General features: G+C 65.3%; 46 protein-coding genes, 1 tRNA gene and 1 pseudogene. 26 read left to right on the top strand and 22 right to left on the bottom strand.

The features are described from left to right. Positions 1–114: pseudogene (locus tag VNQ78_RS18280) on the top strand (IS5/IS1182 family transposase); the annotation flags it as partial. A gap of 25 nt (positions 115–139) precedes the next feature. After that, positions 140–358 (top strand): hypothetical protein, encoded by a 219-nt coding sequence (locus tag VNQ78_RS18275; protein WP_325692474.1) that lies wholly within the window; start codon positions 140–142, stop codon positions 356–358. A 486-nt stretch (positions 359–844) separates the two neighbouring features. Here the strand turns inward: VNQ78_RS18275 and VNQ78_RS18270 are convergent, their stop codons facing one another. The 5 genes from VNQ78_RS18270 to VNQ78_RS18250 form a co-directional block, all read right to left on the bottom strand. Continuing rightward, the gene (locus VNQ78_RS18270) at positions 845–2,005 is read right to left on the bottom strand and encodes a LysR family transcriptional regulator (RefSeq protein WP_325692470.1); all 1,161 of its coding nucleotides are present in this window, start codon (positions 2,003–2,005) and stop codon (positions 845–847) included. A gap of 205 nt (positions 2,006–2,210) precedes the next feature. Then, on the bottom strand, positions 2,211–2,681 hold the full coding sequence (locus VNQ78_RS18265; protein ID WP_325692468.1) for a tripartite tricarboxylate transporter TctB family protein: 471 nt from the start codon (positions 2,679–2,681) through the stop codon (positions 2,211–2,213). Further along, the gene (locus tag VNQ78_RS18260) at positions 2,678–3,685 is read right to left on the bottom strand and encodes a tripartite tricarboxylate transporter substrate binding protein (protein WP_325692466.1); all 1,008 of its coding nucleotides are present in this window, start codon (positions 3,683–3,685) and stop codon (positions 2,678–2,680) included. Before VNQ78_RS18260 ends, VNQ78_RS18265 begins: the two co-directional genes overlap by 4 nt. Before the next feature lie 23 nt (positions 3,686–3,708). After that, positions 3,709–5,205: a tripartite tricarboxylate transporter permease gene (locus VNQ78_RS18255; RefSeq protein WP_325692464.1), complete on the bottom strand. Its 1,497-nt coding sequence runs from the start codon at positions 5,203–5,205 to the stop codon at positions 3,709–3,711. Positions 5,206–5,331: 126 nt separating this feature from the next. Further along, positions 5,332–6,750, bottom strand: coding sequence for an FAD-binding oxidoreductase (locus VNQ78_RS18250; protein WP_325692462.1), 1,419 nt, complete (start codon positions 6,748–6,750; stop codon positions 5,332–5,334). Between the two features lie 151 nt (positions 6,751–6,901). Between VNQ78_RS18250 and VNQ78_RS18245 the strand changes: the two genes are divergently transcribed. From VNQ78_RS18245 to ppk2, 3 genes are all read left to right on the top strand, one after another. Next, positions 6,902–7,795, top strand: coding sequence for a DUF1932 domain-containing protein (locus VNQ78_RS18245; protein ID WP_325692460.1), 894 nt, complete (start codon positions 6,902–6,904; stop codon positions 7,793–7,795). 200 nt (positions 7,796–7,995) lie between these two features. Continuing rightward, on the top strand, positions 7,996–9,702 hold the full coding sequence (locus tag VNQ78_RS18240; protein WP_325692458.1) for a SulP family inorganic anion transporter: 1,707 nt from the start codon (positions 7,996–7,998) through the stop codon (positions 9,700–9,702). Positions 9,703–9,714: 12 nt separating this feature from the next. Beyond that, entirely contained in the window at positions 9,715–10,545 is an 831-nt protein-coding gene (ppk2, locus tag VNQ78_RS18235; RefSeq protein WP_325692456.1) for a polyphosphate kinase 2, read from the top strand. 133 nt (positions 10,546–10,678) lie between these two features. Here the strand turns inward: ppk2 and VNQ78_RS18230 are convergent. Then, positions 10,679–10,753 (bottom strand) — tRNA-Gln (locus VNQ78_RS18230). Positions 10,754–10,849: 96 nt separating this feature from the next. On the opposite strand from VNQ78_RS18230, the gene VNQ78_RS18225 reads away from it, so the two are divergent. Then, complete coding sequence (locus VNQ78_RS18225) at positions 10,850–12,061, top strand: NAD(P)/FAD-dependent oxidoreductase (RefSeq protein ID WP_325692454.1); 1,212 nt, start codon at positions 10,850–10,852, stop codon at positions 12,059–12,061. Between the two features lie 3 nt (positions 12,062–12,064). On the opposite strand, the gene kdsA is transcribed toward VNQ78_RS18225, so the two are convergent. From kdsA to VNQ78_RS18205, 4 genes are all read right to left on the bottom strand, one after another. Beyond that, positions 12,065–12,898: a 3-deoxy-8-phosphooctulonate synthase gene (gene kdsA, locus VNQ78_RS18220; protein WP_325692452.1), complete on the bottom strand. Its 834-nt coding sequence runs from the start codon at positions 12,896–12,898 to the stop codon at positions 12,065–12,067. Then, positions 12,895–14,622, bottom strand: a complete 1,728-nt coding sequence (locus tag VNQ78_RS18215; protein WP_325692450.1) for a capsule biosynthesis protein — start codon at positions 14,620–14,622, stop codon at positions 12,895–12,897. The genes kdsA and VNQ78_RS18215 overlap by 4 nt, the downstream gene beginning before the upstream one ends. Next, entirely contained in the window at positions 14,606–15,259 is a 654-nt protein-coding gene (locus VNQ78_RS18210; RefSeq protein WP_325692448.1) for an ABC transporter ATP-binding protein, read from the bottom strand. The genes VNQ78_RS18215 and VNQ78_RS18210 overlap by 17 nt, the downstream gene beginning before the upstream one ends. Before the next feature lie 304 nt (positions 15,260–15,563). After that, a complete protein-coding gene (locus VNQ78_RS18205; RefSeq protein WP_325692446.1) occupies positions 15,564–16,157 on the bottom strand; it encodes a uracil-DNA glycosylase family protein in 594 nt (197 codons plus the stop codon). 183 nt (positions 16,158–16,340) lie between these two features. Between VNQ78_RS18205 and VNQ78_RS18200 the strand changes: the two genes are divergently transcribed. Beyond that, positions 16,341–17,093 carry an SseB family protein gene (locus VNQ78_RS18200; protein ID WP_325692444.1) on the top strand — a complete coding sequence of 251 codons (753 nt, stop codon included), beginning with the start codon at positions 16,341–16,343 and terminating at the stop codon, positions 17,091–17,093. A 100-nt stretch (positions 17,094–17,193) separates the two neighbouring features. Here VNQ78_RS18200 and VNQ78_RS18195 read toward each other — a convergent pair whose 3' ends face one another. Then, positions 17,194–17,754, bottom strand: a complete 561-nt coding sequence (locus tag VNQ78_RS18195) for a YcbK family protein (protein ID WP_325692442.1) — start codon at positions 17,752–17,754, stop codon at positions 17,194–17,196. Positions 17,755–18,138: 384 nt separating this feature from the next. Here VNQ78_RS18195 and VNQ78_RS18190 point away from each other — a divergent pair, with 384 nt between their 5' ends. The 6 genes from VNQ78_RS18190 (at position 18,139) to VNQ78_RS18165 (ending at position 23,849) form a co-directional block, all read left to right on the top strand. Further along, positions 18,139–19,716 (top strand): L,D-transpeptidase family protein, encoded by a 1,578-nt coding sequence (locus VNQ78_RS18190; protein WP_325692440.1) that lies wholly within the window; start codon positions 18,139–18,141, stop codon positions 19,714–19,716. Positions 19,717–19,743: 27 nt separating this feature from the next. Further along, complete coding sequence (lpxD, locus tag VNQ78_RS18185) at positions 19,744–20,874, top strand: UDP-3-O-(3-hydroxymyristoyl)glucosamine N-acyltransferase (RefSeq protein ID WP_325692438.1); 1,131 nt, start codon at positions 19,744–19,746, stop codon at positions 20,872–20,874. 12 nt (positions 20,875–20,886) lie between these two features. Next, positions 20,887–21,147, top strand: a complete 261-nt coding sequence (locus tag VNQ78_RS18180; protein WP_325692436.1) for an acyl carrier protein — start codon at positions 20,887–20,889, stop codon at positions 21,145–21,147. A gap of 137 nt (positions 21,148–21,284) precedes the next feature. Then, complete coding sequence (locus VNQ78_RS18175) at positions 21,285–22,493, top strand: beta-ketoacyl-[acyl-carrier-protein] synthase family protein (protein ID WP_325692472.1); 1,209 nt, start codon at positions 21,285–21,287, stop codon at positions 22,491–22,493. Positions 22,494–22,562: 69 nt separating this feature from the next. Then, positions 22,563–23,459, top strand: a complete 897-nt coding sequence (locus VNQ78_RS18170) for a DMT family transporter (protein ID WP_325692434.1) — start codon at positions 22,563–22,565, stop codon at positions 23,457–23,459. Between the two features lie 66 nt (positions 23,460–23,525). Continuing rightward, positions 23,526–23,849 (top strand): 2Fe-2S iron-sulfur cluster-binding protein, encoded by a 324-nt coding sequence (locus VNQ78_RS18165; RefSeq protein WP_325692432.1) that lies wholly within the window; start codon positions 23,526–23,528, stop codon positions 23,847–23,849. 15 nt (positions 23,850–23,864) lie between these two features. Here VNQ78_RS18165 and VNQ78_RS18160 read toward each other — a convergent pair whose 3' ends face one another. From VNQ78_RS18160 to VNQ78_RS18135, 6 genes are all read right to left on the bottom strand, one after another. Next, complete coding sequence (locus tag VNQ78_RS18160; RefSeq protein ID WP_325692430.1) at positions 23,865–24,494, bottom strand: hypothetical protein; 630 nt, start codon at positions 24,492–24,494, stop codon at positions 23,865–23,867. Positions 24,495–24,599: 105 nt separating this feature from the next. Then, positions 24,600–26,420, bottom strand: coding sequence for a translational GTPase TypA (gene typA, locus VNQ78_RS18155; protein WP_325692428.1), 1,821 nt, complete (start codon positions 26,418–26,420; stop codon positions 24,600–24,602). Between the two features lie 84 nt (positions 26,421–26,504). Continuing rightward, on the bottom strand, positions 26,505–26,933 hold the full coding sequence (locus VNQ78_RS18150; protein ID WP_325692426.1) for a TIGR01244 family sulfur transferase: 429 nt from the start codon (positions 26,931–26,933) through the stop codon (positions 26,505–26,507). Between the two features lie 85 nt (positions 26,934–27,018). Continuing rightward, positions 27,019–27,702 carry a phosphoglycolate phosphatase gene (gph, locus tag VNQ78_RS18145; protein WP_325692424.1) on the bottom strand — a complete coding sequence of 228 codons (684 nt, stop codon included), beginning with the start codon at positions 27,700–27,702 and terminating at the stop codon, positions 27,019–27,021. Next, positions 27,702–28,253 carry a thioredoxin family protein gene (locus VNQ78_RS18140; RefSeq protein ID WP_325692422.1) on the bottom strand — a complete coding sequence of 184 codons (552 nt, stop codon included), beginning with the start codon at positions 28,251–28,253 and terminating at the stop codon, positions 27,702–27,704. Before VNQ78_RS18140 ends, gph begins: the two co-directional genes overlap by 1 nt. Before the next feature lie 107 nt (positions 28,254–28,360). Beyond that, positions 28,361–29,314: a LysR family transcriptional regulator gene (locus VNQ78_RS18135; RefSeq protein ID WP_325692420.1), complete on the bottom strand. Its 954-nt coding sequence runs from the start codon at positions 29,312–29,314 to the stop codon at positions 28,361–28,363. A gap of 168 nt (positions 29,315–29,482) precedes the next feature. On the opposite strand from VNQ78_RS18135, the gene VNQ78_RS18130 reads away from it, so the two are divergent. The 12 genes from VNQ78_RS18130 to VNQ78_RS18075 all read left to right on the top strand — a co-directional run bounded on the left by VNQ78_RS18130 (position 29,483) and on the right by VNQ78_RS18075 (position 41,903). Then, the gene (locus tag VNQ78_RS18130; RefSeq protein ID WP_325692419.1) at positions 29,483–30,664 is read left to right on the top strand and encodes a muconate/chloromuconate family cycloisomerase; all 1,182 of its coding nucleotides are present in this window, start codon (positions 29,483–29,485) and stop codon (positions 30,662–30,664) included. 11 nt (positions 30,665–30,675) lie between these two features. Continuing rightward, entirely contained in the window at positions 30,676–30,966 is a 291-nt protein-coding gene (gene catC / locus VNQ78_RS18125; RefSeq protein WP_325692417.1) for a muconolactone Delta-isomerase, read from the top strand. Positions 30,967–31,035: 69 nt separating this feature from the next. After that, entirely contained in the window at positions 31,036–31,974 is a 939-nt protein-coding gene (gene catA / locus VNQ78_RS18120) for a catechol 1,2-dioxygenase (protein WP_325692414.1), read from the top strand. A 117-nt stretch (positions 31,975–32,091) separates the two neighbouring features. Beyond that, positions 32,092–33,450, top strand: coding sequence for a Rieske 2Fe-2S domain-containing protein (locus VNQ78_RS18115; protein WP_325692412.1), 1,359 nt, complete (start codon positions 32,092–32,094; stop codon positions 33,448–33,450). After that, a complete protein-coding gene (gene benB, locus VNQ78_RS18110) occupies positions 33,447–33,962 on the top strand; it encodes a benzoate 1,2-dioxygenase small subunit (protein ID WP_325692410.1) in 516 nt (171 codons plus the stop codon). The genes VNQ78_RS18115 and benB overlap by 4 nt, the downstream gene beginning before the upstream one ends. Positions 33,963–34,006: 44 nt before the next feature. Continuing rightward, entirely contained in the window at positions 34,007–35,029 is a 1,023-nt protein-coding gene (gene benC / locus VNQ78_RS18105; RefSeq protein ID WP_325692408.1) for a benzoate 1,2-dioxygenase electron transfer component BenC, read from the top strand. Next, positions 35,026–35,811 carry a benzoate diol dehydrogenase BenD gene (benD, locus tag VNQ78_RS18100; protein ID WP_325692406.1) on the top strand — a complete coding sequence of 262 codons (786 nt, stop codon included), beginning with the start codon at positions 35,026–35,028 and terminating at the stop codon, positions 35,809–35,811. The genes benC and benD overlap by 4 nt, the downstream gene beginning before the upstream one ends. Positions 35,812–35,850: 39 nt before the next feature. Next, the gene (locus tag VNQ78_RS18095) at positions 35,851–37,182 is read left to right on the top strand and encodes an aromatic acid/H+ symport family MFS transporter (protein WP_325692404.1); all 1,332 of its coding nucleotides are present in this window, start codon (positions 35,851–35,853) and stop codon (positions 37,180–37,182) included. Positions 37,183–37,440: 258 nt separating this feature from the next. Next, positions 37,441–39,270, top strand: coding sequence for a hypothetical protein (locus tag VNQ78_RS18090; RefSeq protein WP_325692402.1), 1,830 nt, complete (start codon positions 37,441–37,443; stop codon positions 39,268–39,270). Further along, a complete protein-coding gene (locus VNQ78_RS18085; RefSeq protein WP_325692400.1) occupies positions 39,267–40,442 on the top strand; it encodes a sugar transporter in 1,176 nt (391 codons plus the stop codon). Before VNQ78_RS18090 ends, VNQ78_RS18085 begins: the two co-directional genes overlap by 4 nt. Then, complete coding sequence (locus VNQ78_RS18080) at positions 40,439–41,119, top strand: ABC transporter ATP-binding protein (RefSeq protein ID WP_325692398.1); 681 nt, start codon at positions 40,439–40,441, stop codon at positions 41,117–41,119. Before VNQ78_RS18085 ends, VNQ78_RS18080 begins: the two co-directional genes overlap by 4 nt. Next, positions 41,112–41,903: an ABC transporter permease gene (locus VNQ78_RS18075; RefSeq protein WP_325692396.1), complete on the top strand. Its 792-nt coding sequence runs from the start codon at positions 41,112–41,114 to the stop codon at positions 41,901–41,903. The genes VNQ78_RS18080 and VNQ78_RS18075 overlap by 8 nt, the downstream gene beginning before the upstream one ends. A gap of 9 nt (positions 41,904–41,912) precedes the next feature. Here VNQ78_RS18075 and VNQ78_RS18070 read toward each other — a convergent pair whose 3' ends face one another. Beyond that, on the bottom strand, positions 41,913–43,115 hold the full coding sequence (locus tag VNQ78_RS18070; RefSeq protein WP_325692394.1) for a hypothetical protein: 1,203 nt from the start codon (positions 43,113–43,115) through the stop codon (positions 41,913–41,915). Positions 43,116–43,194: 79 nt separating this feature from the next. Further along, positions 43,195–43,515, bottom strand: coding sequence for a hypothetical protein (locus VNQ78_RS18065; protein ID WP_325692392.1), 321 nt, complete (start codon positions 43,513–43,515; stop codon positions 43,195–43,197). A 129-nt stretch (positions 43,516–43,644) separates the two neighbouring features. Between VNQ78_RS18065 and VNQ78_RS18060 the strand changes: the two genes are divergently transcribed. Beyond that, positions 43,645–44,118 carry an Lrp/AsnC family transcriptional regulator gene (locus VNQ78_RS18060; RefSeq protein ID WP_325692390.1) on the top strand — a complete coding sequence of 158 codons (474 nt, stop codon included), beginning with the start codon at positions 43,645–43,647 and terminating at the stop codon, positions 44,116–44,118. A 14-nt stretch (positions 44,119–44,132) separates the two neighbouring features. On the opposite strand, the gene VNQ78_RS18055 is transcribed toward VNQ78_RS18060, so the two are convergent. From VNQ78_RS18055 to VNQ78_RS18045, 3 genes are all read right to left on the bottom strand, one after another. Then, positions 44,133–45,221: an LLM class flavin-dependent oxidoreductase gene (locus VNQ78_RS18055; protein WP_325692388.1), complete on the bottom strand. Its 1,089-nt coding sequence runs from the start codon at positions 45,219–45,221 to the stop codon at positions 44,133–44,135. A 32-nt stretch (positions 45,222–45,253) separates the two neighbouring features. Next, a complete protein-coding gene (locus VNQ78_RS18050; RefSeq protein WP_325692386.1) occupies positions 45,254–46,126 on the bottom strand; it encodes an ABC transporter permease in 873 nt (290 codons plus the stop codon). Positions 46,127–46,130: 4 nt separating this feature from the next. Further along, positions 46,131–46,682, bottom strand: a 552-nt coding sequence (locus tag VNQ78_RS18045; protein ID WP_325692384.1) for an ABC transporter ATP-binding protein, incomplete at its 5' end; no start/stop codon positions are given.

The following is a 46,682-nucleotide window of genomic DNA, read 5'->3' as shown; positions in this document are numbered from 1 at the left end:
GAGATCATGTTCGGCCGCCTGAAGGATTGGCGGCGCGTCGCGACCCGATACGACCGGTGCCCGGAAACCTTCTTCTCTGCGATCTTGCTAGCCGCAACCGTCTTGTTCTGGCTCCGAAACTCAATGAGTCTGGACCCTAGTGATCGACTATCACCGGGTGAAAGTCATGAAGGAGCTTGCCGACATGGAAACCGGCCATTTCGTTCCGAGCCAACAGGAACCGGGATGGACGGAGGCTCACTATCGCAAGAGCGCCGAACGCCGCTTGAAGCATATCGACCGCGTTGCAGTTGCCTTCATGGAGTTGGAGGTAGAGGAAGTCATGGCAACGTCGCCCAGCTTCCGGCAGGCAGCCTAGCTTGCCCTTGCCTCGGCGCTCTATGCGCCGAGCGAATTTCCCGAGTGCCTTTGCGACTGATCCCGCCCGTGCCGGTATATCTATGTGTCGGGTTGGCACACCCGGCGGCTAGCCAATGAGCCGCGATGGTGCTGCGATTACTCGGTGAGTGCGCGACCGGCAGTCGAAAACCCCGAGACGGCACGGCGACCAACTCCGGTTGCGCGGTGCCGGTAATATCTGTCTCGCTCATGGCGAAGGGCGGGGAGCAATCCCCGCCCTTTCTGCACTGCGGCATCATCTGTGACGCAACGTCATCATGCCCATTTTTGGGGGCGTCACAATGTTACAAAATGTATCGTAAGTCATTGATTTTACGTTATGAACTACCAGTTCAAATCCGTTATCGCCCACCATTATTCCTTTGAAAAGCCTCGGGTAGATCCGGGGCTTTTTCAATTCTGCGAAGCGTTATCCGGTTCAGGCTCCGCTTGGCTGGCCGATCGCTCAGTCGGGTTGCTGGGCGAATTGGCGCAGGATCTCGATGAACTCGCATTGCGCCCGCGTCGGCTCCCAGCCCGCGCGGGTCGTCAGGCCGATCGGGCGCATCGCGCCCGGCTGGCGCAGGGGCAGGATGGCGAGGGACGGGGCCTCGACCTCGGCCTGCATGCGGGAGATGCCGCCCAGATGATCGCTGCCTCGCAGGATCTCGCGCATCATGATGACCGAGGAGGTCTCGATGACATTCGCCGGGTCATGTCCGGCCAGCAGCCTGTCGAGGATACCGCGGATCGGGGTCGGTCGCCGTGGCATCACCCAGGGATAGCGGGCAAGATCGGCGGTCCCGATCGGGCTGGCAGCAAGCAGCGGGTGGTCTTTTCGCGCGACGACAACCACCTCGTCGTCGAATAGCCGTTCCTGCACAATGTCCTCGATCGGGCTGGGCAGGCGCAACGCGCCCAGCATCATGTCGATTTCGCCCCGGCGCAGCCCGAGGAGAAGCTCGTCATAGCGGCCGTCGATGACCTCGAAGGGAAAGCTGGGACGACGCTCGCGGAATTTCAGGATCGCCGAGGGCAGCCAGCCCGACCGTGAGAGGGGAAGGGCGCCGATGACGATCCGCCCGACCTCGCGCCCGGCCAGCGCGGCAAGGTCCGAGGCGGCCTGGTCGATCTCGGCCATGGCGAGGCGGGCGGCCTGGGCCAGCTGTTGCCCTGCTCGCGTCGTGATCAGCCCATGCGCGGTGCGCTGGAACAGCGCAAGCCCCGCCGCCTGCTCCAGCGTCGTCGTCGAGCGATGCACCGTCGGTTGCGCAAGCCCCAGCCTGCGCGCGGCAAGGGTGAAGTTCTCGGTCTCGGTCACAGCGATCAGTGCCGAAAGCTGCGCCCATGTCGCCTGTACCCTGACTGGGCGCGCCATATCCGCCATTGCGGCGTCGAGGAGGCGCAGCGCCCGCGTGGCGCGATGGGCAAGAACCTCTCCCGCTTCGGTCAGGAACAGGCCCTGCGGGCTGCGGTGAAACAGCACCTGCCCGGTTTCCTGCGCGATCCGGCCCATCGCCTGCGTTACCGCAGGCTGCGAGACATGGCAAAGCTCGGCCGCGCGCGTCACCGAATTGCTGCGCCCCAGCGCGAGAAACATCCTGAGATGGCGAAGACTGGGAAGCATGGCGCGGTCCTTGGCAACGGCCCTCTGCCTAACCCCTTTGCGGAGGTCGTGCAAATGGCGGGCGTCGCTCATGTCTGTCATCCCAACTGGCAGGGAAAGGTTTCCCTTGCCTTGGCCACGAAGGACAGCCCCCGGTCGAGGCGAGGCCTGACCGGGGGCATGGCGACCAGCGGCTTGCAATGTCTGAGGCCGCGCGCGCCTCCGGTTACGGCAGGGGAAGGCCCAGAAGCTTCTGGAACAGCAGGGTCGCGATCAGCCACAGGCCGATGCCGGTCGCGGCTGCGCGGGGCCAGCGGCGTTCGCCCTGGAACAGCAGCGTCAGCACCGCAGCGGCGACCGAGAGCGCCAGCGCCAGCCCCAGCCACGGGACCACCGCCATGCCGATCGCGAAGATCGCGAAACATGCGAGCGCGCGCGGCGTATCCGTGAACTGTCCAGCCTTCCCCGCGAAGCCCCCGCGCAGGACCGAGACGAGATAGCAGGCGGCGCAGATCATACCGAATATGCCGATCTGCTCGGGCAAGGCGCCCGGACCGACATCGCCGCGCGAATGCCCCGCGGGCAAGGCCATCGCAAGGGCAACGAAACCCGCGCTTGCGGCAAGACAGATGAGCGCTGCCGCAAGCTCGCTGACCGGAATTTTCCGGTCAGGACTGGTCTCAAGCGGCGCCGTCATTCGACGAAACCGGCGGATTTCAGGAACTCGCGCTGCTCCTCAAGATCCTTGCGGGTGCGTTCGGTGAACTCAGCCTCGGCCCAGTTCGGGCTGTCCTGCAATTGCTCGTCCTGGAATTTCTTCCAGTCCTCCGAGGCCGTCACCTTGTCGATGGCGGTCTGGATGCTGGCCACCACGTCATCGGGCGTCCCGGCCTTGACGGCGATGCCGCGCCAGATCGCGCCTTCAAGGTCGAAGCCCTGTTCCTTGAAGGTCGGCGCATCGGGCAGGAAGGAGGAGCGTTCGGCGGTGGTGACGCCGAGCAGGCGGATATCGCCGCTCTTGACCTGGGAAAGCCCGGTGGAGGGTGTCATCATCGCCGCGTCGATATGATTGCCCAGCAGGCTCAGCGTGACCTTGCCCGAGGCGTCATGCGGGATCCAGCCGCTTTCGAAGCCGCCCTGCTTCATCATCTGGTAGAGCATGTATTGGTGGAACCCGCCCGAGGAATGGCCGCCGACCTTCAGCCCGTTCGGATTGGCCTTCATGTAATCGACGAAGTCCTGCACGGTCTGGAACTGGCTGTCCTTCATCACGGCGAGCGACGAAGGCTCGGACTGCATGGCGCGCAGCAGGCGCAGGTCATCCAGCTTGAACGGGATCAGGCCCTGCGCGATGCCGAAGGTCAGCGTCCCGGTCAGCACGAGGATATTGTAGCCATCCGCGGGCTGCGTGACGATCTGAGAGAGCCCGACCGCGCCGCTGCCGCCGGGGCGGTTGTCGACCTTGACGGTCCAGCCGGATTCCCGCTCCAGCAGCTCGGCCAGCTTGCGGCCGTAGGTGTCGAGGGCACCACCGGCACCCGACCAGACAACCAGCGTTACCGGCTTTTCCGGGAACTCGGCCGCGGCGCTCTGGGGCAGGGCCATCGTTGCGGCGGCAAGGCCGAAGGTCGCCACCGCCACCCTCGCGAGGCCCCGCAGGCGCGCGGCGATGGGCCGCGCGATCGGATATGAAATCGTCATCTTCTCTCTCCCCTTTGAATGTTTCATTCGGTGACCACGGCCCGCGCGCGCCTTGCGCGCCATGCGCGGCGCACCGGCACCAGCACGCTGATCAGGCTGAGGATCAGGAACAGCAGGCTGATCGGATCGGTCACGAAGATCGAGTAATCCCCCTGCGAGGACACCAGCGCGGTGCGATAGCTCGACTCGACCAGATAACCCAGCACCATGGCGAGGATCACCGGCGCGACCGGGAAGTCGAGCTTCTTCATCGCATAGCCCAGCAGGCCGAAGCCCAGCGTCATCCAGACATCGAACATCAGGTTGCGGATGGCGAAGGCGCCCAGCACGGCGAAGGCCATAATCCCCGCCGCGATGACCCCGTCCGGCAGCATCACGCTGCGCGCGATGATCGGCAGGAACAGCGAGCCGACCAGATATTGCACCAGCGAGGCGATGATGACGCCGAAAAGGATCGCATAGACCAGCGTTGGCGCTTCGGTGAAAAGCTGCGGGCCGGGATGCAGGCCATGCATGATCAGCGCGCCCATCATGATCGCGATGGTGGGCGAGCCCGGCACGCCAAGGGCCAGCATCGGCACCAGCGCGCCCCCCACGGTCGCGTTGTTCGAGGCCTCGGGGGCCGCGATGCCGTTCGCGGCACCCTTGCCGTATTCCTCGGGCTTCGGGTCACGGGCGCGGGCATAGTCGCGCGCCACCCAGCAGGCGATATTGCCGCCGACGCCGGGCAGGATGCCCAGAAGCGTCCCGATGACCGAGCCGGAGACCATCGACCGCCAAGTCTCGCGCCAGAGGTCCATGGACATGAAGACATGCCCCACCTTTTCCTTGACCATCGGCAGGGCGCGGGCGTGCTTCTCGGCCAGCGCCATCGCCTCGGAGACGGCAAAAAGGCCGATCAGCGCCGCAAGGAAGGGCACGCCCTCATAAAGCTCGAACTGGCCGAAGGTGAAGCGCGGGACGCCGGCGATGGGGTCGATCCCGACGGTGGCCAGCGCCAGCCCCAGCGCCGCACCCAGCAGGCCCTTGACCAGCGAGCCGCCAGAAAGCGCGGCGACCGAACTCAGCCCGAACAGGCCCACGGCGAAATAGCCGGCGGGGCCGAATTTCAGCGCCAGACTGGCAAGCGGCATCGCCAAAAGCAGCAGCGCCAGCCCACCAAGGACGCCGCCCACGGTCGAGGCGGTCAGCGAGATCGAGATCGCCTCGTTCGCGCGCCCCTTCTGCGCCATCGCATACCCGTCGATCGCCGTCGCCGCCGCCGCCGCGGTTCCCGGCGTGGAAAGCAGGATCGCGCTGATCGAGCCGCCATATTCCGCCGAGGTGTAAAGCGAGATCATCAGCAACATGCTGAGCTCGGGGGACATCGTATAGGTGAAGGGGATGAGCAGGCTCAGCCCGATCGACGGGCCAAGCCCCGGCAATGCGCCGATGACGATCCCCAAAAGTGCGCCGATCAGCAGCACCGCCACGCCCGACAGGCTGAAGATCACCCCCAGCGACTGAAGGATTCCATCCATCCGTTTCCTCCTGAACTCCGTGCCCCGTCATCGCATTGCCGCGATGCCCGGAACTCTCCCCTTGCTTTCCCTTTTGCGGAGGCGGGCGCGATAGGACAATTCAGATTTGATCCGTCGGGAATAAGCTTAGGCTATATCGGCAGCGGAACGCGCCGGCCGGACGATCTTTCCGGGGTTCATGCGTCCCTCGGGATCGACGGCGGCGATCAGGGCGGCCATCAGGCGACGCTCGGTCGCGCCGCGCAGCCGGTCGGCCAAGGCGACCTTGGCCTGACCCAACCCATGCTCGGCCGAGAAGCTGCCACCCAGCTCCGCCGCGAGGTCATAGACCGCGTCCGAAAGCGCCGCCTCGCGCCCGGCGAAATCCGATCCGACGGGGGGCGAGAGGTTCAAATGCACGTTGCCGTCGCCCAGATGACCGAAGGGGTTGATGCGGACCCCCGGCAAGATGGGCGGCAATCTCTCCTCCACCCCATCCACGAACTCGGCGAGGCGTGAGACCGGGACGGCCACGTCATGCTTGATCTGCGGCCCTTCGCGGCGCTGCCCCTCGGGCATCTCCTCGCGCAGGCGCCAGAGCGCGGCGCGCTGCGCGTCCGAGGCCGCGACGGTGCCGTCCAGAACCTCGCCCTGCTCGAAGGCGGCTTCCAGCAGATCCGTCAGCAACGCCTGCAGATCGACGCCCGCGCGCGGGGTCGCCAGTTCGACCAGCAGATAGAAGGGGCCGCGCGTATCGACGGGCCGCGACAGGTCGGGCAGGTGACGCAGCAGCATCGCGAGCCCGGTCTCGCAGAAGAACTCCATCGCCGTAAGCTGGTCGCCCACCTCGCGGCGAAGCTCTGCGCCAAGGCGCAGCATGGTTTCAAGATCCGCCACGGCGAGCAGGGCCGTCGCCCGCGTCGCGGGGGCGGGATGAAGGCGCAGGATGGCGCGGGTGACCACGCCCAGCCTGCCCTCGGCCCCGCAGAACAGCTTGCGCAATTGCAGGCCGGTATTGTCCTTGATCAGCGCGCGCATCCCGTCCCAGACCTCGCCATCGGGCAGCACGACCTCGAGGCCCAGAACCTGCGCCTCCATCATGCCATAACGCAGGGCAAGGCTGCCGCCGGCATTGGTGGCGATCAATCCGCCGATCTGCGCGCTGCCCTCGGCCCCCAGATGCAGGGGAAAGATCAGCCCTTGCGGGGCCAACGCCTCATGCAGCGATTGCAGCACAAGGCCCGCATCGACCGTCGCCGTCATCTCGACCGCGTCGATGGCGTGGATGCGGTTCATCCGGGCCAGCGACAGGATGATGCCGCGCTGCCCGGAGGAGATCACGCTGCCGCCGTTCAGCCCGGTGTTCCCGCCCTGCGGGGTGACGGTAAGGTCCAACCGGGCGGCAAGGCGCATCACCGCCGCCACCTCGCCGGTCGAGGCGGGCAGGGCGACGCCAAGCGGCACCTCGCCCCAGCGGTCCAGCCAGTCGCGGGCATAAGGCTGCATCTCGCTGGCCCCGGAACGCCATCCGGCCGGGCCCAGCAGTTCCAGAAACGGATCGCTCATCCTGTCCTTCTCCCTCGCAGTCCGGGGCCGGTTCTGGGCGAGGGGGATGGCGGGCGCAATTCCGAAGCGCGGCAGAGTCCATAAGCCCGAGCTATGGCGACTTGCGCGGCGTGGGTGGCGCGCTAGTCCTTGCGAAAACCGGAGGATGAGCATGACCGATTTCGACGCCCTTTCAGGGAAACTGGCCTTCATCGGATTTGGCGAAGCGGCCGAGGCCTTCGCGACCGGCTGGGGCAGCGATGTCGCGACCCGGACACGGGCCTATGACATCAAATGCGACGACCCCGCGACGGCGGCCATGCCGCAGGCGCGCGCCGGGCGCGCGGGCGTCGCGCTGGCCGCAGACCGGGCTTCGGCCCTTGCGGGGGCGGGGGCGGTCTTCTGTCTGGTGACAGCTGATCGCGCGGTCGAGGCGGCAGAGCAGGCGGCCGGTTCCCTCGCCCCCGGCGCGTTCTGGTTCGACGGCAACAGCTGCTCGCCCGGCGCGAAACGGCGCGCAGCCGGGATCGTCGCGGCGGCGGGCGGGCGCTATGTCGACATGGCGATCATGGCGCCGGTCCATCCCAAGCTGCACCACACCCCGCTGTTGATCGCCGGTCCCCATGCGGCCGAGGCGGCCGAGGTTCTGGCCGCGCTGGACATGCGGGCCACGGTCGCGGGCGAGGCGGTCGGTGACGCCTCCTCGATCAAGATGATCCGCTCGGTGATGATCAAGGGGATGGAGGCGCTGACCGCCGAATGCCTGCTGGCCGCCCGGCGTGCCGGGGTCGAGGCGCAAGTCCTCGCCTCGCTTCAGGCCTCCAATCCCGCTATCGAATGGCCGCGCCAGGCGGCCTACAACCTCGAACGGATGATGGTCCATGGCCGCCGCCGCGCCGCCGAGATGCGCGAGGTAGGCGAAACGCTGGTCGAGCTGGGCCTGCCCAATGGTCTGGCCTCGGCCACGGCGGACTGGCAGCAGCGCATCGGCGACCTCGAGCTGCCCGCGGGCCGGGACGAGTTCGCGGAGCGGGCGGACCTGATCCTGAAAACCCTCAACGGTTGAGCGCAGCCTTGAGGCGCGCGAGGACCCGGAGGGCTTTCCGATCGCCGTCCGGGCACGTTTTTCCGGCCTGAGCAAAATCTCTGTAGACATAAAAGCTTCCGGCAATATCTTTCGTCCCATGGCCCCCGCGAGTGGGCCGCAGGGCGAGGTGCCAGCTTGTGGTGAACATCCCTCCGCCATCTTCGCCAGAGGGGCGAAATTTGCGGCTCCTGCCCAGCCTGCGCGGCTATCGTGCCGCATGGTTGCCTTCTGATATTTCGGCCGGGCTGGCCATTGCCGCCGTCGGCCTTCCCAGCGCGATCGCCTATCCGGCAATTGCCGGGCTACCTGCAGAGACCGGGATCTATGCCAGCATCGGTTCGGTGATCGGCTATGCGCTGCTTGGCCCCTCGCGCAGGTTGATCGTCGGGCCGGATGCCGCGACCATGGCGGTCCTTGCGGCCGTGCTTGCCACCGTCGCCCAGCAGGTGCCGGGGCTTTCCCGCGACCAGCTTGCCGGCGTCGCGGCGATTCTGTCGCTGGGCGTTGGCATCATCTGCTTTGCCGCCAGCGCCCTGAGACTCGGCAATATCGCCAACCTTCTGTCGCGCCCGATCCTTGCGGGGTTTTTCATCGGCGTCGCGATCTCGATCATGGTCGGGCAGATCGGCCGGGTCACCGGCCTCAGGATAGAATCCGAAGGGCTGATCGAACCTTTGTGGGAGCTGTTCCAGAATGCGGGGGCCATTCACGGCCCGTCGCTGCTGCTTGCCTGCGCGATGTTCCTGATCCTGCAACTGGTCAGCATCCGGCCCGTGAGCATTCCGGGGCCGGTAATCGTCGTGATCCTGTCCGGCGTGCTTTCCGCGGCTTTCGACTTCGAGGGCATGGGGATCAAGGTCGTCGGAAGCCTGCCTACCGGCCTGCCCATGCCCAGCCTGTCGTTCCCGGCAGGGTTGCCGATCACAGAGCTGCTGATGGGCTCGGCCGCGGTCTTTGTCGTCAGCTTCGGCGCGGGCATCATCACCGCGCGCAGTTTCGCGGCGCAGACGGGCGAGGAGGTCGATCCGAATGCCGAATTGCGGGGCTTCGGGGCGGCAAGCGTCGCCTCGGGTCTTCTGGGCGGCTTTCCCGTCACCTCGTCGGATTCCCGCACGGCGGTGAACCTCTCGATCGGGGGGAAGTCCCAGCTTGCCGGGCTTGCGGCGGCGGTCGCACTTGCCATCGCGGTCACTTTCCTTGGCGGCTATCTGCGGATCCTGCCCGTTCCAGCACTTGGCGCCATTCTTGTCGCGGCGGCGCTGAGCGTGATCGACCTTGACGGTCTGCGGCAGATCTGGCGGATCAGCCGGGTCGAGTTCGGCTTTGCCCTGATCGCGATGGCCGGGGCGATCAGCTTTGGCGTGCTGCAAGGCGTCGTCGTCGCGATCATCGCGACCTTCGCCTATGTGATCCTGAAGGAGATGCAGCCGCGCGTGGTGCTGCTGGGACAGATTCCCGGTCGCCTCGGCTTCTACAAGCTGCACCGCTCGCCCGAGGTCAGGCAGATTCCCGGCCTGACCATCTGTTTCATTCAGGGCAACATGCTGTTTTTCAACACCGACCATGTCGAGAAGCGGCTGCGTGAGATCGCACTCGCGTCCTCGCCCCCCGCGCGCTGGCTGATCATCGACGCGGCGGCGGTGACCCAGATCGACAGCACCGCTATCGCCATGCTGGAGGATTTTCACCGCGACCTCGTGGCGCGCGGCATCCGGCTGGGCCTGTGCGAGGTGCAGTCGGATGTGGCCGTCCTGCTGGAGCGTTGCGGCCTCGCCGACGCCATTGGCCGGGCGATGATCTTTGATGACCTTGATGACGCACTGCGCGCCTATGATGACGCGGCGCCCGGTGTTCTGGAAGAAAGCAACGACCCATCGCGGACATGAGGAGAGAAGTCCATGGCCAAGAAAAGCAAGGATGTTCTGGAAGAAGCCGCCCCGGCGGCCGAGATCACGAAGCTTGACCGCAAGACCTATGAGAAGGAGATCGCGCGCCTCCAGGTCGAGCTGGCGCATCTTCAGGCCTGGGTGAAGCACAGCGGCGCGCGCATCGTCGTGATCTTCGAAGGGCGCGATGCCGCGGGCAAGGGCGGCCTGATCAAGCGGATCACCGAAAAGGTCAGCCCGCGCGTGTTCCGCGTCGTGGCGCTGCCCTCGCCCAGCGACCGCGAGAAATCGCAGATCTTCATGCAGCGCTATATCAGCCAGTTGCCCGCCGCGGGCGAGATCGTGATCTTCGATCGCAGCTGGTATAATCGCCCCGGCGTCGAGCGGGTCATGGGCTTTACCGAGGAAGCCAAGGTCGAGGCCTTCCTGAAGGGGCTGCCCCAGCTTGAGGCATGGCTGGTCGGCTCGGGGATCATCCTGCTCAAATACTTCCTCGACGTCTCGGAGGAGGAGCAGGAGCGCCGCTTCCGCCAGCGCGCCGATGATCCGGTGAGGCAATGGAAGCTGAGCCCGATGGACGTCGAATCCTATCGCCGCTGGTGGGACTATACCGCCGCCTATGCCGAGATGATCCAGAAGACCGACACCGACCACGCGCCCTGGTGGGTCGTCGATTCGAGCGACAAGAAACGCGCCAGAATCAACGCGATCACGCATCTTCTTCAGTCGATCCCCTATGAGCGGATCAAGTTCGACAAACCGAAATTCGGCAAGCGTCAGGAGCGGCCGAAGGGTTTCGACAAGAACATCGTCTTTCGCCATGTCGTGCCGAACGTGATCTGAATGCCGGGGGGCGTTACCGGTTATCGTCAACGAGTCGTGGGCAGTCTGGAAGGGCCCGCGATAACGGACAAGCTGCGCTATTTGGCCCGCATGAAACCGGGCTAATGCGCTGATGATGAACGGAAAGATTATTTGGCTGGGGCGGTAGGATTCGAACCTACGGTACACGGTACCAAAAACCGTTGCCTTACCACTTGGCCACGCCCCAACTCTGTGGAGGGGTATCTATCCAAGCATACAGGGGGGTGCAAGAGGGTTTTCGAAAATTCTTGTGGGCAAAATCCGGGGCGGTTATGCGCCGTCCATGGAACATGTCGATACCCTCATTCTTGGCGCGGGCGCGGCCGGCCTTTTCTGCGCAGGCTCGCTGGTCGAGGTCGCGAAGCACATCGAACCCTCGCGCATTCTGGTGGTTGATCACGCCCGGTCGCCGGGGGAAAAGATCAGGATCTCGGGCGGCGGGCGCTGCAATTTTACCAATCTCGCGACCAGCCGCGAACGATTCCTGTCGCAGAATCCGCGCTTTTGCGCCTCGGCCCTTGCCGGGTTCACCGCGGCCGAGTTCGTGGCGATGGTCGATCGCGCCGGCATCGCCTGGCACGAAAAGACGCTGGGCCAGCTTTTCTGTGACGAGAGCGCGCGCCAGATCATCGACATGCTGCTGCACCGGATGCGCGGCGCGCAACTATGGCTCGAGACCACGATCGGCAAGGTCGAGGCGCGGGAGGGCGGCTATCTGGTCCAGACCAGCCGCGGTCCCGTGGCGGCGCGCAACCTGATCGTCGCGACGGGCGGCAAGTCGATCCCCAAGATGGGCGCGACCGGCTTCGGCTATGATCTGGCCCAGCAATTCGGTCTGCGCCTGATCGAGCCGCGTGCGGCGCTGGTGCCGCTGACTTTCGCGACCCAGGACCTCGACCTCTGCCGTCCGCTGGCGGGTGCCTCGGTCGAGGCCGAGGTCAGCCACGGGCAGGGTCGCGCGGCCACACGTTTCCGCGATGGCTTGCTTTTCACGCATCGCGGGCTTTCGGGGCCGTCGATCCTGCAAATCTCCAGCTTCTGGAAGCCCGGAGACGAGATCGAGGTCAATCTGGCGCCAGATCGGGACGTGGCCGAGGAGCTTCGGACCCAGCGCGGGCAGGGCGGGCGCGTGGCGGTCGCCACCGCCCTTGGCCGCATCCTGCCGGGTCGGCTTGCTGACCAGATCGCGGCCGAGATTGGCTTCGAGGGTGCCCGTCTTGCGGACCAGCCGAATACCCGGATCGACGCGATTGCGGACCGGGTGCATCGCTGGCGACTGCGCCCGGTCGGTTCCGAAGGCTGGCGCACGGCCGAGGTGACGCTGGGCGGCGTCGACTGCCGCGACCTCAATGCGCGCGACATGCAGGCGCGCGGCCAGCCGGGCCTCTACTTCATCGGCGAGGTCGTCGATGTGACCGGCTGGCTCGGCGGATACAATTTCCAATGGGCCTGGGCCTCGGCCCATGCCGCGGCGAAGGGAATCGCCGCGGCCTGAGGCTCAGTCCATGACCGGGTCGGACTTGGCGAGCCGGTCGAACCGCATCAGCGATTCGATCAGCGCCGGCATCTTTTCCAGCCGGATCATGTTCGGCCCGTCCGAGGGGGCATTGTCGGGATCCTGATGGGTCTCGATGAAAACCCCGGCCACGCCCAGCGAGACCGCGGCACGCGCCATGACCGGCGCAAATTCCCTCTGCCCGCCCGAGGAGCCGCCCTGACCGCCCGGCTGCTGCACCGAATGGGTCGCGTCCATGATGACCGGATATCCTGTCCGCGCCATGATCGGCAGGCTGCGCATGTCGGCGACAAGGGTGTTGTAGCCGAAGCTGACGCCGCGCTCGGTCAGCATGATCCGGTCGTTTCCGGTCGAGGCGACCTTGTCGGCCACGTTCGGCATGTCCCAGGGCGCAAGGAACTGGCCCTTCTTGATATTGACGACTGCACCCGTTTCGCCCGCCGCGAGCAGCAGGTCGGTCTGGCGCGACAGGAAGGCCGGAATCTGGATCACGTCGACCACCGCCCCCGCCGCGCGGGCCTGGGGGATGTCGTGAACGTCGGTCAGGACCGGGCAGCCGATCCGGTTGCGGACCTCCTCGAGCATCCGCAACCCTTCCTCCATCCCGATCCCGCGCCGGCCGGAAAGCGAGGTGCGGTTGGCCTTGTCATAGCTGGCCTTGAAGACGAAGCCCGCCCCGGCCGCTGCGGCGGCCTTGGCCACGCGTTCCGCGATCATCAGCGCGTGGTCGAGGGTTTCAAGCTGGCACGGACCCGCAATCAACCCGAGGGGCAGGTCGTTGCCGAAACTGACATCGCCGATCTTGATATGTTTCATGAGGACACCTGTTCGCGCAGAATCGACGCGGTGAGCGAAAGCATCAGATAGATGCCTGCGAAAATAAGGAAGGCCACGACCGTGTTCAGGAAGGCCTTGGGATAGGTCGCCTCGTCCGGGGCCACGGGCGCGACCGAAAGCGACAGGTAGCGCACCTGCTTGTTGGCCTCGATCCGCGCGGTTTCCATCTGGGTGGCAGCCGCGGCCAGAAGCTCCTGCCGGGTCAGCAGGTCGGATTCCGCGATACGGATCTGCCCCGATATGGTCGCGAGCGAACCGCGCGCGTTATTGCCCTCAGTCAGCTGGCTGCGCGTGTCCGTGAGCATCTCCTCAAGCCGGGATATGTCGCCCTCGACGCCGGCGACACGACTGCGGTTCGGCCGCGCATTGGCCTGCAACTGCCCCAGTTCCAGCTTCTTGGCGGCAAGCTGCCCCTCGAGCTGCGAGATATGGCCCATGACGACGCTGCTTTCGGCCACAGGATCGAGGACGCCCAGCTTCTCCTGCAGCTCCTGCACGCGCAGCTGCGCCTCGCGCACCTTGGCTTCGGCGTCGTTATAGCTGTCGATGGCGCCCTTCATCTGGTCTTCGCGCAACCTCGCCGTCATCTGGTCGACCTGACCTTCGGCATATTTGATCAGCGCCACCGAGAATTCCTGGCTGAGCTTCGGATCGGGGGCGATCACCTCCATGTCGATGACGCCCTCGGTGGGATCGTAGCCGATCTTGACGGAATTCTTGTAGAGCTTGTAGGTCGCCTCGTTGGTCGCATCCGGGGACAGTCGCAGGATGGGATCAATCGCCGCCTGCTGGAATGCGGTCTTGAAGCCGAGTTCCCCGTCAAGCCGCAGCATGGCATCGCGCGAGGTCAGATAGCTTTGCACCGAGACCGAGTCGGTATTCGTCGCAAGCTGCGTGCCGCTGAACAGGCTGCCCAGGCTGCCCGCGCCGGACTGGTCGGCCTGCTGGATCTGGAACTGCGAATGGGTGGCGTAAAGCGGGGTCGCCATCTTCGAATAATAGAAACCGGCGATCAGCGTCGGCAGGCCGACAAAGACCAGAAGGCGCGCCCCCAGCATCATCAGCTTGCGCCGCCGTCGCCGCGCGATGTCCTTCTGGATGCGCATGATCTCGGCCGCGCGCTTTTCCTCGGTCATCGCCTCGGGCGAGGGGAGGTTGCGGCTGCCGGGGGGCAGGGGCATGATCTCGGTGCCGCGGCCCTTCATCGCGCCGGGTTTCGAGGTCGGAACCGGCAGCCCGCCCTGGGCCTTCGCAGCCTCGCCGGACAGGATCTTGCCCACGGCGGCACGGTGGAACGGGTCGATGCCGCGGTCGCGCAGGACAACCACCGCCTCCTCATCCGAGGCCACCTCGATCTCGTACATGGCGGCGATGCGGCGGGCCATGCGCAACTGGCGCTGGCTCAGGTTCTCGGCCCGGACGGCGGCAATCCGTTCCTCCATCTCGGGGGCTGCCGTGGAGCGGGCCGGAGGTTGCCCGACCTCCGCGCCCGGAAAGCGCAGGTTGCCGAAGCCGTCGTCATTCTCGTCCGGGGCAAAAAGCGCCGCGTGATCGGGTTCGGCCTGCGCCTTCGCTTCGTCGCGCTTGCGCAGGTCGACCTGCACCTTTCTGGCAGTCTCGACCGCGCCGGAACCGCGGGTGACGGCCAGAACCGATTCCTCGCGGCTGACGCGATAGACGCGCGCCTTAGGCGGAGTAGTCATAATATTGCTTTGCCTCTTCGAGGGTTTCAAACTGATAAAGCTTTCCGTCGTGCAGGACAGCCGCGGAGCTGCAGAACTTCTCGATGGTGCGCGCCTGGTGCGAGACGATAACCACGGTCGAGGACTTGAGGCGCTCGTAAAGGACCGAGCCTGCCTTGCGGTTGAACTCCACATCCGTGGTGCCCGGCATCCCCTCGTCGATCAGGTAGACGTCGAACTCCAGCGCCAGCATCAGCGCGAAGGTGAAGCGCGACCGCATCCCGGCACTGTAGGTGCCGACCGGCATGTCGAAATATTCCTTGATATCAGTCAGCCAGCGGCAGAACGCCTCGACATAATCGGGATCGAGGCCATAGATCCGTGCGATGTAGCGCGCGTTCTCGTTCGCGGTGAGCGAGGGGGTGACGCCGCCCATGAAGCCCAGCGGAAAGGAGACACGGCAGTCGATCCGTATCTTCCCCTCATCTGGCTTCTCAAGGCCGCACATCATGTTGATGATGGTGGTCTTTCCGGTTCCGTTCGGGGCGAGGATGCCGATCGACTTGCCAAGCTCCACCCGGAAGGAGGCCTGGTCGAGGATCACCTTGCGCTGTTTTCCCGTCCAGAATGACTTGGACACATTGTCGAATTCGATCATCTGGTCTTATCCAGAAAGCCCGGCCGCAAAGCGGTTTTGCCGCGGCCCAAGGAGTTTGCATCATTGATCCTGCCAGCGACCACGAGGGTCGCGGCGGCAGACCGGACATTAAGCGGGCCGCGCCCGCGTGTCCACCTTGCGGCAGGAGGGGTTAGGTCTTCGTGAACGACGCGGCGTCGAGCCGCCGCTTTTCAGGCAGTTTTGTCAGAAAAACCCGCGATTTCTGCCCGAATTGCGCCGATCACGAAAAATCGTCGCGGGCATGGCTGGTGGCGAGGATCGGCGAAGCATCGCCCATGCGCGGCTAGTCCCTTGGCAGGAGTGAGGCGACCCGTTCCTTGAGCGCGGGGAGAACCTCGGCCTCGAACCAGGGGTTGCGCTGCATCCAGCCCGTCGTCCGCCAGGACGGATGGGGCAGCGGCAGGCAATCGGGCAGATGTTGGCGAAAGGCCCGGACATGTTCGGTCATCGCGCCCTTTCCCAGATAATGCGCCTGGGCATGGCTTCCGACCAGCAGCGTGAGCCTGACCGAGTGCAGCGCCTGCGCAAGCCGTGGCCGCCAGAGCGCCGCGCATTCCGGTCTCGGGGGCGCGTCGCCCGAGGCCGCGCGGCCGGGATAGCAAAATCCCATCGCCGCAATGGCGAAGTTGTCCTTGTCATAGAACTGCGCGGGGGTGACGCCCAGCCAGTCCCGCAACCTGTCGCCCGAGGCGTCGTCGAAGGTCCGCCCCGAGACATGCGCCTTGAGGCCGGGGGCCTGGCTGACGATATAGATCGGTGCCCGCGAGGAAAGCTGCAGGATGGGCTTCGGCTCGAAAGGCAGCTTGCCAAGACAGGCCCGGCAGGACCGGATTTCCCTGTCGAGGTCGGAGATGCTCTGTTCTGCCTGTGCTTCCATGACGCTGCCGGGAACGGTGGGTGTTCTGTCCCTAGTTAGGTGCTATTCCCGGCTTTCCAAGCGAATCCCTCCGGCAACCCTTGCGGGCATCTTTCGCTTGCCTAATCCCCGCTGGCGACATACCGGCTGACGAAACTCTGGTTCAGGGCTTTGCCCTGCCAACCGAAATTCTGGGAAAGTTCGATGACCCCGCTGGACCTGCTCTGCTCGATTCCGTTCCACGAAGCCGACCCCGCGCGGCGCGCCCGCATCCTCTCGCGCCTGGCCGATACCGAGCTTTTCGCGGCGCTGGTCGAGGAGCCGGTGGCCGACCGGGCCGAGTTGCAGATATTCCCCCTCGAAGACGGTCCCGCTGCGTTGGCCTGCGACAGCGAGGAGCGGCTGGCCGGCTTCATCGGCGGGCCGGTTGCCTATGTCGGCCTGCCGGGCCGCGTGCTTGCAGCCGCGCTGGTGGCGGAGGGGCGGGGCCTGCTGGTCAATCCCGGTCAGCCCTCGCAAATGCTGCTGGATGCGGCGGCACTCGCCTGGCTCGGGCGGGCGTTGGAGGCGGAGCCGAGCCTTGCCCCCGACGAAGCCCCGGTCGCGATGCGCCAGCCACGCCCTGAGGCGGTCGAGATCCTGGCCGAGCCTGTGTCGCTGCGTCTCGGCGACATGGGCGGGCTGGTCGAATCGGCGGCGCTTGTCGCGGCGGAATGGGCGGATGGCCGCGCGAACCACACGCTGATCCTGAAAGGCGTCGGGGAATCGCACCGGAATGCCGTCGCGAAGGCATTCGCCGAGCTTCTGGCCTTCCTGCCCGAGATCCCCGGCGGGACGGATCTGGCCTTTTCCGACGCTTCCCATCCGGCGCTGGCGCTGGTTCTCGAATCACCGCCGCTGGACGAGCCCGCGCCTGCGCCCCGACGCGATCCGAACGCGCCGCCCCGCCTGCGCTAGCCCAGAAATGCGCGAGGGGGAAATGCGCTGCGGAAGAAACGCGAAAACCCGCCCCAAGGGGCGGGTCTTAGCGTGATCACATCATTGTGTTAGCTCGTGATCAGGCGCCCCAGTGACGGATTGGCCCGCAATCCATGTGCACGAAATTGGAGCGCGAATATTTGCCGACCCCTCCTGCCTTGCAGGCGGCGGCGGCCTTGTACATCTGCGACACCGAACGCGACTTGAGGCGCAGGTCCGCAGCCTTCCCGACCATGTGCAGCGAGTTGCGCGCCACACCCGACGAGCGCGAGCGGAGCATCGCGTTGGTCTTGGGCGAGCGATAGCCCGACAGCATCATATAGGGTTCGTTGGTCTGCAGCAGCCGGTGCGAGGCTGCGGCAATGTCTACGGTGCGCGGGTCGACCCCGATCACCTCGCCCGTGCGCCAGTCGCGCATGAACACATTGATTTCATTCAGAGCGTCGCGGATATATTTGCCATCGACCCAATAGACCGTGTCGATGCTTTCCCCGGTGCGTCCCGAATACATGCGGATGCGGCGAATGTCACCGGCACCTCGCATAAGACCGAAGGCATTGGCCATAACCGGCGCTGCTGCCACCGTCGTCGTCGCGAACACACCAAGGATGCCGCGACGCGAGATAGTTTCAAACGTCATGTCAGATCGCCTGTCCTGCTTCGTTTGTTGTGCCGGTACTCCGGCTATCCCGATCTAGCCGGGACTGATTAACAATATGTCACCAGCCCGCGAGCGGAGGAAAGCATTTGATTCCGCGGCGAGCGGACATTCGCCATATTCGGCGAGAATCCGCCGATTGGAAAGTTGCGTGGGAACCGGCGTCGAAGATTGGCAAATCGCCGTGGTTTGCGGGCATCAGCGCGCGACAAAATGGCCACAGATGCTGGACCCCATCCGCGCCTGATGGCACTGAGAGTGGATAAGGAAAAGGGATTGTTCAGGGCTATGGGCTCGGGTTTGATTCGTTCAAGGGTTGTATTTCTCCTTCTGGCACTCGCCGGTTTCGCGGGGGGTAGCCCGGCCTTGGCACAGGGTCTGGAGACGGCGGCGGTGGCCGCGCTGCCCGCGCCCCGTCTGGTCTTTTCGCCCGAGGAGATGGCGCTGGCCGAAGCAGTGGCCGGCAATCCGGGGCTTGCGGATTTCTATGGCTCGACCGGGCTTCAGCCGGTGTTCGAGGGCGAGGCCGGCAGCGCCCGGCGGCACGCCCTGATCGAGGCGGTCGATACAGCGGGCCGCCACGGCCTGCCTCCGGCCCGCTATGGTCATGAAGGGCTTCTCGGCTTCGACCGGGACGGCGCGTCGGGGCTCGAGGCGGAACTGGCCTTCGCGCGGACCTTTGCCCGCTGGACCCATGACCTGACCGGAGGCTTGCTCGACCCCACCAAGGTCGATCCCGGCATCAAGCGCAGCGTCCAGCGCGTCCCGACCGGAGAGCTGATGCGCCAATTCGTGGCGAGCCCCGACCCCGAAGCCTGGCTTGCGGCGCTTGCGCCCCGGAGCCGCCCCTATCTGGACCTTCAGGCCGCGCTTGAGCGGATGTCGAGGCTGACCGCACCGGCCGGAACGCCGCGCGTACCCCCGGCGCTTTATCGCGAGGGGGAGGGCGGTCCGGGCATCCGGGCGCTTCGCGAACGGCTTTCCGCCATCGGCTTCACCACAGCGCCGACCGGCCCTGCCGACCAGTTCGACGCGCCGCTGGCCGGCGCGGTCGCGGCATTCCAGCGGGCGGCGGGACTTCCCGCCGACGGCGTGGCGGGGCCGCGCACCATTGCCCGGCTGAACCAGGGTCCGGGCCCCGAGGCCGGCGGCATCCTCGTCGCGCTGGAGCGGTTGCGCTGGATGCATGGCCATGACCTGAACGCGCGCCATGTCTGGGTCAACCTGCCATCCTTCAACGCCATGATCGTGGAGGGCGGCGTGCCGGTCTTTTCGACCCGCGTGGTGATCGGCAAGGCGGATCCGACGCTCGAGACGCCGGAATTCACCGAGAATATGAAATACGTCGTGGTGAACCCGCGTTGGAACGTGCCGCATTCGATCACGGTCAAGGAATACCTGCCGCGGCTGAAGGCGAACCGGAATGCCGTCAGCCATCTCGATGTGGTTGACCGGGCGGGCAACGTGATCCCGCGCAGCCGGATCGATTTTGGCAAATACACCGCCTCGAACTTCCCCTATCGGATGCGGCAGAAACCCAGCGACGACAATGCGCTTGGCATCGTCAAGTTCATGTTCCCGAACCCGTGGAACATCTATCTGCACGACACGCCGACCAAGCATCTGTTCAATCAGGGCAGCCGCGCCTATTCACATGGCTGCATCCGCGTCGCCCGTCCGGTCGATCTGGCCCATCAGCTGCTGACCGGAGAGGTCGAGAACCCGGAGGCGACTTTCTCGCGCGCGCTGAACTCGGGGCGCGAGACCTATCTGACGCTGAAGAACACCATGCCGGTGCATCTGGTCTATTTCACGACCTTCCCCGACGAGGATGGCAAGATCCGTCACTATCCCGACATCTATGGGCGCGACGCCAAGGTTCGCGCCGCATTGGCGAAGGCCGGACTCGACAGCGGTCTGGATTCTGGGGCTAAGGCCAACTAGATCATCCCCAAGGAAAAGGGGAGCGATATGACTTTGACCATCGCCGAACTGGCGCGGGCGCTTGATGCCCGCCTCTGGGGGGACGGAAGCCTGATCGTGACGGGCGCCGCCGAAGCGGGCGAGGCGGGCGAGGGGCAGATCTCGCTGGCGACCAGTCCGGCCTATGCCGAGCGGCTGAAACCCGGCGGCATGGCGATCCTCGCCGAAGGGATGGAGCCCGAGGCCCTCGGGCTTAAGGCCGCGATCCTCGTCCAGCGGCCGCGCTTCGCCTTGGTCGGGCTGACGCGCAGCTTTGACCGCGGGCCCGAGATCGCGCCCGGCATCCATCCGACCGCGGTGATCGACCCCAGCGCCGAAATCGGCGAGGGCGCGGCGATCGGGCCTTTCGTCGTCATCGGCGCGCGGGTGAAGCTGGGGCCGGGCGCGCGCATCGCCTCGCATGTCAGCATCGGCCGCGATACCGTCATCGGGCGGGATGCGATGTTCCATCCCGGCGCCCGCGTCGCGCATGAGGTCAGGATCGGCGACCGCGTCTATCTGCATCCCGGCGCCTCGGTCGGCGCGGACGGCTTCTCCTTCGTCACGCCCGAGAAATCCGGCGTCGAGGAGATCCGCCAGAGCCTCGGTGAGCGGCACGAGTTCCGCGAGCAGCACTGGACCCGCATCCATTCGCTGGGCGGAGTCGAGCTGGGCGACGATGTCGAGCTGGGCGCGAATGCGACGGTCGATCGCGGCACCATGCGGGCGACCCGCATCGGGCGCGGCACCAAGATCGACAACCTCGTGCAGGTCGGGCACAACTCCATCGTGGGCGAGGATTGCATGCTCTGCGGGCAGGTGGGCGTCGCCGGCTCGGTCAGGATCGGGAACCGCGTGGTGCTGGGCGGTCAGGTCGGCGTCTCGGACAATATCTTCATCGGCGACGACGTGATCGCCGGCGGATCGACCAAGATCTTCACCAACGCGCCCGCCGGACGGGTGCTGCTGGGCAGCCCCGCGCTGAAGATGGAGGCCCAGATCGAGGCGCAAAAGAATATCCGCCGGCTACCCCGTCTCTACGCGCAGGTGGCAGAGCTTCGCGAAACTGTTAAGAAACTGATGGAAAAGCGCTCTGACGACGGTTCCGCCGGGGAAAGCCGCGGAGAAGACAAGGGCTGAATGGAGACCGAGATGACAGACGTTCGTGACCGTATCATCCAGATCATTGCGGATCAGGCGATGCTGGACCCAGCCGAGCTGAAGCCCGAGATGTCGCCGCAGGACATCGGCATTGACAGCATGGGGCTGGTCGAGTCGATCTTTGCCATCGAGGAGGAGTTTGACATCTCCGTGCCCTTCAACGCCAATGAGCCGGAAAACTCGGATTTCGACATCTCGACGCTTGGTTCGATCATCTCGGCGGTCGAGAAGCTGGTTGCTGAAAAGGCATGAACGCCAAGAAGAGCAAGGGCGAGAAGTCCGCGAAATCAGAACGCAAGACGGGAAAAGTGAAGGGAAAGGTCAAGTCCGCGACGACCCGTGCCCGCGCCATGCTGGGCCGCGTGATCATGGGGCGGCAGGCGGGCGGCCTGCGCCGGGTCGCGATTACAGGCATGGGCACGATCAACGCGCTGGGGCGCGACGTGCCCTCGACCTTCGAGGCGATGCGCGAGGGGCGCTGCGGCATCGGCCCGCTTGATTTCCGCGATGTCGACCGGCTGGCGGTGAAGATCGGCGGGCAGGTCCGCGATTGGGAGGCGGAGACCTATTTCAACCGCCAGCAGATCGTCCTCTATGACAAGTTCACCCAGTTCACCCTGCTCGCCGCGCGCGAGGCGGTGGGGCAGTCCGGGCTGATCTTTGACGGGGAACTCGGCCTGCGCTCCGGGGTCGTCCTCGGCACCGCCGCCGGGGGCATGAACACCTGGGACGAGAATTACCGCACCGTCTATGAGGAGGGGAAGAACCGCGTCCATCCCTTCGTCGTGCCGCGGCTGATGAACAACGCCGCCGCCTCGCATCTCAGCATGGAATACGGGCTGATGGGGCCAAGCTTCACGGTGGCGACGGCCTGCGCCAGTTCCAATCATGCCATGGGCATGGCGTTCAACATGGTGCGCTCGGGTGCGGCGACGGTGATGCTGACCGGAGGCTCCGAGGCCATGCTGTGTTTTGGCGGCGTCAAGGCCTGGGAAGGGCTGCGCGTCATGTCGAAGGACGCCTGCCGCCCGTTCTCGGCCACCCGCAACGGCATGGTGCAGGGCGAGGGCGCGGGCGTTTTCGTCTTCGAGGATTGGGAACATGCGGTCGCGCGCGGCGCGGATATCCTTGCCGAGGTTGTCGGCTTCTCGATGTCGGCCGATGCGCAGGACATCGTCATGCCCTCGGCCATCGGGGCCGAGCGGACGATCACCGGCGCCATGCTTGATGCCCATATGCGCCCCGAGGAGTTCGGCTATATCAACGCCCACGGCACCGGCACGGCGGCGAATGACAAGACCGAATGCGCGGCGGTTGCCCATGCCTTCGGCCATCACGCCGACCGGCTGATGATCTCCTCGACCAAGTCGATGCATGGCCACCTGATCGGCGGCACCGGCGCGGTCGAGCTGCTGGCCTGCATTATGGCGCTGCGCGACGGGATCATCGCGCCCACGATCGGCTATGAGGAGCCGGACCCCGAATGTGCGCTGGACGTGGTCCCGAACGAGGCGCGCGAGGCAAAGGTCGGCGCGGTGCTGTCCAACGCCTTCGCCTTTGGCGGGCTGAACGCGGTCATCGCACTCCGCAAGGTCTGATTTCTTCGGGCCTTGTTCCCCTGCCGGCTTCGTCTAGGATCTGCGGCGAATTTCGGCAAGGAATGCACAATGTCTGAACAATCCCTCACCCGAGACCTGACGCAGAATCGCGAGTTCTGGCTGGGCCTTGGCTGGATGGCGCTCAGCATGTGCTCGTTCATCGGCATGTCCATCGGCTCGCGCGAGATGGCGGCGACGCTCTCGATCCGGCAGGTGCTGTTCTTTCGGGCGCTGGTGGGGCTTTTCGTCATCGCGCCCTTCCTGCCACGGCTCTGGCCGGAGCTTCGGCAGATGCGGCAGATCAGGACGCATCTTGCCCGCAACGTCGTCCATTTCACCGCGCAGTATTTCTGGACCATCGGTGTCGTTTTGCTGCCGCTCGCCTCGGTTTTCGCGCTGGAATTCACCATGCCGATCTGGGTCGCGTTCTTCGCCTGGGCGCTTCTGGGCGAGCGGCTGACCCGGACGCGGCTGCTCGCCAATCTCGGCGGGTTTCTGGGCGTCTTGGTGATCGTGCGCCCGGGCTTTGGCATCATCGAGCCCGGCGCGGGTTTCGTGCTGCTGGCCGCGATCGGCTATGGTCTGTCGCTGGTTCTGGTCAAGCGGCTGACGCGCGAAAGCTCGCCTGCCGCGATCGTCGTCTGGATGATCCTGATCCAGCTTCCGCTGGGCCTTCTTGCGGCGCTGACCGACTGGCGCCCGGTGGTCTGGGGCGACCTGCCCTGGATGGTGGTGGCGGGTGCGGGCGCGCTCAGCGCGCATTTCTGCATGGCGCAAGCGCTTCGCCGTCTGGACGCCTCGATCGTCATTCCGGTCGATTTCCTGCGCGTGCCGCTGGCCGCTATCGTGGGCTACCTGATCTACGCCGAGGCGATCGACATCTGGGTCTTTCTGGGCGCGGCGATCATCCTGATCTCGAACCTGCAAGCCGTCCGGGCCGAGCGCCGGACCCCTCGGCCCAGCTGAGCGGCGGGGCTTTCATCGCCCGGCGCAATGGCCTATCTGCCTTGGAGAAGCGCAAGGAAGGCACCCATGGCTAAGATCACCTATATCGAGCATAACGGCACCGCCCATGAAATCGACGTCAAGCCGGGCATGACGGTGATGGAGGGCGCGCGCGACAATGGCGTCCCGGGCATTGATGCCGATTGCGGCGGTGCCTGCGCATGTTCGACCTGCCATGTCTATGTCGCACCCGAATGGGTCGACCGGCTGCCGCCCAAGGATCCGATGGAAGAGGACATGCTGGACTTTGCCTATCAGCCCGACCCGGCACGCTCGCGGCTGACCTGCCAGTTGAAAGTCACCGAGGAACTGGACGGGCTGGTGGTGAACCTGCCCGAGCGCCAGATCTGAACCGCAGTAACGCGATCAGCTGCGGATCATCTCCAGTTCCGCAGCATCATCATCCGCCTCCGGTGCGTTGGAAGCCAGCACGCTGTCGAGGCAATAGTCGAACATTTCCCAGGCGATCTGCTGCGTGGGCCGGGGATCTTCCTTGATCCAGGGGTCCCGGTCGCGCGAGGCAAGGATGCTGCCCGCGCCCTTGATCAGGCAATGCAGCAGAATCAGGATCGCGGGAATGTCCGTATCCTTGCGCAGCTGGCCCAGTTCGCGCATCTCGTTCAGCTTGCGCGCGATCAGGTCACGCATTGAGATGGTGAAGCGATAGAGGGTGCTGTCAGGCTCGACCGGTCCGTTCAGGCCCTCGATGAGCAGCCGGAAAAGGGCAGGGTTGCCATCGGCCCATTTCGCATAGCTGCGTGCGAGCGAGCGAAGCTGGGCGTCCGGGCTTTCGATCCCGGCATCCAGCACGCCGCGCCGCAATTCGTCATTCAGCAGGACCACGGCCTGATAGAACAGCCCCTCGCGAAGGTCGTCGATCGAGGTGAAGTTGTTCTGAACCTCAGCCTCCTCGATATCGGCAAGGGCGGCTAGCTCCGCCAGCGAGCGGGGCAAGGCGCCCTGCTCGTCAAGCTTGTCTTTTGCAATCAGAATCAACTTCTGATATATGTTGCCTCGGTCTGTCATCTTAGACCTCACTGGACGCAACATTATTTCTAACACAGTTCCGACCTCGCGGAACTGTGTTTTTATGCTGCGTGCTCAGGCGTCGGCGCGTGCTTGCCGCTTGCGCTCATGCGGGTCGAGATGGCGCTTGCGCAGGCGGATGTTCTTGGGCGTCACTTCGACCAACTCGTCATCGTCGATATAGGCGATGGCTTCTTCCAGCGACATGCGGACCGGCGGCGTCAGGCGCACCGCTTCATCCGTGCCCGAGGCGCGCACGTTGGTCAGCTTCTTGCCCTTGAGCGGGTTCACTTCCAGGTCGTTGTCGCGGGAATGCTCGCCGATGATCATGCCCTGATAGACCTGCTCCTGCGCGCCGATGAACATCTTGCCGCGCTCTTCGAGGTTCCACAGCGCATAGGCGACCGAAACACCGTCCTCCATGCTGATCAGCACGCCCTGGCGGCGGCCCTGGATCGGGCCCTTATAGGGCGCCCAGCTGTGGAAGATGCGGTTCAGCACGCCGTTGCCACGCGTGTCCGTCATGAACTCGCCCTGATAGCCGATCAGCCCGCGCGAGGGGACATGGGCGACGATGCGGGTCTTGCCGTGGCCGGCGGGCTTCATCTCGACCAGATCGCCCTTGCGGTTGCCGGTCAGCTTGTCGATGACCGCGCCGGTATATTCGTCGTCGACGTCGATGATGGCTTCCTCGATCGGCTCGTGGCGGACGCCGTCGATCTCCTGGAAGATGACGCGGGGACGCGAGATCGAAAGCTCGAAGCCCTCGCGGCGCATGTTCTCGATCAGCACGCCCATCTGCAGTTCGCCCCGGCCCGAGACGATGAAGGCGTCGCCGCCGGGCGTGTCCTCGACCTTGATCGCGACGTTGGTTTCGGCCTCTTTCATCAGGCGCTCGCGGATGACGCGCGACTGCACCTTGTTGCCGTCGCGCCCGGCCAGCGGGCTGTCGTTGATGCCGAAGGTCACGCTGATGGTCGGCGGGTCGATCGGCTGGGCGGGCAGGGCGGCCTCGATCTCGGGCGCGGCCAGCGTGTCGGCGACGGTCGCTTTCGACATGCCGGCGATGCTGACGATGTCACCGGCGACGGCCTCGTCGATCGGCGCCTGCGTCAGGCCGCGGAAGGCCAGAACTTTCGAGATGCGGAACTGTTCGATCCGCTCGCCATCGCGCGACAGCGCCTTGATGGTGTCGCCGGCTTTCGCACGGCCCGCTTCGACGCGGCCGGTCAGGATGCGGCCGATGAACGGGTCGGAACCCAGCGTGGTCGCAAGCATCTGGAAGGGCTCTTCCTGACGCGCGATCTGCTTGGGCGGCTCGACATGCTTCAGCACCAGATCGAACAGCGCCGACATGTCCTTGCGCTCGCCTTCAAGGGTTTCGTCGGCCCAGCCGCCGATGCCCGAGGCGTAGAGATGCGGGAAGTCGAGCTGCTCGTCATTCGCGCCGAGGTTGGCGAAGAGGTCGAAAACCTCGTCCAGCGCCTTGTCGGGTTCGGCTGCGGGCTTGTCGACCTTGTTCAGCACCACGATCGGCTTCAGGCCGAGGGCCAGCGCCTTCGAGGTCACGAATTTGGTCTGCGGCATCGGGCCTTCGGCCGCGTCGACCAGCAGGCAGACGCCATCGACCATCGACAGGATGCGCTCGACCTCGCCGCCGAAATCGGCGTGGCCGGGGGTGTCGACGATGTTGATCCGCGTCCCCTTCCACTCGACCGAGGTGGCCTTGGCGAGGATGGTGATGCCGCGCTCGCGCTCGATATCGTTGCTGTCCATCGCGCGTTCCGCGACGGCCTGGTTTTCGCGGAATGAGCCCGACTGTTTCAACAGCTGATCGACGAGGGTCGTCTTGCCGTGGTCAACGTGGGCGATGATCGCAATATTGCGGATGTCCATGAGTGCTGGCCTTTGGATGAAGTTGCGCCCCCCTATCGCAGGAGGGCCCGAAAGACCAGCGGCAATCTGGATTTTACGCGGCGATCAACGCCCGCGCGCGGCGATCTGATCAATCAGCGGGCGGACGCCCGAAAGGTCATAGCCGGCCTGTGCAGCCGCCTCGATCAGGTTCGCCGTTGGCTCCTCGCCCGCGCGGCTCAGCGCCCAGAGCACGGTCGAGCGGTTGCCCGAGCGGCAATAGGCGATCTTGCGGCCGGGCAGCGCCAGCGCCTCGGCCTGCGCTTCGACCATGTCGGGCGTCACTTGTCCGGGCACGAAGGGGATCTCGCGATATTCCATCCCGGCCGCCTCGGCCGCGGCTTTCATCGCGATGCTGTTCTCATCCGGCCCGACTTCGGCATCGGGGCGGTTGTTGATCACGACGCGGAAACCCTCGGCCGCGAGCGCGGCAAGCTCCTCGGGATGGATCTGGGGAGAGACCGAAAGCTCGGGGGTCAGGGGGCGCAGGTCCATGGCAGGCTCCTTGGGCAATTGATCGGCCACGGATCACCAGCTTTCGCCCCGCTGTCAAGCGCGCGCGTGATCCGTGACGCAGATGTCAGCTGACGGGCAGGTTCGCCTCGACCAGTTGCGGCAGATCGGCATGGTCGTCGAAATAGGCGGCGTGGTGCAGATATTCGATATCCGACTTGCGATAACCCTTGGTAAACAACAGGAAGGGCACATCCGCGTTCTGGGCGCATTCGGCATCGAACTCGCTGTCGCCGACATAGAGACCGCGCGGATGGCGCGGATCCGCGCCCAGCCCCGCGAATGTCGCGAGCAGCGGTGCCGCATCGGGTTTTTTCTGCGGCAGCGAATCTCCGCAGATCACCTTTCCGAACAGGCCGGCAATCCCGAAATGGTCGAGGATCGCCAGGGTCGGACCGGTGGGCTTGTTGGTGCAAAGCCCCAGCGGATAACCGCGATCCGCCAGCGTGCCGAGGCTTTCGGCGACATGCGGGTAAAGCCGGGTCAGGGCGGTCGCCTCGTGATAGCGGGTCATGAAGGACGCGATGAGGTCGCGATGCGCCTCGACCGGCAGACCGGTCGCGGCGATCACCCGATGCCAGAGCAGGTCGACCCCGCCGCCGATGAAGCTGCGCACCTGATCCAGCGTCAGCGGGGCGACATGGTGAAGGCGCAGCACCGCATTGACCGTCGCATGGATGTCGGGGGCGCTGTCGATGAGGGTTCCATCAAGATCGAAGACGACCGGGCAGGGGGCAAGGCAGGTGTTCATCAGCTTCTCCACTTGATCGAGCAACCCATCGAGGGGACCTGCTCACGCGGACCATGGCCGGTTTCGGCGACAAGGGCCATGGCCTCGAAAAGTTCGCGCCGGGCTTCGGGATCGCCGGGCGTTCGGCCGGAACTGTCCAGCCTGCCGCGATACTGAAGCTCCAGCGCCGCGTTATAGCCGAAGAAATCCGGCGTGCATTGCGCATCATAGGCCCGCGCGACGGCCTGCGTCTCGTCATAGAGATAGGGGAAGCTGAAACCATGCTTCCGCGCCATCTCCCGCATCTCCTCCGGGCCGTCCTGCGGATAGGCCCCGACATCGTTCGAGGAGATGGCGACCACCCCGATCCCCAGCGCCTGCAGGGCCGCCGCGTCGCGCTGGATGCGGTCGATCACCGCCTGCACATAGGGGCAATGATTGCAGATGAACATGACGAGCGTGCCCTTCGGCCCGGCAATCCCGGCCAGCGTATGAAGCCGCCCGTCGGGATCCGGCAGGGTGAAGTCGGGCGCGGGGGCGCCAAACTCGCAGACTGGGGGACTGACCGCCATCGCTTGACCTTTCGCTGGTTGGTATTCGGGTCTTAGCATCCCGCCATGCCGATGCCGACACGGAAGGCGCGGGGTTTCTGCGAAAGTATGACTTCGGGGCGGTCGGCCTAGGCGCCGGGGAACGCTTCCCGCGCCACGCCCAGGGTGCGGATGCTGTCGCTTTCCAGCCAGACCGGGTTTTCCGCATACATGTCGTGGATCAATTGCTTGACCAGCCCAAGGTAGCGGGAATTGTCCCCCGCCCGATGGTTCAGGATGACCGGAGAGGTCGCGCGCGCGTTCTCGATCCGGCGATAGATCAGGTCCGACCGCATCTGCCGGGCCGAGGAGGGGATGACACAAAGCCCGGATTCGGCCGCGACCAGACCCAGCGCGGTCTGGATCTCGCGCACCTCCAGCACCTCGGCGGGGCGGATGCTTTCCTCCTGCATCAGGCTCATCACCTGATCGGCATAGCTGGGCCGCGGCTCCTTGGGATAGAGGATCAGCTTCTGCCCCTCCAGCGCGGCAAGCGGCAACGGGCCGTCATCGGTGGCCAGCGGCGTGCCCGGCGGAACGGCGAGGACCAGCCGCTCCTCGCGCAGGACGGTGCCGATCACGTTCGGATCGCTATGCCTGAGGCGGCCGAAGCCGATATCGATCCGGCCCTCCTTCAGCGCCGGGATCTGCTGGACCGACAGCAGTTCCAGAAGCTGGATGTCCAGTTCCGGCGCGCTCTGGCGCAGCTTCCTGACCAGCGAGGGCAGGCCGCCATAAAGCGTCGAGGCGACGAAGCCGATCGAGAACACATTGTTCTGGTTCATGCCGACGCGCCGGGTGGCGGCCTTCATCTGGTCGACGCGACCCAGCACCTGCAATGCCTGCTCATAGAAAAGCCGCCCGGCATCGGTCAGCCGGACCGGCCGCGACTTGCGCAGGATCAGGGTGACGCCCAGCTCCTCCTCGATCAGCTGGATCTGCCGGCTCAGCGGGGGCTGGGCGATGTTCAGCGCCTGCGCCGCGCGGGTAAAGTTGCGCTCCTGCGCGACGGCGACGAAATAGCGCAATTGGCGCAGATCCATGACGATCCCCCCGATGGTCGGGAACAAAATACTGCGATTTCCCGGTATCCGGCAGCCGGACAAGCGGCGGCAGGACAAGATAATTTTAGGTTAATACCTTGAGGGTATCATATCAAATGCAAATGGTGTTGGACTGGGCCGGGGGGCGGGCGGCACTCTCTGGGCATCATGAACCAGACATTCACACCCCTCACGCCCACCGCCTCCGTCAGCCCCGTCATTGAACGGGTCGAGACGCTGTTGGTCGACCTGCCGACGATCCGGCCACACAAGCTGTCGGTCGCGACGATGAACGGCCAGACCCTCATGCTGGTCAAGGTGCATTGCAGCGACGGCATCACCGGCATCGGCGAGGGCACCACGATCGGCGGGCTGGCCTATGGCCCCGAAAGCCCCGAGAGCATGAAGCTGGCGATCGACACTTATTTCTCGGCGGTGATGATCGGCGAGGATGCGACCCGCGTGCAGGCGCTGATGGCCCGCATCGGCAAGATGGTCAAGGAGAACCGCTTTGCCAAAAGCGCGATCGAGACCGCCCTGCTGGATGCGCATGGCAAGCGGCTGGGCCTGCCGGTCAGCGAGCTTCTGGGCGGGCGTCGGCGCGACCGGCTGCCGGTCGCCTGGACGCTCGCCTCGGGTGATACCACGCGCGACATTGCCGAGGCGGAGAAGATGCTCGCCCTGCGCCGTCACCGCATCTTCAAGCTGAAGATCGGTGCGCGCGGGATCAAGGAAGACATCGCCCATGTCGCGCGGATCAAGCACGCGCTTGGCGACCGCGCCGCCGTCCGGGTCGATGTGAACATGGCCTGGAGCGAAACCGAGGCCGCCTTCGGCATGGCCGCGCTGGCCGATGCCGGCTGCGAGCTGGTCGAGCAGCCGGTCGCCTCGACCACGGCGCTTGGCCGGCTGGTGCGGCGCTTTCCGCTGGCGCTGATGGCGGACGAGTCGCTCAGCGGCCCGCAATCGGCCTTCGAGATCGCGCGGGTTCAGGGCGCCGATGTCTTTGCCGTCAAGATCGAGCAATGCGGCGGCTGCTTCAACGCGCTGCGCGTGGCGGCGATCGCCGACGCGGCCGGGATCGGTCTTTATGGCGGCACCATGCTGGAAGGCGCGGTCGGCACCATCGCTTCGGCGCATGTGTTCTCGACCTTCGCCAATCTGCAATGGGGCACCGAGCTTTTCGGCCCGCTGCTGCTGACCGAGGAGATCCTGCGCAAGCCGCTGGATTACAGCGAATTCGAACTGACCATCCCGAATGGTCCCGGACTGGGGATCGAGCTTGACGAGGACAGGGTGGCGTTCTTCGCCCGCGACGGCCTCGCCCGCAAGATCCACCCGGCCGGCTGAGGAGGAAAGCCATGCTGTTTCATGTGCGGATGGATGTGAAGATCCCCCACGACCTGCCCCCCGCCGAAGCCGCCGAGATCATCGCGCGCGAGAAGGCCTATGCGCAGGAGCTGCAGCGCAGCGGCAAATGGCGCCATATCTGGCGGATTGCCGGGGAATACGCGAATTTCAGCGTCTTCGACGTTCGGGACAATGCCGAGCTGCACGAGGTTCTCTCGGGTCTGCCGCTGTTCCGCTTCATGCAGATCGAGGTGCGGCCCTTGCTGCGCCATCCGTCCTCGATCCGCGAGGGTGACGCCTAGACCATTCCCAACGGGCCGGCGGAGGGGCCGGCCCACCCAGTTTCAAATGCGAATCCAGGAGGAGAAACCATGACCGTCCAAATCTTCGACCGACCCGATGTGCAGGAATTCCTGAAGGTGCTGAGCGGCCTCGACAATGGCAAGGGCGATCCGCGCATGAAGCAGATCGTGCATCGCCTGATGTCCGACCTGTTCAAGGCCATCGACGATCTCGACATCACCCCGGACGAATACTGGACCGGCGTGGCCTGGCTGAACGATATCGGCGCCACCGGGCAGGCGGGGCTGATCTCGCCCGGTCTCGGGGTCGATCACTTCATCGACGAGCGGCTTGACGCCATCGACGCCTCGCTGGGGATCGAGAACCCGACGCCCCGCACCATCGAAGGCCCGCTCTATGTCGCCGGCGCGCCGGAATCGACGGGGTTTGCCCGGCTGGATGACGGCACCGATACGAATGGCCATACGCTGATCATGCATGGCACGGTCCATGACGCGGATGGCAAGCCGCTGCCCGGTGCCAAGGTCGAGGTCTGGCACTGCGATACCCGCGGCTTCTATTCCCATTTCGACCCGACGGGAAAGCAGGCGCCCTTCAACATGCGCCGCACCATCATCGCGGACGAGAATGGCCGCTACAAGTTCCAGAGCATCCTGCCCAGCGGCTATGGCGTGCCGCCCGGCAGCCCGACCGAAAGGCTGCTGACCGCGCTTGGCCGCCACGGCCAGCGTCCGGCGCATATCCATTTCTTCATCAGCGCCGACGGCCATCGCAAGCTGACCACCCAGATCAATATCGAGGGCGATCCGCTGATCAATGACGACTTCGCTTATGCCACCCGCGACGGGCTGGTGCCGAAGGTCGTCGAGCGCAGCGACGAGGCCAGCATCCACGCCAACAACCTGAACGGGCCTTTCGCCGAGATCTCGTTCGACATCCACCTGACCGCGCTTGTCGACGGGATCGACAATCAGGTGAACGAGCAGCGCAAGCGCGCCGCCGCCTGACCAATAGCCCAGGACGGCCCGCCAGACGCCGGCCGTCCGACCCCGAACCCACCCGAAAATTCACCGACATCTGGCAAGGGCCCGCGCGGAAGGCGCGACCCTTGAGGGAGGAAGCTCATGTCCGCGATTATCGACAAGGCCCGGGATCTGGATCACCTGCTTGCCCATGCGGTGCAGGACGACCACGAGGCCGGCCTGTTCCGCTGCCGCCGCGACATCTTCACCAACGAGGATCTGTTCGCGCTGGAGATGAAACACATCTTCGAAAGCAACTGGGTCTATCTGGCGCATGAAAGCCAGATCCCGGAAAACAACGACTATTACACCACCCATATCGGCCGTCAGCCGGTGGTCATCACCCGCGACAAGACGGGCGAACTTCATGCGGTGATCAATGCCTGCGCCCATAAGGGCGCGATGCTCTGCCGCCGCAAGCAGGGCAACAAGGGCAGCTTCACCTGTCCCTTCCACGGCTGGACCTTCTCGAATACCGGCAAGCTTCTGAAGGTGAAGGACGCCAGGACCACGCAATATCCCGAGGCCTTCGGCAAGGACGGCTCGCATGACCTGACCCGCGTGGCGCGGTTCGAAAGCTATCGCGGCTTCCTGTTCGGCAGCCTCAGCGCAGATGTCGCCCCGCTGGAGGAGTTTCTGGGCGAAGCCCGCGTCATCATCGACCAGATCGTCGATCAGGCCCCTGAGGGGCTGGAAGTGCTGCGGGGCAATTCCTCCTATATCTACGACGGCAACTGGAAGTTGCAGATGGAGAATGGCTGCGACGGCTATCACGTCAGCTCGGTCCACTGGAACTATGCGACCACCATGGACCGCCGCAGCGAGACCGGCACCAAGGCCGTCGATGCCAACAGCTGGAGCAAATCGGTCGCCGGGGTCTATGGCTTCGAGAACGGGCATATCCTGCTCTGGACCAAGACCCGGAACCCCGAAGTGCGCCCGGTCTGGAACCGCCGCGAGGAGATCGCCGCGCGCCTGGGCGAGGTCAAGGCGGATTTCATCGTCAACCAGACCCGCAACCTCTGCCTCTATCCGAACGTGTTCCTGATGGACCAGTTCAGCACCCAGATCCGCGTCGTCCGCCCGCTGGGCGTCGACAGGACCGAGGTGACGATCTTCTGTTTCGGACCCAAGGGCGAAAGTGCCGAGGATCGCGCCAACCGCATCCGGCAATACGAGGATTTCTTCAACGTCTCCGGCATGGGAACCTCGGACGATCTTGAGGAATTCCGCGCCTGCCAGACCGCCTATACCGGCACCGTTGCGCTGTGGAACGACATGTCGCGCGGCGCGCCGCTATGGATCAACGGCCCCGACGACAATGCCCGCCGCATGGGTCTCAGCCCGCTCATCTCGGGCGAGCGCAGCGAGGACGAGGGGCTGTTTGTCTGCCAGCACGAATACTGGGCCGACGTCATGCGCGCCGCTTTGGCCGCCGAAAAGACGGGAGCAGCGGCATGAGCCTCGATCACGACGCCAGCGGCACCAGCCTCGGCTATGATGCCATCTGCGCCTTTCTCTATCGCGAGGCGCGGCTTCTGGACGACCGGCATTGGGACGAGTGGCTGACCTGCTATGCGCCCGACGCGACCTATTGGATGCCGGCATGGGACGATAACGACCAGATCACCGAGGATCCGCAATCCGAGATCTCGCTGATCTATTATCCCAGCCGCGAGGGGCTTGAGGACCGGGTGTTCCGCATCAAGACCGAACGCTCGGGCGCATCGACGCCCGAGCCGCGCACCAGCCACAACGTCACCAATGTCGAGGTCGTGGCGGACCGGGGGGCCGAGGTCGACATCCGCTACAACTTCAACACCCTGAACCACCGCTACAAGGTCACCGACCAGTTCTTCGGCACCGTCTTCGTCACGCTGCGCCGTGGCGGCGAGGGTCTGCTGATCTCGGCGAAGAAGATCGTCCTGAAGAACGACTACATCCGGCAGGTCATCGACGTCTACCACGTCTGATCACCCGGCCGGCCCAGCACAACCGCAAGGAGGAGAAGGGGGCCATGTGTTACAGGATCGCACTGAATTTCGAGGACGGGATCACCCGTTTCATTGACTGCAAGGCCGGCGAGAAGGTGCTTGATGCGGCCTTCCGCAATAAGATCAACCTGCCGATGGACTGCTCGGACGGCGTTTGCGGCACATGCAAATGCCGCGCCGAAAGCGGCAGCTACGACATGGGCGAGGATTATATCGAGGACGCCCTGACCGAGGACGAGGCGGCCGAGGGGCTGGTCCTGACCTGTCAGATGGTGCCAGAGGCGGATTGCGTGATCTCGGTCCCGACCTCGTCGGGGGCCTGCAAGACCGGGCAGCAGAAATTTGCGGCGACGGTGGCCAAGGTCGAGCCGCATCAGGATGCCGCCATCGTGCTGGAACTGGATGTGGAGGAGGGCGCGCCCGTCTTCCTGCCGGGGCAATATGTCAATATCGACGTGCCGGGCAGCGGGGCCAACCGCTCCTATTCCTTCAGCACCGCGCCGGGCGAGACGCGGCTGGGCTTCGTGATCAAGAAGATCCCCGGCGGGCTGATGAGCGGCTGGCTGGCCCGCGCCAAGCCCGGCGACCGGCTGGAGCTGACCGGCCCGATGGGCAGCTTCTATCTGCGCGAGCCGCAGCGCCCCCTGCTGTTTCTGGCCGGGGGGACGGGCCTCGCGCCCTTCCTGTCCATGCTTGAGGTTCTGGCCCGCGCCGGCTCTGAACAACAGGTCCATCTGGTCTATGGCGTGACCCGCGACCTCGATCTGGTGCTGGTGGACCAGATCGCCGCCTATGCCGAAAGGCTGGCGAACTTCACCTTTGCCACGGTCGTGGCGGACGAGGCCTCGAGCCACCCGCGCAAGGGCTGGGTGACGCAGCACATGCCCGAGGAGATGCTGGCGGCTGGCGAGGTCGACATCTATCTTTGCGGCCCGCCGCCGATGGTCGATGCCGTGCGCCATTACCTCGACGAAAGCGGGGTGAAGCCCGCGAGCTTCCATTACGAGAAATTCACCCCCAACGCGCCCCTGAAGGCCAGCGCATGAGCGGGCGGATCTTTCCCGGCCGCTTCGACGGCAAGGTGATCGTCGTGACCGGCGCCGCGCAAGGCATCGGCCGTGCCGTGGCCCTGCGGGCCGCCGCCGAGGGCGGGCGCGTCCTGTTCGTCGATCGTGCCGATTTCGTGGGCGACGTCGCCGCCGAGGCCGGGGGCGGGGCGGCGGCCTTCAACGCCGATCTCGAGACCTGGGAGGGGGCGGAGGCCGCGATGCGCTTTGCCGCCGAGCGTTTCGGCGGCATCGACATCCTGATCAACAATGTCGGCGGCGCGATCCGCATGCGCCCCTTTGCCGAGTTCGAACCAGCCCAGATCGACGCCGAGATCCGGCGCTCGCTGATGCCGACGCTTTATGGCTGCCGGGCGGTGCTGCCGCATCTGCTGGTGCGGGGCCGGGGCACCATCGTCAATGTCTCCTCCAATGCGACGCGCGGCATCTATCGCGTCCCCTATTCGGCGGCCAAGGGCGGGATCAACGGGATCACGCAATCGCTGGCGATGGAACTGGCCGGACGGAACATCCGCGTGGTCGCGACTGCGCCGGGCGGAACCGACGCACCGCCCCGCCGCGTGCCCCGCAATGCCGAGGGCGACTCGGCCGGGGAAAAGGCCTGGATGGCCGAGGTGGTCGAGCAGGTGAAGCAGTCGAGCTTCATGCATCGCTACGGCAGCATCGAGGAACAGGCCGCCCCGATCCTTTTCCTGGCCTCGGAGGAGGCATCCTACATCACCGGCAGCATCATGCCCGTCGCGGGAGGCGACCTGGGCTGATCGGAAATCCGGCCGACAACAAACAAGGGAGGAGCAAGAATGCGCAATATCGACGTGAGCGACGCGATAGACAGGGGCCGCTTTGGCCGCTTCCAATGGATGGTGGTCGCGCTTTGCGGGGCGCTGCTGGTGGTCGATGGCTATGACGTCTTCGTCGCCGGCACCGTGCTGCCGACGCTGATCAGGGAATGGGACCTGACCAAGCCGCAGGCCGGCGCGCTTCAGGCCTGGGCGCTCTTCGGGATGATGTTCGGGGCGCTGGTCCTCGGGCCGCTGGCCGACAGGATCGGGCGCAAGAAGGGCATCGGGCTCAGCTTCCTGCTGTTCACCAGCGCGACGCTGCTGACGGGCTTTGCCAACACGCCCGAGCAGTTCAAGGTCTTTCGCTTCATCGCGGGTCTGGGCTGCGGCGGCTTGATGCCGAATGCCGTGGCGCTGATGAACGAATACGCGCCAAAGCGCATGCGCGGGACGATGGTGGCGCTGATGTTCTCGGGCTATTCGATCGGTGGCATGGTCGCGGCGGCCATGGGGATCGGGCTGATCCCCAGCTATGGCTGGAAGCCGATGTTCTTCATCGCCGCCGTGCCCTTGGTGCTGCTGCCGCTGATCCTGTGGCGCCTGCCCGAATCCCTAGGCTTCCTGATCCGCCAGGGCAAGCAGGAGGAAGCGCGCCGCATCTTTGCGAAGGTCCAGCCCGAGACCCGGCTCTCGGAGGGCGACAGGCTGGTGTTCAGCGAGGTGAAATCCACCTCCGCCTCGATGGCCGAACTGTTCCGCCACCAGCGCGGCTTGCGCACGCTGATGCTGTGGCTCTCGTTCTTCTGCTGCCTCCTGCTGGTCTATCTGCTGTCGTCCTGGCTGCCCAAGGTGCTGCAGGAGGCCGGCTATGCCGAGAAGGCGAGCCTGCTCAGCCTCTTCTCGCTCAATTTCGGCGGCATGGCCGGGGCGATTGCCGGGGGCTGGCTGGGTGACCGCTTCGGGCTGCCGAAGGTGGTGATCGGCTATTTCGCCGCCGCCGCGGTCTCGATCGCGCTGGTCGGCTTCAATCCGGCGTCCGGGCTGCTGTTCCTTCTGGTCTTTGTCGCCGGCGCCACGACCATCGGCACGCAGATCCTGCTTTATGCCAGCGTCGCGCAGCTTTACGACCTGTCGGTCCGCTCGACCGGGCTGGGTTGGGCTTCGGGCGTAGGCCGGATCGGGGCGATCGTCGGGCCGACGCTGGGCGGCGTGCTGCTGGCAAAGCAATTGCCGCTGCAACAGAACTTCCTGATCTTCGCGATACCTGCCGCCCTCTCGGCCGTCGCGATGCTGGTCTTTGCCATGAGCAATGCGCGCCGGGCCGAAACCCCGGAACTCGCCCGCGCCTGATCCGATCCGACCTGCATGAGGCGCACCGGCGCGGGCTGATCGGCCGCGCCGGTGTCTTGGCGTCGCGATCGGGCGGAGCATGGCATTTCCTTTGAGGTAGGCGGAGAACAAAGGATGTTCTCTTTGTTACCACGGCTTTGGAATGGCATGGGGGAATGCAGAGGAAGATATTCGGGAGGAGAAGAGGGCCGGGGCAATCGGCCGCAAGCATGAGGAGCAGGGGCAGTGCCTTCACCCGATCATCCGCAGGAACCGGCTTTGGCAGGCGGACATGACCAGATCCTCGTCTGCTCGTTCCATACCCCCGACGACTATTACGCCGAGGCGGCCGAGCGGCTGCGCGGGTCGCTCTCGGGGCTTGGCATTCCCCATCACATCGCCGAGGTCGCCAAGGCGCCGGGCGAGGAATGGATCGAGCTTTGCCGCAAGAAGATCCCATTCCTGCATTCGGTCTGCGAAGAGAACCCGGACAAACGGATCTTCTGGATCGACGTCGATTGCGACATCGACTATCTGCCGCGCTCGGTCTCGGATTTTTCCGCTGACATCATCGGCTTCCAGCGCGGATTCAATACACCGCTGCGGATCGGCTATGGCCACAGCGCCCGCTTCTGGGAGCCGTGCTTCTGGGGGATCAACCGGACGCCGGCCGCGCGCGGCTATATCGCGGATGCGGCGCGTGCTTCGGCCAGCATGACGATCCGCGCGACCGACGACTATTTCTTCGAGGAGGCATGGCGACGCAATGCCGAGCGGCTGAGCTTTCAGGTCATCCCCTCATCCATGCTGGGCGGGCGCTCGGCGCAGGAGGAAGCGGGCGAGCGGCCGTTCTTCTTCTTCGGGTCGAGTGGCAATGTCGCGAGCTTCAAGGGCCTTGCCGCCCAGCATATCCGCAAGGGTCGCCCGGCCAGTGTCAAGCCCGTCGCCTCGGGCGGCGGCGTCAGGTCGATCGCGCTCCAGACGGCGCGGCAGGTGCATGGCGCGCTGCCGACGCTGCTTGCCGCCCCGCTCAGGCGATTTTCGGACCGGATCGGCGTGACCGAGTTCCTCTCGCCCAGCCTGCCCGGCAAGGGGGGCGGGCTGTCGCCCAACAGCATCTATCACCTCATCCATGAGGCCCGGGACGGCAAGGCCGACGCCGTCCGCCAGCGGATCGACGAAATCGCCGCCCGCCGCCTTCCGGCCTCGACCGACCTTGCCGTCATCGCGGCGGCGAATGCCTTCCTCGAACATGCAGAACAAGGGCAAGGGCCCGAGCTGCGCCTGCATTGGTGGGACAAGCCCTATCCGGGCAATTACGGCGACTGGCTGTCGCCGCTGATCCTTGGTGAGATGACCGGCCGTCCGGTGCGTTTCCAGCGCCATGACGAGGCCGAGGCGCCGCCGCATCTGATGGCGGTGGGTTCGATCGGGCGCTTTGCCCAGACCTCCTCGATCCTTGTCGGGACCGGGATCAGCCGCAGTGACGCGTCCCTGGCGCCGGATGCGACCTATGTGTCACTGAGGGGGCCTTATTCGGCGCAGGCGGTGGCCGCGGCGGGCGGACCGCGGGTCCAGCGCTTTGGCGATCCCGCGGTGATCCTGCCCCGGCTGTTCCCGCTGGACCTGCCCGCGCGCGGCAATGGCAGGCTGGCGCTGGTCCGGCATTTCTCGCATCGCGGCATCGCGCTGCGGATGCCGGAACTGCTGGACGAGTTTTCGGTCCTGCGCTCGGGGCGCGCGGCGATCCTGTCGCTGATCGGGAAGCTTGCGGAATATGACGCGGTGCTGACCAGCGCGATGCATGTCTATATCACCTGCCAGGCCTATGGCATCCCGGTCGGCCTTGTGACCTTCGAGGGTTATGAGGACGCGGTCCACGGCGATCAGGTGAAATATCGCGACTATGCCGCGGGCGTCGGCCTGCCCGAGCGTCTGCCCGTCGCCATCGGCCATGATCTGCGCCGCCGCAAGCTTGCCGACCTGATCGAGCATGACCGCATCCCCGCGACCGCGATGGACGAGGTCGAGGCGGCGCTGCGCGATGCCGTCACCCTTTTCGATCTTGCCGAAACGGGGCCGAGGGCAAGACGCATGGCGATGTCATGAAGGATCTGGAAGCACCGCTTCAGCCGCGCGTCCGCTCGGCCAATCCACGCATTCCGCCGCCGGTGGCACGCGCCGGATGGCGGATGCGGCACAGCCTCGTCACGCTGAGCTTCGTGCTTGGCTTCCTGCTGCCTTCGGCGCTGGTCGGAACCTATATGTTCGCGATCGCGCGGGACCAGTATGTGTCGGAAGTGTCCTTCGTGGTGCGCGATGACGAGGCCACCAGCCTTGGCCTGCTTGCGGGGCTTGGGCTGCCTTCGGCGGGCAGCGCGACGACGGATGCGCGGATGCTCTACGAATACCTGCGCAGCCCGGGCTTTGTCGCCGAGCTGGACCGCGAGGTGGATCTGCGCGCCATCTATACCCGCGCCACGGGTGATCCGGTCTTTGCCCTGAAGCAGGGCGCGAGCCTTGAGGAACTCGTCGCCTACTGGCGGCGCATGGCGACGATCAGCGTCGATTCCGCGAGCGGGATGATCGGCATTCGCATCCGCGCCTTCGATGCCTCGGACGCGCGCCGCATCGCAATCGCGCTGCATGACGCGGCGGGGCGCCTCGTCAACACCGTCTCGGGCGAGGCGCGGGCCGGAACTCTGCGCTATGCCGAGCGCGACCTTGCCCAGACCGAACAGAGGCTGACCGATGCCCGCCTTGCCATCTCGCGCTTTCGGGACGAGCACAAGCTGATGGACCCGCAGGCGGCGCTGAACATCAACGCGTCGGTCATTGCCGGGCTGTCGCAGGAACTGACCGAGGCGATCATCCAGGCCGAGACCCTGCGCGAGCAGGGCACCGCCGATATCCGGCTTGCCCAGGTGCAGAAGCGGATCGAAGTGCTGCGCAATCGCCTGCATGAGGAACAGCAAAGCTATGTCGGCGCGTCAGGCGACAATACCAGCTTCAGCGCGGTTCTGGACGGCTATACCAAGCGCGTCCTCGACCTCGAACTGGCCGAGAAAAGCTATGCGCTGGCGCTAGCGGGGGTCGAGGCCGCGCGGTCGAAGGCGGGGCAGGATAACCGCTACCTCGCCACCTTCGTCCAGCCTTCGCTGCCCGAAACCGCGACACGGCCGCGCCGGGTGATGATCACGGCGCTGGCCACGGTCTTCATCTTCATCGCCTGGCTCAGCGTGGTGCTGATCAGCATCAGCAATCGCGACCGCTCGAAATGATCCGGCTGGAGAACCTGTCGAAAAGCTTCACCGTCAATGGCCGCACGACGGTCGTGGCGCGCGAGATCAGCGTGACCTTTCCCGACCGGGCGGCGATCGGGCTGCTCGGCCATAACGGCGCGGGCAAGTCCACGCTGCTGCGCATGATCGCGGGCGTGGTGCGACCCGATCGCGGCTCGGTCGTCAAGACCGGGACGGTGTCCTGGCCAGTGGGTTTCTCGGGCAGCTTTCACCCGGACCTGACCGGCGCGCAGAATACCCGCTTCATTGCCCGGGTCTATGACGTGGATGCCGAGGCGCTGCTGGAGTTCGTCGCGGGCTTCTCGGATCTGGGCCATCACCTTCACCTGCCGTTTCGGAACTACAGTTCGGGCATGCGCTCGCGCCTCGCCTTCGGCGTCTCGATGGGCATTCATTTCGATACCTATCTGGTCGATGAGGTGACGAGCGTTGGCGACGGCTATTTCCGCGAGAAGAGCAAAGCCTATTTCCGCAACCGGCTGCTGAACAGCGGGACGGTCATGGTCTCGCATTCGATGAGCATGATCCGCGCGATCTGCGATGCGGCGGCGGTGCTGCATCAGGGGCGGCTGACCTATTACCCCGATGTCGAGGAGGCAATCGCCGTCCATATGGCCAATATGGGCGGGGTCGAGGACATGGACGACGATGATTGACCTGACCCGCCACCCGATGAGCCGGATGAAAGGGCTGCGCACCATCGGCGCGCTGATCTTTCGCGAGATGGCGACCTCCTACGGCAAGTCGCCCGGCGGTTTCGTCTGGACCATCCTCGAGCCGGTGGGCGGCATCGCGCTTTTGACGGTGATCTTTTCGCTTGCCGTGCGCGTCCCGCCGATCGGGTCCAGCTTTGCGCTGTTCTATGCGACCGGACTGTTGCCCTTCCTGATGTTTCTGGATGTCAGCCGGAAGATCGCGCAGTCGCTTTCCTTCTCCAAGCAGTTGCTTTTCTATCCGGGCGTGACTTTCACCGACGCGATCTTCGCGCGCTTCACGCTGGCCTGCGTGGTCCATGCCATCGTCTTCGTCACGGTCATCTGCGGCATCGTCCTTTATGACGATGTCGAGCTGATCATCGACCTGCCAAGGATCGTCGCCGCCTTTTTCCTGGCGGCGGGCTTGGGACTTGGGGTCGGCTGCATGAACTGCTTCCTGATGCGCCGCTTTCCGATCTGGGCCAATGTCTGGGCGATCGTGACCCGGCCACTATTCCTCGTCTCGTGCATCTTCATCCCCTTCGATTCGCTGCCCGAGGGGTTCCGGTCGATCCTGTGGTTCAACCCGATCGTGCATATCGTGGGCCTGAATCGCGGCGGTTTCTATTCGACCTATCGCGCCGAATATGTCGAGCCGGTCTATGTTGCGCTGGTCGCGGCGCTGCTGTTCGGCGCGGGCCTCGCGCTGCTGTTCCGCTGGCACCGCGACCTTGTCCTGCGCTGAGGCGCTGGGTCAGAACCCACCCGGATGGGGGGCGGTCCGCGCCGCCGCCATCGCCGCCAGCCGCTGCTGGCTTGTGGTGATCATCCCGCGATAGCGCCGGTTGCTGAAGCCCCATGCGGTCGAGGAGAGCGCGTCGCAATGATCGACCAGAAAGGGCAGGGTGGTCACGGCGCGCATTTCCGGCATCGCCTCCAGATGCGCGTCGATGGTGACGCCGCGCAGCCCGTGATCGTCATAACGCCAGCCGGCCAGCCGCTCCAATGCGCGGCGGTTCACGATGTTGAAGACCATGCCGGTGGTGCGGTTCAGGTGCAGGAAGGTCTCGCCCCGGAAATCCTCGACCCGATGTGCGCTGTAGCCCTGCCGCACATGCGTCGAAAGGCCCGAGAAGACGTCCCAGTCCCGACCGTCCAGATAGGCCATCACCTTCTCCAGCCGGATCTCGAAATCGGGCGCGATCTCGACATCGTCCTCGCAGAAGATCGCGCGCGAGAAACCGCGGGCAAGGCAGGCCTGCGCCATGGCGCGATAGCCGATGGCCGCGCCGATCCAGCCCGGATCCTGACGAAGCCCGTCGCAAAGCAGGAAGCCGCGCGGCCCCTGCTCAAGGAAGAACTGGCGCCGCGACCGGACCTCGCCAAGGCTGAGGCAGAGCCGGGGCATGTTGCCCGCCGAGGCCGGAAATTCGGGAACCAGCGAGCGCCAGTCGACCGCATCCGGGTCAATGGCCCGCGTGGCCAGAAGGAAGCGATAGATGCCAAGGGCGAAGCCGTCGAGGCCGCCCGCGGCCAGGAACAACCGGTCGCGCTCGATCCCCATTGCCGCCAGTTTCTGATAGCGATCCGGGCAAAGCTCGATCACGGCCTGAGCGCCGCGGCTGTGAAGCGCGATCTGCGCGAGATGTGGCCCGGCCTTGCGCGACAGGATCAGGACATCATTGGCCCCGTAGCTTTCGCTCGGGCCGAGATCGGGGTCGATATGGAACCGCGTCACCGCGGCCCTCGTCCGCGCCGGAACCACCCGGCGACCCGCCCGCCGCAAAACGCCGGTCAGGCATTCCTGCAGGTCCGGGCGCTTGCCGCTGATCGAGACCTCCGCCGTGATCGGGGAGGGGGCCCAGCCGCCGCCTTGCGTCTTGGGGAAGCGCAGGCGCGAATAGATGCCCGAGACGCCTTCGTCCTGCAGTATTTCGGTCAGCCTGATGATCCGCATCGCAACTCCCTCCGAAATGGATCAGAGAACTCAGGAAAAGTAGTCTAGAAACTGCGGAAAAACGATGGTTAACAAATGTTTAACTTGAACGCGAAACAGGTGTTTCGATCCGGCTGCGCGCACCCGAGGGGATATCCGATCTCCCGCTGCGCAGGCCCGGAATATCGGCCATATGCGCCGAATCGGGTGTCAGCGGTTCGACCTCGGCTTGCCACAGATGGCGGTCGCGGCCGTCCATCAACTCGGCAATCGCGCTTTGGGGCGAATGGGTCAGAACCCTCAGCGGGATGCCATTGATGCTGGGCACCTCGCCCGTCCTGCGGTCGATCAGCCGGACGGAAAAGAGCTGTTCGCCCGTGGTGCTGCCGGTCATTACGGTCGCTGCGATGAAGCGGTTCATCTTCTCGTGCCTCCCATGTTTCGACAGTGTTGCCTTGTCCCACGAGTATACACGACCAACACTATCGACAATAGTGTTAAATGAGGTGATACTGCGAAAACGATATCCGAACGCGTGAAAGGCGGATGAATGCTGAATCTCGATCTGATCGACAGAAAGATCGTCGCCGAACTGATGCACGATGCGACCCTTCCCATTGCCCAGATTGCCGAAAAGGTCGGTCTGTCGCAGACCCCGTGCTGGAAACGCATCCAGAAGCTGGAATCGCAGGGCGTACTGACCCGGCGGGTGGCGCTGGCCGATCCGGGCAAGCTGGGCTTCGGTATCCTCGTCTTTGTCGAGATCGAGGCGCCCAATCATTCCCACGAATGGCGGCAGGATTTCACCAGCGCGGTCGCCGGTCTGCCCGAGGTGATGGAGGTCTATCGCATGGCCGGGCGCATGGACTACATGCTGCGCGTCGCGGTGCCGGACATGGACGCCTTCGACCGCTTCTATAAACGGTTGACGGACGCGGTGCCGATCAAGAACGTGACCTCCCATTTCTCGATGGAGCGGATCCGCTTCAGCACCGCCTATCCGGTCGATACGCGCAACCGCTGAAAGAAAGTGGCTGCCTATTCGGCGGCCACGGTTTCCTCGGCCAGCAGGGGCAGCAATTCCCGGCCCTGTTTGCGGATCTCGGACAGATAGGGCGTGTCCGAGAGGATGAATTTGGTGATCCCGATCTCGCGGTATTTCCGCAACGATGCGGCGACCTCCTCGGCCGAGCCGACCAGCCAGGTCGTCGCGGCGCCGCCTGCGCCGAACCGGCCCGGCGTGGTGTAAAGGTTCTCGTCCAGAACCTCTCCCTTGGATTGCAGGTCGAACAGGCGTTGCTGGCCCTCGGCCACGACGCGGCGATGATCGTGCCAGCCCGCCCCCTCGATCTCGGCCATCTTCGCGACCTTGGCCTCGGCATCGCGCCATGCCTCGGCGCTGGTCTCGCGGATGAAGGTGGTGACGCGCAGGCCGAATTGCAGCGGCGGCAGGTCGCGGTCAAGCTCGCGTGACAGCGCGCGCAGCCGCGAGATGCGGTCGCGGATGCCCTCGCGCGGCTCGCCCCAGAACAGCTGGACATCGGCCTCGGTCGCGGCGACGCGCTCGGCCGCCTCGGATGCGCCGCCGAAATAGAGGGGCGGGTGCCGGCGCCCGTCGCGCGGCGTGATGCGCGGCTCGGCGGTCGAGGCAGTCACGGTGTAATGCTCGCCCCGATGGGTCACGTCGCGCTCGGTCCAGAGCCTGCGGACAAGCTGCATGAACTCCTTCGTTCGGCCATAGCGATGCGCCTGATCGCCCTCGCTGTCGCCATAGGCCTCGAAGTCATCCTTGCCCGAGACGACGTTGATCCTGACCCGCCCGCCGCTGAGATTGTCGAGCGTCGCTGCCGCCGAGGCGAATTGCGCTGGCTGCCAATAGCCCGGCCGGATGGCGATCAGCGGATTGAACCGCGTCGTTCGGGCGGCCAGCGCGGTCCCGACGGTGAAGCAATCCGGCCGGCCCCAGCCTGTCCCGAGCAGCGCACCGGCCCAGCCGCTATCCTCGACGGCCCTTGCCTGCTCGGTCAGGGTGTCGAGGCTGTTGTGATCCGCGTCAGCCTCGTCGCCGCGGTGGCCGGCCACGGCCTGATTGGGGATATACCAGAGGAATTCGGCATTGCTCGTCATGGGATAGGTCCTGAAGGAATTGGACGAAGGGTTCAGCGCTGCGCCCCCCAGCGGCGGACGGTCACGCGCTCGACCGTGGAAAAGACGACGTTCTCGATCAGAAGGCCGATGATCACCACCATGGCGAGACCGGCAAAGACCTGATCGGTGTAAAGCTCGTTCCGGCTCTGGAAGATGAACCAGCCAAGCCCGCCCCGGCCCGAAGATGCGCCAAAGACCAGCTCCGCCGCGATCAGCGTCCGCCAGGCGAAGGCCCAGGCGATCTTCAGCCCCGAGATGATCGAGGGCAGGGCCGAAGGGATCAGGATCCGAAGGACGAAGCGCCAGCCCGTCAGGCCATAATTGCGCCCCGCCATGCGGAGCGTCTCGGGGACGGCCTGAAAGCCCGAGAAGATGTTCAGCGCCAGCGGCCAGAGAACCGAATGGACCAGCACGAAAATCAGGCTGGCCTGACCCAGCCCGAACCAGAGCAGCGCCAGCGGCAGCAGCGCAATCGCCGGCAGCGGGTTGAACATCGCCGTCAGGGTCGAAAGCAGGTCACGCCCGATCTGCGTCGAAACCGCCAGCGTGGTCAGCAGGAAGGCCAGCACGATCCCGGCGAGGTAGCCCTGCATCAGCACCGTGACCGAGGTTGCCGCCCGCTCCAAGAGCACGCCGTCGCGGATGCCGCCGACGAAGGCCTTTGCCGTCGCGCCGAAGGTCGGCAGCAAAAGGGGGTTCGCCTGCAAGCGCGCCACCACCTCCCAGACCAGCGCGATCGCGGCCACGATCACGAGGCGCCGCAGCCAGTCCTGCGACCAGAGCCTGCGGGCAAGGGGGATGCGCCGCTCGACCGGCGCTTCGACGAAGGGGGGCAGTTCGATCTGGTATTCGGGCCGGACGGGCGGGGTCAGCATCATCGTCATCGGCTCAATCCCCGGCCCCGGTTTCGTCTGGCTCGGCGAAAAGCATGTCATGGATGCGCCGGGTCGCCTGCTGGAAGGTCTTGCCGCCGATGCTGTTCAGATCCCAGTCATGGCAATTGATCTCGGCCCGGACGCGGCCCGGACGGGGCGATAGCAGCGCGACGCGATTGCCGACCACCAGCGCTTCCTCGATGGAATGGGTGACGAAGACCAGCGTGAAGCGCACCTCATCCCAAAGCTGCAGCAATTCCTCCTGCATCTTGCGGCGGGTCAGCGCGTCGAGCGCGGCGAAGGGCTCGTCCATCAGCAGCACCCGAGGCTTCATCGCCAATGCGCGCGCGATCGCCACGCGCTGCTTCATCCCCCCGGAAAGCTGGTGGGGATAGGCGTCCTCGAAACCGGCAAGGCCGACGCGCGCAATGCTGTCGATGGCGCGCCCGCGCGCCTCGTCCCTGGAAACGCGCCGCGTCGAAAGCAGCGGGAACATGACATTGCCCAGCACGGTTTTCCACGGCGGAAGCTGGTCGAATTCCTGAAACACCACGATCCGGTCGAC

The sequence above is a fragment of the Paracoccus sp. (in: a-proteobacteria) genome (assembly GCF_035556475.1).
GTDB lineage: Bacteria > Pseudomonadota > Alphaproteobacteria > Rhodobacterales > Rhodobacteraceae > Paracoccus.
This window is presented reverse-complemented; position numbering and strand designations above follow the sequence as displayed.

Excerpts from the sequence above, each read along its gene's own strand:
- VNQ78_RS18270 (WP_325692470.1), bottom strand. The coding sequence starts at position 2,005 with ATGCTTCCCAGTCTTCGCCATCTCAGGATGTTTCTCGCGCTGGGGCGC.
- VNQ78_RS18265 (WP_325692468.1), bottom strand. The coding sequence starts at position 2,681 with ATGACGGCGCCGCTTGAGACCAGTCCTGACCGGAAAATTCCGGTCAGC.
- VNQ78_RS18260 (WP_325692466.1), bottom strand. The coding sequence starts at position 3,685 with ATGACGATTTCATATCCGATCGCGCGGCCCATCGCCGCGCGCCTGCGG.
- VNQ78_RS18255 (WP_325692464.1), bottom strand. The coding sequence starts at position 5,205 with ATGGATGGAATCCTTCAGTCGCTGGGGGTGATCTTCAGCCTGTCGGGC.
- VNQ78_RS18250 (WP_325692462.1), bottom strand. The coding sequence starts at position 6,750 with ATGAGCGATCCGTTTCTGGAACTGCTGGGCCCGGCCGGATGGCGTTCC.
- VNQ78_RS18245 (WP_325692460.1), top strand. The coding sequence starts at position 6,902 with ATGACCGATTTCGACGCCCTTTCAGGGAAACTGGCCTTCATCGGATTT.
- ppk2 (WP_325692456.1), top strand. The coding sequence starts at position 9,715 with ATGGCCAAGAAAAGCAAGGATGTTCTGGAAGAAGCCGCCCCGGCGGCC.
- VNQ78_RS18225 (WP_325692454.1), top strand. The coding sequence starts at position 10,850 with ATGGAACATGTCGATACCCTCATTCTTGGCGCGGGCGCGGCCGGCCTT.
- kdsA (WP_325692452.1), bottom strand. The coding sequence starts at position 12,898 with ATGAAACATATCAAGATCGGCGATGTCAGTTTCGGCAACGACCTGCCC.
- VNQ78_RS18215 (WP_325692450.1), bottom strand. The coding sequence starts at position 14,622 with ATGACTACTCCGCCTAAGGCGCGCGTCTATCGCGTCAGCCGCGAGGAA.
- VNQ78_RS18210 (WP_325692448.1), bottom strand. The coding sequence starts at position 15,259 with ATGATCGAATTCGACAATGTGTCCAAGTCATTCTGGACGGGAAAACAG.
- VNQ78_RS18205 (WP_325692446.1), bottom strand. The coding sequence starts at position 16,157 with ATGGAAGCACAGGCAGAACAGAGCATCTCCGACCTCGACAGGGAAATC.
- VNQ78_RS18200 (WP_325692444.1), top strand. The coding sequence starts at position 16,341 with ATGACCCCGCTGGACCTGCTCTGCTCGATTCCGTTCCACGAAGCCGAC.
- VNQ78_RS18195 (WP_325692442.1), bottom strand. The coding sequence starts at position 17,754 with ATGACGTTTGAAACTATCTCGCGTCGCGGCATCCTTGGTGTGTTCGCG.
- lpxD (WP_325692438.1), top strand. The coding sequence starts at position 19,744 with ATGACTTTGACCATCGCCGAACTGGCGCGGGCGCTTGATGCCCGCCTC.
- VNQ78_RS18180 (WP_325692436.1), top strand. The coding sequence starts at position 20,887 with ATGACAGACGTTCGTGACCGTATCATCCAGATCATTGCGGATCAGGCG.
- VNQ78_RS18170 (WP_325692434.1), top strand. The coding sequence starts at position 22,563 with ATGTCTGAACAATCCCTCACCCGAGACCTGACGCAGAATCGCGAGTTC.
- VNQ78_RS18165 (WP_325692432.1), top strand. The coding sequence starts at position 23,526 with ATGGCTAAGATCACCTATATCGAGCATAACGGCACCGCCCATGAAATC.
- typA (WP_325692428.1), bottom strand. The coding sequence starts at position 26,420 with ATGGACATCCGCAATATTGCGATCATCGCCCACGTTGACCACGGCAAG.
- VNQ78_RS18150 (WP_325692426.1), bottom strand. The coding sequence starts at position 26,933 with ATGGACCTGCGCCCCCTGACCCCCGAGCTTTCGGTCTCTCCCCAGATC.
- gph (WP_325692424.1), bottom strand. The coding sequence starts at position 27,702 with ATGAACACCTGCCTTGCCCCCTGCCCGGTCGTCTTCGATCTTGATGGA.
- VNQ78_RS18140 (WP_325692422.1), bottom strand. The coding sequence starts at position 28,253 with ATGGCGGTCAGTCCCCCAGTCTGCGAGTTTGGCGCCCCCGCGCCCGAC.
- VNQ78_RS18135 (WP_325692420.1), bottom strand. The coding sequence starts at position 29,314 with ATGGATCTGCGCCAATTGCGCTATTTCGTCGCCGTCGCGCAGGAGCGC.
- VNQ78_RS18130 (WP_325692419.1), top strand. The coding sequence starts at position 29,483 with ATGAACCAGACATTCACACCCCTCACGCCCACCGCCTCCGTCAGCCCC.
- catC (WP_325692417.1), top strand. The coding sequence starts at position 30,676 with ATGCTGTTTCATGTGCGGATGGATGTGAAGATCCCCCACGACCTGCCC.
- catA (WP_325692414.1), top strand. The coding sequence starts at position 31,036 with ATGACCGTCCAAATCTTCGACCGACCCGATGTGCAGGAATTCCTGAAG.
- VNQ78_RS18115 (WP_325692412.1), top strand. The coding sequence starts at position 32,092 with ATGTCCGCGATTATCGACAAGGCCCGGGATCTGGATCACCTGCTTGCC.
- benB (WP_325692410.1), top strand. The coding sequence starts at position 33,447 with ATGAGCCTCGATCACGACGCCAGCGGCACCAGCCTCGGCTATGATGCC.
- benC (WP_325692408.1), top strand. The coding sequence starts at position 34,007 with ATGTGTTACAGGATCGCACTGAATTTCGAGGACGGGATCACCCGTTTC.
- benD (WP_325692406.1), top strand. The coding sequence starts at position 35,026 with ATGAGCGGGCGGATCTTTCCCGGCCGCTTCGACGGCAAGGTGATCGTC.
- VNQ78_RS18095 (WP_325692404.1), top strand. The coding sequence starts at position 35,851 with ATGCGCAATATCGACGTGAGCGACGCGATAGACAGGGGCCGCTTTGGC.
- VNQ78_RS18085 (WP_325692400.1), top strand. The coding sequence starts at position 39,267 with ATGAAGGATCTGGAAGCACCGCTTCAGCCGCGCGTCCGCTCGGCCAAT.
- VNQ78_RS18080 (WP_325692398.1), top strand. The coding sequence starts at position 40,439 with ATGATCCGGCTGGAGAACCTGTCGAAAAGCTTCACCGTCAATGGCCGC.
- VNQ78_RS18075 (WP_325692396.1), top strand. The coding sequence starts at position 41,112 with ATGATTGACCTGACCCGCCACCCGATGAGCCGGATGAAAGGGCTGCGC.
- VNQ78_RS18070 (WP_325692394.1), bottom strand. The coding sequence starts at position 43,115 with ATGCGGATCATCAGGCTGACCGAAATACTGCAGGACGAAGGCGTCTCG.
- VNQ78_RS18065 (WP_325692392.1), bottom strand. The coding sequence starts at position 43,515 with ATGAACCGCTTCATCGCAGCGACCGTAATGACCGGCAGCACCACGGGC.
- VNQ78_RS18060 (WP_325692390.1), top strand. The coding sequence starts at position 43,645 with ATGCTGAATCTCGATCTGATCGACAGAAAGATCGTCGCCGAACTGATG.
- VNQ78_RS18055 (WP_325692388.1), bottom strand. The coding sequence starts at position 45,221 with ATGACGAGCAATGCCGAATTCCTCTGGTATATCCCCAATCAGGCCGTG.
- VNQ78_RS18050 (WP_325692386.1), bottom strand. The coding sequence starts at position 46,126 with ATGACGATGATGCTGACCCCGCCCGTCCGGCCCGAATACCAGATCGAA.